At 70.6% G+C, this 56,701-nt stretch carries 52 protein-coding genes (2 of these 52 only partly in view); 15 read left to right on the top strand and 37 right to left on the bottom strand.

Annotated elements, in window-relative coordinates:
- The 10 genes from WMF19_RS21655 to WMF19_RS21610 all read right to left on the bottom strand — a co-directional run.
- Positions 1 to 404: the 5' end (the start) of a hypothetical protein gene (locus WMF19_RS21655; protein ID WP_437900821.1), read on the bottom strand. Its footprint begins 478 nt before the window's first position; only the first 404 of its 882 coding nucleotides appear in the window; its start codon is at positions 402 to 404; its stop codon lies off the left edge, out of view.
- Positions 405 to 553: 149 nt separating this feature from the next.
- Positions 554 to 2,179, bottom strand: coding sequence for a serine/threonine protein kinase (locus WMF19_RS21650; RefSeq protein WP_437900820.1), 1,626 nt, complete (start codon positions 2,177 to 2,179; stop codon positions 554 to 556).
- Positions 2,180 to 2,314: 135 nt separating this feature from the next.
- Entirely contained in the window at positions 2,315 to 2,962 is a 648-nt protein-coding gene (locus WMF19_RS21645; RefSeq protein ID WP_437330453.1) for a hypothetical protein, read from the bottom strand.
- A gap of 100 nt (positions 2,963 to 3,062) precedes the next feature.
- Complete coding sequence (locus WMF19_RS21640; RefSeq protein ID WP_437900819.1) at positions 3,063 to 3,989, bottom strand: PfkB family carbohydrate kinase; 927 nt, start codon at positions 3,987 to 3,989, stop codon at positions 3,063 to 3,065.
- A 170-nt stretch (positions 3,990 to 4,159) separates the two neighbouring features.
- Complete coding sequence (mtnP, locus tag WMF19_RS21635; protein WP_437900817.1) at positions 4,160 to 5,047, bottom strand: S-methyl-5'-thioadenosine phosphorylase; 888 nt, start codon at positions 5,045 to 5,047, stop codon at positions 4,160 to 4,162.
- Positions 5,044 to 5,682, bottom strand: a complete 639-nt coding sequence (gene gmk, locus WMF19_RS21630) for a guanylate kinase (protein ID WP_012236392.1) — start codon at positions 5,680 to 5,682, stop codon at positions 5,044 to 5,046. The genes mtnP and gmk overlap by 4 nt, the downstream gene beginning before the upstream one ends.
- A 9-nt stretch (positions 5,683 to 5,691) precedes the next feature.
- Positions 5,692 to 6,561, bottom strand: a complete 870-nt coding sequence (locus tag WMF19_RS21625; RefSeq protein ID WP_437900816.1) for a YicC/YloC family endoribonuclease — start codon at positions 6,559 to 6,561, stop codon at positions 5,692 to 5,694.
- A gap of 26 nt (positions 6,562 to 6,587) precedes the next feature.
- A complete protein-coding gene (locus WMF19_RS21620) occupies positions 6,588 to 7,634 on the bottom strand; it encodes an SDR family oxidoreductase (protein ID WP_437900815.1) in 1,047 nt (348 codons plus the stop codon).
- Positions 7,635 to 7,657: 23 nt separating this feature from the next.
- Entirely contained in the window at positions 7,658 to 7,975 is a 318-nt protein-coding gene (locus WMF19_RS21615; RefSeq protein WP_012236389.1) for a hypothetical protein, read from the bottom strand.
- A 208-nt stretch (positions 7,976 to 8,183) separates the two neighbouring features.
- Positions 8,184 to 8,696 carry a DUF507 family protein gene (locus tag WMF19_RS21610; protein ID WP_437330449.1) on the bottom strand — a complete coding sequence of 171 codons (513 nt, stop codon included), beginning with the start codon at positions 8,694 to 8,696 and terminating at the stop codon, positions 8,184 to 8,186.
- A 233-nt stretch (positions 8,697 to 8,929) separates the two neighbouring features.
- Between WMF19_RS21610 and WMF19_RS21605 the strand changes: the two genes are divergently transcribed.
- Entirely contained in the window at positions 8,930 to 9,670 is a 741-nt protein-coding gene (locus WMF19_RS21605; RefSeq protein ID WP_272099495.1) for a Crp/Fnr family transcriptional regulator, read from the top strand.
- Between the two features lie 438 nt (positions 9,671 to 10,108).
- Here the strand turns inward: WMF19_RS21605 and WMF19_RS21600 are convergent, their stop codons facing one another.
- The 6 genes from WMF19_RS21600 to WMF19_RS21575 all read right to left on the bottom strand — a co-directional run bounded on the left by WMF19_RS21600 (position 10,109) and on the right by WMF19_RS21575 (position 15,280).
- Complete coding sequence (locus tag WMF19_RS21600) at positions 10,109 to 11,200, bottom strand: TIGR04552 family protein (protein ID WP_437900814.1); 1,092 nt, start codon at positions 11,198 to 11,200, stop codon at positions 10,109 to 10,111.
- Positions 11,201 to 11,293: 93 nt separating this feature from the next.
- The gene (locus WMF19_RS21595; RefSeq protein ID WP_012236385.1) at positions 11,294 to 11,473 is read right to left on the bottom strand and encodes a hypothetical protein; all 180 of its coding nucleotides are present in this window, start codon (positions 11,471 to 11,473) and stop codon (positions 11,294 to 11,296) included.
- Positions 11,474 to 11,980: 507 nt separating this feature from the next.
- The gene (locus tag WMF19_RS21590) at positions 11,981 to 12,424 is read right to left on the bottom strand and encodes a hypothetical protein (RefSeq protein WP_437900813.1); all 444 of its coding nucleotides are present in this window, start codon (positions 12,422 to 12,424) and stop codon (positions 11,981 to 11,983) included.
- A 6-nt stretch (positions 12,425 to 12,430) separates the two neighbouring features.
- A complete protein-coding gene (locus WMF19_RS21585) occupies positions 12,431 to 12,874 on the bottom strand; it encodes a c-type cytochrome (protein WP_272099488.1) in 444 nt (147 codons plus the stop codon).
- A 242-nt stretch (positions 12,875 to 13,116) separates the two neighbouring features.
- Positions 13,117 to 13,740, bottom strand: a complete 624-nt coding sequence (locus WMF19_RS21580; RefSeq protein ID WP_272099486.1) for an OmpA family protein — start codon at positions 13,738 to 13,740, stop codon at positions 13,117 to 13,119.
- Positions 13,741 to 14,206: 466 nt separating this feature from the next.
- Positions 14,207 to 15,280, bottom strand: coding sequence for a hypothetical protein (locus WMF19_RS21575; RefSeq protein ID WP_437900812.1), 1,074 nt, complete (start codon positions 15,278 to 15,280; stop codon positions 14,207 to 14,209).
- 244 nt (positions 15,281 to 15,524) lie between these two features.
- Between WMF19_RS21575 and dnaE the strand changes: the two genes are divergently transcribed.
- Positions 15,525 to 19,163: a DNA polymerase III subunit alpha gene (gene dnaE, locus WMF19_RS21570; RefSeq protein WP_437900811.1), complete on the top strand. Its 3,639-nt coding sequence runs from the start codon at positions 15,525 to 15,527 to the stop codon at positions 19,161 to 19,163.
- Here dnaE and WMF19_RS21565 read toward each other — a convergent pair.
- The 5 genes from WMF19_RS21565 to WMF19_RS21545 all read right to left on the bottom strand — a co-directional run bounded on the left by WMF19_RS21565 (position 19,156) and on the right by WMF19_RS21545 (position 23,267).
- Positions 19,156 to 20,157, bottom strand: a complete 1,002-nt coding sequence (locus WMF19_RS21565; RefSeq protein ID WP_437900810.1) for an AAA family ATPase — start codon at positions 20,155 to 20,157, stop codon at positions 19,156 to 19,158. The two genes, dnaE and WMF19_RS21565, sit on opposite strands and share 8 nt — an antisense overlap.
- 68 nt (positions 20,158 to 20,225) lie before the next feature.
- A complete protein-coding gene (locus WMF19_RS21560) occupies positions 20,226 to 20,837 on the bottom strand; it encodes an HAD-IIIA family hydrolase (protein WP_437900809.1) in 612 nt (203 codons plus the stop codon).
- A gap of 7 nt (positions 20,838 to 20,844) precedes the next feature.
- Positions 20,845 to 21,465 (bottom strand): D-sedoheptulose-7-phosphate isomerase, encoded by a 621-nt coding sequence (locus tag WMF19_RS21555; protein WP_272099478.1) that lies wholly within the window; start codon positions 21,463 to 21,465, stop codon positions 20,845 to 20,847.
- Positions 21,466 to 21,528: 63 nt separating this feature from the next.
- Positions 21,529 to 22,524 carry a GHMP family kinase ATP-binding protein gene (locus WMF19_RS21550; RefSeq protein ID WP_272099477.1) on the bottom strand — a complete coding sequence of 332 codons (996 nt, stop codon included), beginning with the start codon at positions 22,522 to 22,524 and terminating at the stop codon, positions 21,529 to 21,531.
- Positions 22,521 to 23,267, bottom strand: a complete 747-nt coding sequence (locus WMF19_RS21545; protein WP_437900808.1) for a nucleotidyltransferase family protein — start codon at positions 23,265 to 23,267, stop codon at positions 22,521 to 22,523. Before WMF19_RS21545 ends, WMF19_RS21550 begins: the two co-directional genes overlap by 4 nt.
- 122 nt (positions 23,268 to 23,389) lie before the next feature.
- Here WMF19_RS21545 and WMF19_RS21540 point away from each other — a divergent pair, with 122 nt between their 5' ends.
- The 6 genes from WMF19_RS21540 to WMF19_RS21515 all read left to right on the top strand — a co-directional run bounded on the left by WMF19_RS21540 (position 23,390) and on the right by WMF19_RS21515 (position 28,279).
- Complete coding sequence (locus tag WMF19_RS21540) at positions 23,390 to 23,662, top strand: hypothetical protein (protein ID WP_272099474.1); 273 nt, start codon at positions 23,390 to 23,392, stop codon at positions 23,660 to 23,662.
- Positions 23,663 to 24,006: 344 nt separating this feature from the next.
- Entirely contained in the window at positions 24,007 to 24,585 is a 579-nt protein-coding gene (locus WMF19_RS21535) for a hypothetical protein (RefSeq protein ID WP_437900807.1), read from the top strand.
- Positions 24,586 to 24,878: 293 nt separating this feature from the next.
- A complete protein-coding gene (locus WMF19_RS21530; protein ID WP_437900806.1) occupies positions 24,879 to 25,508 on the top strand; it encodes an ATP-binding protein in 630 nt (209 codons plus the stop codon).
- Complete coding sequence (locus WMF19_RS21525; RefSeq protein ID WP_272099468.1) at positions 25,505 to 26,071, top strand: SpoIIE family protein phosphatase; 567 nt, start codon at positions 25,505 to 25,507, stop codon at positions 26,069 to 26,071. The genes WMF19_RS21530 and WMF19_RS21525 overlap by 4 nt, the downstream gene beginning before the upstream one ends.
- A 7-nt stretch (positions 26,072 to 26,078) precedes the next feature.
- Positions 26,079 to 26,633, top strand: a complete 555-nt coding sequence (locus WMF19_RS21520) for an STAS domain-containing protein (RefSeq protein WP_437900805.1) — start codon at positions 26,079 to 26,081, stop codon at positions 26,631 to 26,633.
- A 140-nt stretch (positions 26,634 to 26,773) separates the two neighbouring features.
- Complete coding sequence (locus WMF19_RS21515; RefSeq protein ID WP_272099464.1) at positions 26,774 to 28,279, top strand: HAD-IG family 5'-nucleotidase; 1,506 nt, start codon at positions 26,774 to 26,776, stop codon at positions 28,277 to 28,279.
- Between the two features lie 36 nt (positions 28,280 to 28,315).
- Here the strand turns inward: WMF19_RS21515 and dusB are convergent, their stop codons facing one another.
- The gene (gene dusB, locus WMF19_RS21510) at positions 28,316 to 29,302 is read right to left on the bottom strand and encodes a tRNA dihydrouridine synthase DusB (protein ID WP_437900804.1); all 987 of its coding nucleotides are present in this window, start codon (positions 29,300 to 29,302) and stop codon (positions 28,316 to 28,318) included.
- A 483-nt stretch (positions 29,303 to 29,785) separates the two neighbouring features.
- Here dusB and WMF19_RS21505 point away from each other — a divergent pair, with 483 nt between their 5' ends.
- Positions 29,786 to 31,384, top strand: a complete 1,599-nt coding sequence (locus WMF19_RS21505; protein WP_437900803.1) for a serine/threonine-protein kinase — start codon at positions 29,786 to 29,788, stop codon at positions 31,382 to 31,384.
- Between the two features lie 582 nt (positions 31,385 to 31,966).
- Here the strand turns inward: WMF19_RS21505 and WMF19_RS21500 are convergent.
- The 9 genes from WMF19_RS21500 to WMF19_RS21460 form a co-directional block, all read right to left on the bottom strand.
- Positions 31,967 to 32,470, bottom strand: a complete 504-nt coding sequence (locus WMF19_RS21500) for a hypothetical protein (protein WP_437900802.1) — start codon at positions 32,468 to 32,470, stop codon at positions 31,967 to 31,969.
- A gap of 913 nt (positions 32,471 to 33,383) precedes the next feature.
- A complete protein-coding gene (gene leuB / locus WMF19_RS21495; RefSeq protein WP_437330434.1) occupies positions 33,384 to 34,448 on the bottom strand; it encodes a 3-isopropylmalate dehydrogenase in 1,065 nt (354 codons plus the stop codon).
- Positions 34,445 to 36,091, bottom strand: a complete 1,647-nt coding sequence (gene cimA / locus WMF19_RS21490) for a citramalate synthase (protein ID WP_437330433.1) — start codon at positions 36,089 to 36,091, stop codon at positions 34,445 to 34,447. The genes leuB and cimA overlap by 4 nt, the downstream gene beginning before the upstream one ends.
- An 83-nt stretch (positions 36,092 to 36,174) precedes the next feature.
- Positions 36,175 to 37,869: a 2-isopropylmalate synthase gene (locus WMF19_RS21485; RefSeq protein ID WP_437330432.1), complete on the bottom strand. Its 1,695-nt coding sequence runs from the start codon at positions 37,867 to 37,869 to the stop codon at positions 36,175 to 36,177.
- 34 nt (positions 37,870 to 37,903) lie between these two features.
- Positions 37,904 to 38,917 (bottom strand): ketol-acid reductoisomerase, encoded by a 1,014-nt coding sequence (gene ilvC, locus WMF19_RS21480; RefSeq protein ID WP_437330431.1) that lies wholly within the window; start codon positions 38,915 to 38,917, stop codon positions 37,904 to 37,906.
- 93 nt (positions 38,918 to 39,010) lie between these two features.
- Positions 39,011 to 39,559, bottom strand: a complete 549-nt coding sequence (gene ilvN / locus WMF19_RS21475; RefSeq protein ID WP_437900801.1) for an acetolactate synthase small subunit — start codon at positions 39,557 to 39,559, stop codon at positions 39,011 to 39,013.
- A 137-nt stretch (positions 39,560 to 39,696) separates the two neighbouring features.
- The gene (ilvB, locus tag WMF19_RS21470; protein ID WP_272099449.1) at positions 39,697 to 41,406 is read right to left on the bottom strand and encodes a biosynthetic-type acetolactate synthase large subunit; all 1,710 of its coding nucleotides are present in this window, start codon (positions 41,404 to 41,406) and stop codon (positions 39,697 to 39,699) included.
- A 93-nt stretch (positions 41,407 to 41,499) separates the two neighbouring features.
- Complete coding sequence (locus tag WMF19_RS21465) at positions 41,500 to 41,940, bottom strand: hypothetical protein (RefSeq protein ID WP_437900800.1); 441 nt, start codon at positions 41,938 to 41,940, stop codon at positions 41,500 to 41,502.
- Between the two features lie 105 nt (positions 41,941 to 42,045).
- On the bottom strand, positions 42,046 to 42,276 hold the full coding sequence (locus WMF19_RS21460) for a hypothetical protein (protein ID WP_272099445.1): 231 nt from the start codon (positions 42,274 to 42,276) through the stop codon (positions 42,046 to 42,048).
- 424 nt (positions 42,277 to 42,700) lie between these two features.
- Between WMF19_RS21460 and WMF19_RS21455 the strand changes: the two genes are divergently transcribed.
- From WMF19_RS21455 to WMF19_RS21440, 4 genes are all read left to right on the top strand, one after another.
- Positions 42,701 to 43,765, top strand: coding sequence for a hypothetical protein (locus WMF19_RS21455; RefSeq protein WP_437900799.1), 1,065 nt, complete (start codon positions 42,701 to 42,703; stop codon positions 43,763 to 43,765).
- A gap of 146 nt (positions 43,766 to 43,911) precedes the next feature.
- Positions 43,912 to 45,372, top strand: coding sequence for an amidase (locus WMF19_RS21450; RefSeq protein ID WP_437900798.1), 1,461 nt, complete (start codon positions 43,912 to 43,914; stop codon positions 45,370 to 45,372).
- Between the two features lie 39 nt (positions 45,373 to 45,411).
- Positions 45,412 to 46,608, top strand: coding sequence for a saccharopine dehydrogenase family protein (locus WMF19_RS21445; protein ID WP_437330427.1), 1,197 nt, complete (start codon positions 45,412 to 45,414; stop codon positions 46,606 to 46,608).
- 43 nt (positions 46,609 to 46,651) lie between these two features.
- Positions 46,652 to 47,308 (top strand): gamma-glutamylcyclotransferase, encoded by a 657-nt coding sequence (locus WMF19_RS21440; RefSeq protein ID WP_437900797.1) that lies wholly within the window; start codon positions 46,652 to 46,654, stop codon positions 47,306 to 47,308.
- On the opposite strand, the gene gyrA is transcribed toward WMF19_RS21440, so the two are convergent.
- The 5 genes from gyrA to WMF19_RS21415 all read right to left on the bottom strand — a co-directional run bounded on the left by gyrA (position 47,301) and on the right by WMF19_RS21415 (position 52,712).
- Positions 47,301 to 49,928 (bottom strand): DNA gyrase subunit A, encoded by a 2,628-nt coding sequence (gene gyrA, locus WMF19_RS21435; RefSeq protein WP_437900796.1) that lies wholly within the window; start codon positions 49,926 to 49,928, stop codon positions 47,301 to 47,303. The two genes, WMF19_RS21440 and gyrA, sit on opposite strands and share 8 nt — an antisense overlap.
- A gap of 430 nt (positions 49,929 to 50,358) precedes the next feature.
- Entirely contained in the window at positions 50,359 to 50,859 is a 501-nt protein-coding gene (locus tag WMF19_RS21430; RefSeq protein WP_437900794.1) for a hypothetical protein, read from the bottom strand.
- 350 nt (positions 50,860 to 51,209) lie between these two features.
- Positions 51,210 to 51,626 (bottom strand): HNH endonuclease, encoded by a 417-nt coding sequence (locus WMF19_RS21425; RefSeq protein WP_437900793.1) that lies wholly within the window; start codon positions 51,624 to 51,626, stop codon positions 51,210 to 51,212.
- Complete coding sequence (locus tag WMF19_RS21420; RefSeq protein WP_044965251.1) at positions 51,623 to 51,856, bottom strand: hypothetical protein; 234 nt, start codon at positions 51,854 to 51,856, stop codon at positions 51,623 to 51,625. Before WMF19_RS21420 ends, WMF19_RS21425 begins: the two co-directional genes overlap by 4 nt.
- A 94-nt stretch (positions 51,857 to 51,950) precedes the next feature.
- Positions 51,951 to 52,712 carry a hypothetical protein gene (locus tag WMF19_RS21415; RefSeq protein WP_437900792.1) on the bottom strand — a complete coding sequence of 254 codons (762 nt, stop codon included), beginning with the start codon at positions 52,710 to 52,712 and terminating at the stop codon, positions 51,951 to 51,953.
- 134 nt (positions 52,713 to 52,846) lie between these two features.
- On the opposite strand from WMF19_RS21415, the gene WMF19_RS21410 reads away from it, so the two are divergent.
- Together WMF19_RS21410 and WMF19_RS21405 are read left to right on the top strand one after the other, a co-directional pair.
- The gene (locus WMF19_RS21410) at positions 52,847 to 54,400 is read left to right on the top strand and encodes a protein kinase domain-containing protein (RefSeq protein WP_437900791.1); all 1,554 of its coding nucleotides are present in this window, start codon (positions 52,847 to 52,849) and stop codon (positions 54,398 to 54,400) included.
- A gap of 84 nt (positions 54,401 to 54,484) precedes the next feature.
- Complete coding sequence (locus WMF19_RS21405) at positions 54,485 to 55,423, top strand: sugar phosphate nucleotidyltransferase (RefSeq protein ID WP_437900790.1); 939 nt, start codon at positions 54,485 to 54,487, stop codon at positions 55,421 to 55,423.
- Positions 55,424 to 55,755: 332 nt separating this feature from the next.
- Here WMF19_RS21405 and WMF19_RS21400 read toward each other — a convergent pair whose 3' ends face one another.
- Positions 55,756 to 56,701: the 3' portion of a phytoene desaturase family protein gene (locus WMF19_RS21400; RefSeq protein WP_437900789.1), read on the bottom strand. The gene runs 620 nt beyond the window's last position; 946 of the gene's 1,566 nt are visible here — the last part of the coding sequence; the start codon falls outside the window, past its right edge — the gene reads right to left on this strand; it ends in the stop codon at positions 55,756 to 55,758.

Raw genomic sequence — 56,701 nt, 5'->3', positions numbered from 1 at the left:
CCAGCGCTCCAGGAGGACAGCACCAGGCGGCGGACGCGTGCGCCCGCGCTCCCGGAGGCGCTCTCGACCTCGCGGTCGATCGCCTGGAGCAGCGCGTCCCAGCCGTCGCCCTCGAGGGCACGCGCGTAGTCGCTCGAGCGGGTCCCCAGGTCGACCCCGGCGATGACGAGATCCATGCCCCTCGGAGCAAGCACCTTCCGGACAGGCTCGGCGCCGTGGAAGTGGATCAGAAGATCGTAGCCGCCGTCCGAGCGAATCGCGTTTGCCGGCGGGACGAGGAGCCTGCCCAGCGGGAGCGGGCGCCATCGCTCGTAGACGCCGAAGCCATGGTCGGCAAAGCCGCACCCCGCTTGCGTTTCGTGCTCGTCGAGCGCTGCGCGCTCGGGCTCACCGCCCCTGGGCAAGGGCGACGGTTCCGCGGGCGCGCTCGCGTGCGCCGGGGTCGGCGAGGCGCTGGACGCTCGGCTCCGCCGCAACGACACCGCGCCGCCGACGACGCCCAGGCTTGCTGCCAGGAGGAGCGCGTCGCGGAGCTGCCGTGCCCTGCGGCCGCTCAGAACCCGGGATTGGTCACGGTCGGTACCCACTTCGTCGAGGGGCGCTTGCCCGGGTTTGTTCTGCGCGCGCTGGTGCTCGATCCAGCAGCCGTCGCGCTAGGGGTTGCGGTGGCCGTCGCGCCCTTGGCTGTCGGGTCCGGAGCGCTCGCTCCGCGCCCCGGGTCGCTCGCCTCGGGGGCGGATTGAGCACCCACGCCCACGTGGTCGGCCAGGAGCGCGGGCGCGCCGTCCGGCCCTGGCGGTGCGCCCGTCGCGGCTGCGGCCGTCGAGCCAGCGCCGAGGGCGTGCACCGGGAGCTGCTCGGACGCGCCCTGCTCCGGCGTGGGCCGCCCGAACCACATCACCCCGGCGCCCAGCAGCGTGATGAGCGCGAGCGCGGCGGCTGCCACCCGCGTCCCCGAGCGGCGGCGCGCCGCCGGGACCTCGATCGGGCCCAGCTGCGTTTCATGGCCAGGCCAGCTCGGGATCAGCGACTCGGATGGCAGCGCCGGCCGCGAGGGCGCGGGGGTGCTCCGGCGAGGCGCGGGGAGCTGGGCGCTCGGTTGACCAGGAGGGAGCTGCGTGAAGAAGAGCTCGCTGATGCTGTCGCGAAGGAGCATCACCTCGGGCGGGCTGGAGGCGCGCTCGTCGAGCACGCGGACCGTGTCCCGCAGCGCTGCGCGCCGGCGCTGGTTGCGCTCTCCCAGGAGCCCGCGCACGAACGCCCCGACGTCGTGGTCGGTCACCGTCGGCTCCTTGGCCAGCACGGCCTCCAGCGCGCGCTCCAGCTCGAGCATCGTCTGGTATCGGCGCTCCGGCTCCTTCTGCAGGCACGTCATCAGCACCTGGTCCAGCTCGGGCGGGAAATCCGGGTTCTTCAGGCGAGGTGAGAGCGCCGGTCGCGAGGTGATGTACTTCAGCGTGAGGAGATCGTTCTCTGCGGCGAAGGGGTGCTCTCCGGTCGTCAACTTGTAGAGCACGATCCCCATCGCGAAGACGTCGGTGCGCCGATCGACCCGATCGCCTCGCGCCTGCTCCGGGGACATGTACGGCACCTTGCCCTTGATCTGTCCCGCGGTCGTATCGTTGTGCCCGCGGTTGGTCGCCTTGGCGACCCCGAAGTCCACGAGCTTCACGTGGCCGTCGTACGTCACGAGGATGTTCTGGGGCGACACATCGCGGTGCACGAGCCCGAGCAGCAGATCATCGTTCTGCGGGTCCCGGAGCTCGTGCGCGGCGTGCAAACCGAGGCAAGCGCGGCCGAGGATGCGGAGCGCGATGCGCAGCGGGATGGCCACGCCGCTCTTGCTCGCCGCCTTCGCGATGACCGACAGCGCCTCGCCGTCGACCCATTCCATCACGATGTAGAGGACGTCGTCCTGCTCGCCGAGGTCGAGGATCTCGGCGACGTTCGGGTGATGGATCCCCGAGGCGAGCCTCGCCTCCTCGAGGAACATCTTCTCGAACTGGGGATCATCCGAGAGCGACGGAAGCATCGTCTTGATGGCGACCGTCTTCTGGAAGCCACGACGACCCTTGTGGCGCGCGGCCCACACCGTGGCCATCCCCCCCTGCGCGATGGGCAGGAGGAGCTCGTAGTGCCCGAGCTCCTTTCCCGGCAACAGCTGGGGTTGGGGGATCATGACGTCGTGCGGCGCGCTCCTGACCGATACGCGGGACCTCGGAAGCTCGATCAAGTCTAGCCATCCGGACCCTGCGGTCACGATATGTGGTGCTGATTACAAATTAGACGGCGAACTCCTCGCCGCGGCAGGGGATCACGCGCCGGGCGGGACCGCCTGTCCCCAGAGCTGCTGGTAGATCTCGCTGAGCTTCTGGTGGGTCTCGGCCGAGAAGCCGTTCGTCGCGTAAGGCCAGCGGAAGCCGTCTCCCATGGCCTGATTGCACGAGAAGGAGATGAGCAGATCGACAGGCGTGGGGTTGTTCGGCCGCACCAGCGAGATGCCCAGGCCGGGATAGAAGCAGTTGCCGCGGTCCGCGGTGAAGCTGTCCTCGTCGCCGAAGACGTCGAGGATCTGGTCCTTGAGCTCCTCGTCGGCGTCGCTGGTCGTGAGCTGACGCTGCTGGAGGATGACGAAGTTCTTGAAGCGCGGCTGCGCCGGCAGGACCGGCGTGCTGGCGGTCTGCCCCGGGATGAGGTTGGGCGGGATCAGCCCGGGCAGCGCCTGCTGCAGCCCCTGCAGGGCTGCCTGCCCCATCTGCTGGAGCTCGGGCGGGATGCCCGGGATGAGGGTGGGGGCCCCGGTCGTCGCCGCGGGCGTCGGAGCCAGCTCCTGCCCCTGGAGGCGGAGGACCGTGATCTGCGCCTTGTCCATCTCGTCGAACGGCGCAGTACGGGCCGCGCAGCCGAAGACGAGGGGGGCCAGCAAGGCGATGCCTGCGAAAGTACGGGTGGTGAGGTTCATGTTCACTTTGACGGTCGTCTAGCACGGCTATGCGCCGGAAGGTGAACAGCGACCGCACACGGCGGGCTCTCGCGCCAGCGCCGCTCCAGGGCAGGCTGCTTCACATCGTGCTCGCGCCGAACTCGTACAGCGCCCGGATCTCGGTCAGTCGCGCCGCGATCTCGGCTCGCGTCACCGTCGCGATCCGCCGCGTGCCAACCGCTTCGACGCAGAACGAAGCCGTCGCTGTCGCATGGAGCATACCGCGCCGGAGCGCGAGCGGCGTGATCTCCGGCTGGCACGCCAGGTAACCGATGAGCCCGCCGGCGAAGGCGTCGCCGGCGCCCGTGGGGTCGATGACGTCCTCGAGCGGGAAGCCGGGCGCGGCGAACACGCCCTCTTCGTCGAAGAGCAGCGCGCCGTGCTCTCCGCGCTTGATGATCAGCCGGCGCGGACCACGGGACAGGATCTCCTTCGCCGCGCGGCGGATGTTGTACTTGCCCGACAGCTGGCGCGCCTCCTCGTCGTTGACCACGAGCGTGTCGATGCGGCGCAGCATCGCCGCGACCGCCTTCGGCTCCCCCTCGATCCAGAAATTCATCGTGTCCGCGAGGACGAAGCGCGGCGCGCGGACCTGCTCGAGGACGTCGAGCTGGAGCGCGGGATGGATGTTGCCGAGCAGGAGGAAGGGCGTGTCGCGGTAGGTCTCCGGCAGCTTCGGCGCGAACGACGCGAACACGTTGAGCTGCGTGTCCAGCGTCGTGCGATGGATGAGATCCACGTCGTAGCGCCCGGCCCAGCGGAACGTCTTCCCAGGAGCGCGCTCGACGCCCTCGATCGAGATCCCTCGGGATCGCATCGCCGCGAGGGTCTCTTCGGGGAAATCATCGCCCACCACGGCCACGGTGCGCACCGGAGCGAAGCACGAGGCAGCGAACGCCGAGTAGGTGGCCGAGCCACCGACGACGTCTCTCTCGTTGCCGGAGGGGAGCTCGAGGTCGTCGAAGGCCATCGAGCCGATGATGAGGATCGCGGATGAGGTCGTCACAGGACGCCTCTTAGCCAGGTTTGTTCGTAGCCGCTAGCCGCGCGTTTCGTTTCTGCGACGGCGCCGCTGCGCCGCGGCCGCACCCGACGCCAGCAGAGCCCGCTGCGCCCCTCCCGCCCGCTGCGCCCCCTCCAGGAGCGGGCGCAGCGCCGAGTGGGCCCGAGGGCGGCTCAGCCGGCCTTGCGCCGAGGGCCGATGAGCCACTCGAGCCGCGCCTCTGCGTCGGGCGATGACGCGCCGGCCGAGGTCATGATGCACTTCTCCAGCGCGTGGCGGGCCGGGCTCTGCGACACGTCGGGGAGATTGCGGGCGAGGGACTTCGCGACGTCCCGCGCAACCACGATATTGCGGTTGAGCACGGTGATGACCGCCTCGACGCTCACCGCCTCCTCGCCGACGTGCCAGCAATCGAAGTCGGTGGTGAGCGCGAGCGTGGCGTAGGGGAGCTCCGCCTCGCGGGCGAGCTTCGCCTCGGGCAGGTTGGTCATCCCGATGACGTGCGCGCCGAACGTCCGGAACATGCGGCTTTCGGCCCGCGTCGAGAACTGCGGGCCCTCGATGCAGACATAGGTGCCGCCGCGGTGGACGCGCGCGCCGGTGACGAGCGCCGCGTCATGGACCGCGCTCGCCAGGATCGGGCACACCGGATCGGCGAACGGCACGTGGGCGACGAGGCCTTCGTCGAAGAACGTCGAGATCCGGCGCTTCGTGAAATCGATGAACTGGTCGACGACGACGAGGTCGCCAGGCGCGATGTCCTCACGCAGGGAGCCGACCGCGCTCACGCTGAGCACGTGGGTGGCGCCGAGCATCTTCAGCGCGCAGATGTTCGCTCGGTAGTTGATCGTCGACGGCGAGAAGCGGTGCCCGCGGCCGTGGCGCGGCAGGAAGAGCACGGTCGCGTCGCCCTCCTTGACCCGCCCGCGGAGCACCACGTCGCTCGGCAGCCCGAAGGGCGTGGAGACAGAGACCTCCTCGACGTCCTCCAGCCACCCCATCTCGTAGAGGCCGCTGCCGCCGATGATGGCGAGCACGTCGCCCGCGCCGGTGGCGCTCATCGCTCGAACCTCCGCTCGGAGAGCAGCCGCTCGCAGAGGGCCGCGCGCCGCTGGCGGCGGCACCGCTCGGCGAAGACGAGCGACCGCAGCTGCTCGTAGGCGCGGTTGATCTCGTCGTTCACGATGACGTAATCGAAGAAGCCGTAATGCTCGATCTCGCCCTTCGCGTTGCGGAGGCGGCGGAGCGTCGTGGGCTCGTCCTCGGTCCCGCGCCCGCGCAGGCGCCGCTCGAGCTCGGCGAGCGACGGGGGAAGGATGAACACGGCGACCGCCTCGGGCAGGCTCGCCTTGATCTGGCGCGCGCCCTGGTGGTCGATGTCGAACAGCACGCCGCGCGCGGTGGCGCGGGCGATCTCGATCTCCTTCAGGCTCGTGCCGTAGAGGTGATCGTGCACCCTGGCCCACTCGGCGAACGCGCCGATGCGGATCATCTGCTCGAACGTATTCGGGTCGACGAAGTGGTACTCCCGGCCGTCGACCTCGTTCGGGCGCGGGCGCCGGGTCGTGTGGGAGACCGAGAAGCGCAGATCGGGGAACTCGCTGCGCAGCCTCCCGCAGAGCGTCGTCTTCCCCGCGCCGGACGGGGACGACACGATGAGGAGGAGGAAGTCGTCACTGAGTGCTTCGGTCGACATGCTCTCCTGTCACTCGATGTTCTGGACCTGCTCCCGCAGGCGTTCGAGCTCCACCTTCATCGCCACGACGTGATGGGAGATGGCGGCGTCCTGCGCCTTGGAGCCCAGCGTGTTCGCCTCGCGTACCATCTCCTGAAGCAGGAAGTCGAGCCTCCTTCCACAAGGGTCGCCGCTCGGCGCCGCGAGCGCGCCGCCGAACTGGTCGAGGTGGCTCCGGAGGCGGGTGATCTCCTCGGTGATGTCGCTGCGCTCGGCGAGCAGCATCACCTCCGCCTCGATCCGCGTCGCCTCGAAGCCCGCCTCGACCCCCTGGAGCAGGCGCTCGACCCGCTCGCGCAGGCGGCGCCTGAGCGCCTCGCGCGCCTCGTCCGCGCGCGCCACGACCTCGGATGCGAGCGCGCGCAGCGTGGCCACCCGCCCGCGCATGTCGCCGGCGAGCGCCTCGCCTTCGCGGAGGCACATGCCCTCCATCGCGTCGATCGCGCGCTCGATGGCCAGCTTGAGCGCCGCGCGGACGGCCGCGATCTCGTGGCCGCCGGCGGGGGCGAAGAGGTCCGGCACGGCGCAGAGCAGCGAGAGCGGCAAGTCGGCGCCCGGCGCCAGCTCGTCGCGGAGCTCCGCCAGGGCGTGGAACGCCGCGCGCGCCTTCGATTTGTCGAGCGTGCTCGGGGCCAGCACCGCGCCCTCGGTGCGCACGATGATCTCGATGCGCCCCCGCCGCAGTCGCTCGCGCGCCACCTGCTCGGCGAACATCGTCAGATCGACGAGCTCGCGCGGGAGCCGCGCGCGCACGTCGAGGAAGCGCTGGTTCACCGAGCGGATCTCGGCGACGACACGCCCATCGGTGAGCGAAGCGTCACCGAGCCCGAAGCCGGTCATGCTCCGCACGAGCCGCCCCGCTCTACCTAGCTCGCCTTCTGTCCGCTGTCCGAGGCCCCTTGGGCCTTGGGCAGCGGAACCTTGCCACAGGTGACCGTGGCCGACGCGGCCGCGGGGCCCTTCTCACGGAGCGTCCGCAGGTACGTGACCGTGGGGGCGATCCCGTCCTCCCAGCGCACGCGGGGCTCGTACCCGATGAGCTCGGCCGCGCGCGAGATGTCGGCGAGCGAGTGGCGGATGTCCCCGGCGCGGGCGGGGAGATGCTCGACCGCGACGTCCCGCCCGAGGGCCCGCGAGATCTCCTTGCAGAGCTCATTCAGCCCGATCCTGCGTCCGCCGGCGATGTTGATGACCTCCCCCTTGAACTTCTTCGACGACGTCGCGCCGAGGAGGTTCGCGAGGACGGTGTTCTCGATGAAGCAGAAGTCGCGCGTCTGCTCGCCGTCGCCGAAGATCGGGATCGGCCGGTTCTGCAGGGCGGCGTCGACGAACCGCGGGATCGCCGCGGCGTAGGCGCCGTCCGGCGTCTGGTTCGGCCCGAAGACGTTGAAGTAACGCAGGCTCAGGGTCTCGATGCCGTAGATGCCCGCGAAGACCTTCATGTAGTGCTCGCAGGCGAGCTTCGTGACCGCGTACGGCGACAGCGGCATCGGCTCCATGCCCTCGTGCTTCGGGAGGACGGGCGTCTCGCCGTACGCGCTGGACGACGCAGCGAACAGCACGCGGCGCACGCCCTGCCGGCGCGCCACGTCGAGCACCGTGACCGTGCCGCCGACGTTCACGGCGTTCGACTCGATGGGCGACTCGACGCTGCGCGGGACCGAGCCGAGCGCGGCCTGGTGGAGAATGACCTCGACCCCCTTGGCCGCCGCCGCGACCGCCGCCGCGTCCCGGATGTCCCCCGTGATGCGCTCGATCAGCGACTGGTGGGGGAGCCCGTCGAGGTTCTCCCATCGGCTGGTCGCGAGGTTGTCGAGGACGCGGACCCGCTCGCCGGCGGCGGTCAGCGCCGCGACGAGGTTGCTTCCGATGAACCCGGCACCGCCGGTGACCAAGTAGCGAGGCGTGGACATGTGCGTGCTCCCCCAGCGGGCGCCTACTTCTTCTTGAAAAGGTTGTCGAGCTTGGAGCGAGAATCCGCGATGCGCTTCGAGTTGTCTTCCGGTACGCCGTTCTTGAACGTGAAGAAAGTACAATAATTCGCTCTCTCCCGATCCGGGATGTACTCGGCGATGTGCTCCTTGCACTGGTTGTGCGCGGCCGGGTCCCAGTTCTCGCAGTTCCTGCAGCAGTGGAGGTCGACACCGCAGTGGGGACAGGTGTCCGCACGCTGGAGCTTCACCTCGAAGATGAGCTCGTTCTTGCATTTATGACAGAAGTGGCGCTTCGCCTCGACCTTCGGAATCCAGCTCATGATGTCCTCCGGTACCACGACGAAGCCCGATCTGGCAGAAGGAACGCTCCGCGGAGGGTACGGTCGTAGATGGTGCGTGCCTACCCCACAGCGGCGTCCCGCGGAGTGAGCGCTGCGGGGTCGGGTGGGGTCTTGCTGGACCAGCGAACGCCACAGACGGTTCGCTCGCTCGGTGCAGAGCTGGCCTGCCTGGCGGCGGCGGCGGCGTTTACAGCAGGCCCTTGCGTCGCTGGATCTCGCCCATGACCCGCTGGTATTCGACTTCCCAGGTGCGGGACCCTTCCTGCACGTGGCGGAGCTTGCCGCGCACCTCGGTGTCGAGCGCCTCGTCCATCTCGAGGTACTTCCGGAGGATGGGCCTTATCCGGCGGCGCAGGTCGTGGTCCTCGACGAACACCTCCTCGACGTTGTTCGAGTGCATCAGCATCTCGAGCAGCTGGTCGAGGAGATAATCCATCGTTTCCTCGCCGGTCTTGATCCCCTTCTGCTCCGCGGCCAGGCGCTTGACCCGGTTGAACTCGCCCTGAGGCAGTCCGCGTGCCTGGAGGATCTCTTTCGCCCGCTCGGTCGCTTCCCGCTCTGCGTGCAGGTAGCTCGTGAAGACCGACTCGACGTCGAGCGCGACCTCTTTCTTCGATTCGCACTCGATATCGCGGTTGTCCACGAGCGCGCGGACGAGTTCTTCTGTGAGGGGAGTAATTTTGCCGCTAAAGAGGCGCATCCAACGTCCGTAGCTGGAGGAGCGGTCGAACTGGCTCCCCCGTGCAGGGGTTCATTCACGGGGCGTGCCCGGCTCGAACCGAAAGGTACGGGCCGCGTATCCAGGATGTCAACGCAAGTGGGAGGTTCCGGCACAAGTCGGGCCCCCCCCGGCCGGTGGGGGCCCCCCGGAACAGTAGGACCGCGACACCGCAAACCGCAGGAGCAGCCGCGATGATGATGGGTAAGGATGCGATGGCACGGAGCGTCAGGGTCCAGCCTGGCGCGCTCGGGAACGACGGTGGACTCGACCTGGACTCCCGCAAGCGGCGGGTTGTCCGGCGCGGCGCGATCGGCAACGCGGCCTCCCCGGCCACGCAGTCGGCGCTGGCGGACGGAGGGACGATTCAACGCGTCGCGAAAGGGCGTCACCTTGTGACGCAGGGCGACGCCGCGACCGCGCTCGCCATGCTCAGCCTCGGCCGAGTCCGGCTGGTGCGTGGGATGAGCGACGGGCGCAGCCTATCGCTCGGCTACAGAGGAGCCGGCGACGTGCTGGGCGAGGCTGCGCTCGGGGGCGTCACGGCCCACCGGGAGAGCGCGATCGCCACGGAGGACGTCGAGGCGCTCCTCGTCCCGCTCGCGACGGTGCGCAACCTGATGGCGAGCGACGCCAACTTCGCCGCCGCCATCGTGACCACGCTGGTCGAGCGGCACACGGACACCGAGGAGCGCCTGGCGTCCATGCTCTTCCGCAACGTCGAGGCCCGCCTCTGTGAGTTCCTGCTCAAGGCCGCGACGCGCTGGGGCATCCCCGATCCGCGCGGGGTGCTCATCTCCGCGCCGTTCACCCATCAGGAGATGGCGAGCATGATCGGCTCCACGCGCGAGACCGTCACGCTCACCCTGGGCGATCTCCGTCGCAAGGGGGTGATCGAGATCGATCGCCGCCGGATCGTCGTCCTCGATCGCGACGCGCTGAAGGGCCGCATCTGAGCCCGCTCGTCCGTCGGTGTCGTTGAGGGGTCCCAAGGCCTCCTCGATCGAGCGCCGTCGGGCACCGTCCAGGCTGTTCGCTCGGCGGCCTCTGCTCCGACAGCCCTACTGCTCCCGGCATCGCAGCGGCGTTCGCCGCGCTGCTCACGCGTTCCGCTCTCCAGGCACCCACTCCTGGATATCCCGCGGCTCTCTCCGGTCTGCCCGCTCGATTCGTCGCGGTGTTGCCCCAACACATCCGCCGCGGACATCGTGTCCGTGCGCTGCGCGGTCGGGTGTGCTGCGCGGCGTGGGCTCGCCGCGCGGTTCAGTCTCGCTGCCCGGTTCAGTGCACTGTGTGGCCTGGGTTCGCCGCACGGTCCAGGCTCGCTGCCCGGTCCAGTGCGCTGCGCGCTGGCGGCCTCGTCGCCGCGGCGTCTCGAGGGTGTCCCGCGGCGCCTAGCGCTCTCGCTTGGGTCCGCCGCTCGCCGGGTCACGGGTGGAGCGGACCCCGAGCTTGAGCCTGCGCATGACGGCCTGCTTCTGCCGTTCCTTGTACCTGGCGTGGCTCGCCTCGCCGACCTCGTTTGCCGCCTCGGTCTCTCGGTCGATCAGCTGGAACTCGCACAGCACGAAGATGATCGGCCCGAGCGCCCAGGCCGCGGGCGGCGCCATGTCGAGGATCTCGGCGGGGAGTCGGACCGGCAGATCGACGACGAAGTGGATCACGCGGTAGCTCCGATCGCTGAAGCTGTTGTCGCCAGCCGTGAGTCCGTCGTCGACGTCGGTCTGCAACGCGTCGAGCATCGGCTGAAGGAAGGGCCGCGTCTCGCAGTAGCTCCGGAACCGCAGGATCGTGTTGGTGCTCTCGCCAGGCACGACGTAATTGAATGGAAACAGCCGCTCGGACAGGTACAGGAGCACCGGCAGCAGGTCGTCCACGGTGCGGCAGACGATGCGGAAGCGGAGCTTGTCGTAGATGGCCGCCGCCGTCGTGTCGGTCTTCGACAGGAGCTTCGTGTAGAGCGAGTCCTTGTTCTTCCGCCCGCCGATGAACTCGGTGATCGGGAAGCCCGCCGCGAGCATGCCGCCGATCACCCGGTACACCTTCTCCTCGACGAGGTGGAAGACGTCCTGGTCCGACATCGGGATCGAGAAGAGGAGCTCGCGCCCGGCCAGGTGATGGATGATGTGCATCGCCTTGAGGATCGTGCAGGCGCAGAGCTGACGGTGGCCCTTGCCCGAGGCGAGCATCAGGATCTCCTCGACCGACGCGCGCGCGACAGGGCTCGGGATCGGGAACTCGAAGTGGCGGCGAAGGTAGGCGATGGCCTCGTTCTTGACGCTCTCGAGGTGCGCGCGATCCCCCGGCTCGTCCGGGCGGAACTCCTGCGCCAGCAAGAGATCCCGCGCCGCCTGCTCGCCCTGCAGGTTGAGCCGCCTCCAGTCGATGACCGAGTCGCCGCGCAGGATGAGGTGCACGGACTCCAGGTCCATGAGCGTGAACTCTTCGAGCCGCTTGAGCCGGCCGACGGAGGCGTCTTGCGTCATGACCTCACGCTCCCCGAACGTAAGCGCCAGCGCTGTCGTGCGCTCGGGAAACCCTCGCGTCGAGGTGCAGCAGGCGGTAGCTGGGCGAGAAAGTCAGGAGACAGGGGCGTTCGGCGGGGCGGGGCTCGAGCTCGGGGTGCGGCCGAGCGAGAGGGTCCCGAGGAAGATGCCGATCGTCAATGCGACAACGGCGGCGTGGCCGAGATAGGCGCCACTGCAACCAATGGCGGCGAACGGGGCGAGCGCAGCCAGATACCACGGGGTGATCCTCATCGGTTCTCCTTCTCCGCCTCCAGCGGCACTGTACAGGCCGCATGGTCGCTCCCTCCGGGGGGGCACCACGATGCACCACGGTCGTCCCAGTCAGAGCGTGTAAGTGGTTGTAGGATAAGGTGCCACGCCCTGCTTCCGCGGGCCAAGAAGTAGCGGTTTCGGGGGGAACGCATCAAGGGAATTCGTTCTCACATTCCATTCCCACCCGAAACGCTGCCACTGGAAGCAGTAAAACATCAGCAATAACAACGTCTTGTATTTAAAGACGAAGGTTTTTCATCAAGGACTGCGTGCGGCTTGCTGGACGCGAGGTGGTACCTCAGAGACACGCCTCCAACTCACGGCGCTGCCTTGCTTGTCGGTTTCCGGGCGTCAACGGTCTCGTGCGCCGGGCGACCGCAATGAGCGGCAGCAGGTCTCCGGCCCATCTGGATGCTGTTGGGCTCGCTCCAGGAGCGCCGGCCGAAGCGCGCTCCGCGAGGCCGGCGGGAGCGCGCGGGGCGCCGTTCAGTGGACGAACAGCGTGATCCGGGACTCGTCTGCGAGCGTGACGGCCCGGCTCGTCACGTCGTGCTCGCCCTTCCTGTTGACCGTGATCTCCACCTGGTAGAGGCCGTCCGGGAGCGACACCTTCGTGAAGACAGCCCGTGGGGCCGTCCCCTCGGCGAACCGCCATGAGCTGTCGATGACCGGCGCGGCGTCGTCCGCGCGGTCGCCCGAAGAAGAATCCGTCCACGTCACGTCGAGCCGTACGACCGTCGCTGCGTCATCGAGCCGCAGCTCGACCTCCCGCTCCTCGGGCATCCGCTTGAAGAGGATGCTCCCCGCATAAAGCGCACCCAGGAGGAGGAGCGCTGGCGCGAGACGTCGGAGCCACGGCGGTCGGGTCTCCGGCTCCGGCGGCCTCTCCTCCGGCGCCTCATCGAGATCGTGCTGCGAGGTCGAGCTCATCGGGCTTCAGCGCGCGCGGTTGGTGCGGACGCGCTTCACGAGGCCCTCGATCACCGGCTGCGGCAGGTCGAACGCGGGCATCTTGTTCTTGCCCTTCCTGATCGTGTCGGCCATCTGGGCGTCGGTCACCCGATCCTGCCACGCCGCATCGGTGAGGTCCGGGGCGCGGACCATCGGACCTTGCGGGCCGTCGCCGCGCCCGGCTCTGCCGTGGCAGGTGGAGCAGTTCCGCTGCCAGGCGAGCTCGATCAGCCCCGGATCGGTCTCATCCGACGCGATCGGTCGAGCGGCTACCTTGCCGCCCTGCCCCTCGCCGGGGTTCGGCGGATCGTGGTCGTCCCGCGTCCACTGGCGGACGTCGCCCGCCCCGGAGTTGCAGCCGAAGAGGCCGACCCAGAGGATGGCTATGGAAAGGAGGCGACCCAGGGACTTGTCGTGACGTCTCCGCATGTCGTGGAGACGTACGGATAGTGAAGCTGGTGGGGGAGGCAAGAAAAGAAGGATCACGAGGCGCGCTGGCCGCCGGCGAGCGCGGAGAACGCAGCGGCGCCGGCGGCCGGCACGCCCCGAAGGGCGCTGCGCGCCGGCCACCGGGTGCAGCCGTCAGCCGTCAGCCCAAGGCGAACGCCCCGACGGCCCGTGCCCGCGGTGATCGCGGTGCGCGGCCCGAAGCGCGCCCGGGCGCAGCGGCGTCACTTGCAGGCGTCGCCGGCGACCTTGCCGCCGCCGTCGACGGGCTGCTTGTCGACCGCCTTGCCCTTGATCGCCGCGATGAAGAACCCGGTGCGGCGGTTCTGGGCCTTGCCCTCGGGCGTTCCGTTGTCGGCGACCGGCTTGGTCTCGCCGAACCCGACGGCGATGAAGCGCTTGCAGTCGTGCCCCTTCGCGACGAGCCAGCGAGCGACCGCCATCGCGCGCTTCTCGGACAGCGTCTGGTTCGCGGCGTCCTCACCGTCCGAGTCGGTATGGCCCTCGATGCGGAGCAGGCTGACGTCCTCCCGCTGCTTCAGGAAGTCGTCGACGAGGTTGAGGACCTCGTCGCTCTCGGGCAGGAGCTTGTCGCTGTTCGTCTCGAAGACCACCGGGCCGGGGAGAGCGACCTCGTTGCCCTTGAGCTTGAACGTCAGCTTGAAGCGCGGGCGGGGCTTCTTCTCCTCCTTCGGCTCGGGCTTCGGCTCCGGCGGAGGCGGGGGCGGGGGTGCGGCCGCCGGCTCCTTGCCGGAGCCGAACGAGGCGCTGGCCGTGCAACCCGCCGTCGCGGCGGCAGCGCCAATCATCATCACGGCGCACAGAACGGAAGCGACGTATCTACGCATGGACCTTGTTCTCCTCTGAGGGGCACGAGCCAGAGCTCGCGTCGGCGACCCGCCGGGCTGACGCCCTTGGACGGCAGCTCGCCATGAATCTTCACCGCCATCGGGTACTTGCGTGGTGGACGCTCGAAGCGATGCCGCCTTCTAGCGAAAAGTCAGGACGAACGAAACCAGGAAGAGGGCGCCTCGCGGCCCGCCCACCAGCGGGCGGACCGAGAGAGCGCGCTGGCAAGACCTCCCTCGCCTGAGCGCGTACCCTGGACGGGCGGGGGCGCTCCTTGAGACGCTCGCAGGGGGCGCGACGGCTCAAGCGCGAGCACGATCTTCGCGGACGGTCGGAGCCGACCGAGCAGGTTGTACGTCGCAGGCTGTGTGGATTCCGGCGGGCGCGGGCACCCGGGAGGTGCCCGCAAAGCCCAGGAGGCGTGCTCGACGCAGCGGCCGTCGGTGGAGGGGAGTCGCGCGGCGCTCAGCCTCCGTCTGCGGGCGCCGGCTGGCACGGCACGCCGGTCGTCACGGCAGGCGGCGCGATCTCGCCCAGCTGGACCGCTCTCGCGGTGAACCCGATGCCGATGGAGATGGCGTCGCACTCCTTGCTCGGGTCCTGGCCGCCATCCTTCATGATGTCCGACGCGCGGCGGACCTGGTCGAGGATCGTCTCCAGCGCCGCGCCTTCGCAGAAATTCGGCTGTACGGCGCCGATGACGCCGCGGAGCTCCTCGACGAGGACAGCCGTCTCGAGCACTCCCGCGATGGTCCCTTTGACCACCGATTTGTGATCGGGCGCGAGATCCATCGCGATCCTCACATTGCGGATCGTGAGACCGATGATGGTGTCCGAGACCGTCAGGTTCAGCCGGAACGTGACCTGTGAATCCGGGCCCGACACCCATGTATCGTCGACGACGTAGCTGGCCGGGAACACGACCTTGGAGCTCTCGACGTCCTGAGCGTCGTCGAGGAGCTCAGGCACGACAGGCCACCGGTCGGTGCCATCCCAGGTGGGCGCCGCGCCCAGCGTGGCGCCGCCGTAGAGCTTCGCGGTGAGGGGGTTGTAGGAAGGCCGCTCGCCGAGCCCGTCGACCTTGAAGATCACCGTGAAATCGCCCTTACCAATGGCGTCGCTGACCCGGGTCGATGGGTCGGTCAGGAGGTTGGAGATGAGGCCGACGAGCTTGCTGCCAAAGGAGTTGTCGATCCCGTCGGCGCCGTCCGGATAGACCTCCGAAGGGGCGGTGTCGTCCACCGGCTTGCACAGGTCCTGTGATACGGTGCTGGACACCTTGCCGTCGAGGTTGAATCCGTACTGCTTCCAGCTGCCGGCCACCTTCCTCCCATCGCGATCCGTATCGCCCAGGAAGAGCCGGTCGATCGCGAACGCGACGCCCTCGCCATCCCCTGCCTGCTCCGGGCCCGGCGCGGGCGGCTGACCGAGGTCGACGTCTTGAACGACAGGCGCCGCGGCCTCGGAGCCACAACCGGCAACGGAAACGAGCGCGGTCGCCAAATACACCGCGACGGCGATACGGGATTGACGCATCATCGACCTCACTTTCTGGAAACCCCACCCCAGATCAGGCAAGTGCTCTCAGACGGGCGCACATGCTAGCGCCGGCCTGCGCGGCTCATCAAGCGCGATCCCCGCTGCGCAATGCGCTATATGTGAGCTCGCCGGCGAGCGCTGGTGGATTGTCCCGATGCCTCCCGCTCTCGCTCGCCGCGCCCTCTCCCCGATTACCGGTCTTTCCCGACTACCACCACGATGAGAAGCCACCTGGAAGCCTGCTGTGACCGCTGAGTTCATCCACCTCCACGTGCATTCGCAGTACTCGCTCCTCGACGGCTCGCTGCGCGTCAAGGACCTCGCCGCGCGCGCCAAATCGCTGGGAATGCGCGCCGTCGCCCTGACCGACCACGGGAACATGTTCGGGGCGATTCAGCACTACAAGGCCTGCAAGGACCAGGGCATCGGCGCGATCATCGGTTGCGAGGTCAACGTGGCCCGCAGCTGGGGCGCGTCCGCGGGGCAGGTGTCACGCTCGGGCGTGGACGAGACGCCCGTCGATCACCTCGTGCTGCTCGCCGCGTCCGAGGAGGGCTACAAGAACCTCGTCCGCATCGTCTCCCAGGGGCACGTCGATCCCGCGAGCGGGCTCGCGCCGAGCGTGCGGCTCGACACGGTGGCGCAGCACAGCGCGGGGCTCATCGGCTTGACCGGCTGCATGGGCGGCGTGGTCGCCCAGCGCATCCTCGAGCAGGGCGAGGGGGAGGGGCGCGAGGCGCTCAGCCGGCTCAGGGACTGCTTCCAGCCGGGGAGCCTCTACGTCGAGCTGCAGGACCACGGGCTGGTCGAGCAGTCGGTGCTCAACGGCATCCTGGCGCGCGCGGCGGGCGATCTGGGGCTTCCGCTCGTCGCGACCAACGACGCGCACTTCGGCGCGCGCGAGGACGGCGAGGGGCAGCTCTACCTGTCGTGCATCGCGGCCAACCGCACGTTCGCGGAGGCGAGCGCCGCGCACCACGGCAGCTTCGAGATGTTCCTCAAGCCCGCCGACGAGATGATGCACCTGTTCCGCGACCACCCGCAGGCGGTGCGCTCGACGCTCGAGATCGCCGAGCGGTGCTCGACGCTCAAGCTCAAGCTCGGCAAGCCGATGCTCCCGACGTTCCCGCTGCCGAGCGGGTTCGCGGACTCGGCGTCGTACTTCCGGCACGTGGCGCACGACGGCCTCACGAAGCGGCTCGCCCAGATCGCGCAGACGGGCAGGAGAGTGGACGAGGCGACCTACCGCGCGCGGCTCGACGTCGAGCTCAACGTCATCGTTCAGATGGACTTCCCAGGCTACTTCCTCATCGTCTGGGACTTCATCAAGTACGCCAAGGACCACGGCATCCCGGTCGGGCCGGGCCGCGGCTCGGGCGCGGGCTCGCTCGTCGCCTATGCCATGGAGATCACCGATCTCGATCCGCTGCCGTACAACCTGCTGTTCGAGCGCTTCCTGAACCCGGAGCGCGTGAGCATGCCGGACTTCGACGTCGATTTCTGCATGGACCGGCGCGACGAGGTCATCTCCTACGTCACCAAGAAGTACAGCAAGGAGGCCGACAAACCCTCCGTCGGGCAGATCGCGACGTTCCACGAGCTCAAGGCGCGGAGCGTGATCAAGGACGTCGCGCGGGCGATGGCGTTCCCCGCGAACGAGGCGCAGAAGATCGCGAGCCTCATCCCGCAGAAGAGCCCGGGGATCATGTACACGATCCCGGAGGCGCTCGACATCGAGCCGAAGCTCAAGGCCCTCAAGGAGAGCGATCCCACGGTCGCGGAGCTCCTGAAGCAGGCGCAGAAGCTCGAGGGGCTGACGCGGCACGCGGGCATGCACGCCGCCGGCGTCGTGATCAGCGAGGGGCCGCTCTGGGATCACGTCCCCTGCTTCAAGAACGGCGAGCAGCTCGTCACGCAGTACTACAAGGACGACGCCGAGCTGGCCGGGCTCGTGAAGTTCGACTTCCTCGGGCTGAAGACGCTCACCGTCATCGACATCGCGGTGCGGCTCGTGAACGCGCGGCCGGACCTCGCGGACAAGGAGGGCAAGCGCTTCGACGTGAACACGGTGCCGCTCGACGACACCGCCACCTACGCGCTCCTCCAGTCGGGCGAGACTACGGGCGTGTTCCAGCTCGAGTCGAGCGGCATGCAGCAGCTCTTCAAGGACCTCAAGCCGGACGCCTTCGAGGACATCGTCGCCGCCGTGGCGCTCTACCGGCCCGGTCCGCTCGGCACCGGCATGGTGAAGGACTTCGTCGACTGCAAGCACGGCCGCAAGCCGATCGAGAAGATGCACCCGCTCGTCGACGAGCTCCTCCAGCCGACGTACGGCGTCATCGTCTACCAGGAGCAGGTCATGCAGATCGCCCAGAAGCTCGCGGGCTATACGCTCGGCGGCGCCGATCTGCTCCGGCGCGCCATGGGCAAGAAGAAGCCCGAGGAGATGGCGAAGCAGAAGGCGACGTTCGTCGACGGCTCGCTCAAGAACGGGGTGAAGGGCGAGGACGCCGAGCGCATCTTCGGGCTCCTCGAGTACTTCGCGGGCTACGGCTTCAACAAGAGCCACTCGGCGGCGTACGCGCTGCTCACCTACCAGACGGCGTACCTCAAGGCGCATTACCCGGTCGAGTTCCTCTGCGCGCTGATGACCGCCGACCGCGACAAGATCGAGAAGGTCGTGCGGATCATCGCGGAGGGGCGCGCGTGGGGGGTCGAGATTCTCCCGCCCGAGATCAACGAGTCCAAGACGGACTTCACCGTCGTCTACAGCGCGAAGCCGGCGACGAACGGCAAGCGCATGGCCGGCACCCGCCGCGGAGGCTCGCGGGTGAGGGACCCGTACGACCCGAAGATCCGCTTCGGAATGGGCGCGATCCGCGGCGTCGGCGAGTCGGCGCTCGAGGCGATCCTCGAGGCGCGGGACGCGGGCGGCGCGTTCGCGGATCTGTTCGACTTCGCCGAGCGGGTCGATCCGCGGCGGGTCAACAAGGGAGTGTTCGAGGCGCTCGTGCAGTGCGGCGCGTTCGACGCGAGCCTCCACGCGCGGGGCATCTCGCGGGCGCGGGCGTTCACCGGCATCGACAGGGCGCTCGAGCGCTCGCGCTCCGCGAGCAAGGAGCGGAACAGCGCGCAGATCGGCCTGTTCGCGGCGGTGGCGTCCAAGAGCGAGGTGAGGCTGGACGATTACCCGATGGCCGAGGACTGGGATCTGCGCGAGACGCTCTCGCGGGAGAAGCAGTCGCTCGGGTTCTACGTCTCGGGGCACCCGCTCGATCGGTACGGCGTCGACATGAACCGCTTCGACGTGACCGCGGTGAGCGCGCTGGCCGGCATGGATGCCTGGTCGAGGGTGCGCGTCGGCGGGATGGTCGAGGGCTACCGTGAGCGCATCTTCAAGGGAGGCGGCGGCAAGATCGCGTTCTTCGTGCTCGAGGACACGACCGGCCGGGTCGAGGTCAAGGTGCGCGAGAAGCAGATCGAGAGCTACGCGGACCTCTTGAACCGAGGGGAGCCGGTCCTGATCTCGGGGAAGATCAGCTTCCCGATGGTGGAGGAAGGGGCCGAGGAGGCCGAGGCCGCGCCGCGCGAGCCGACCCTGCTGCTCGACGAGGTGCAGCCGCTCGCCGACGCCATCCTCGCGCAGACCCGGAGCGTGGCGATCACGCTGAAGTCGCGCAGCGCCAGGCGCGAGCACATCGATCGGCTCGGGGCGGTCCTGCGGGCGAGCCCCGGGGTGTGCCCGGTGCAGCTCGTGATCCAGCTCGACGACGGGGCAGAGGCGGTGCTGGCGCTGGGGCGCGATCTCCGCGTCGAGCCCAACGACGCCATGCTCGGGCGGCTCGAGAAGCTGTTCGGCGAGAAGGTGGCCGAGCTCAGGTAGCCGGCTCGCCCGCGCCCGCGTGCTCGGCGGCCCGCACGAGGGCGCCGAGCTTCGCCTCCGCGTCGCCGCGGTCGCTCTGGTGCTTGAGCAGGACGCCGAGCGTGTCGCGCGCGATCTCCGGCGTCACCGCGCGCTTGCCGAGCAGGAGCAGCGCGCGGGCCCAGTCGATCGTCTCGCTGATCGCGGGAGACTTCCGCAGATCCATGGCCCGCAGGGCGCCGACGAACGCCACGATCTGCGCCGCGAGGCGGGGCTCGATCCCCGGGAGGGCGACCTTCAGGATGGCGACCTCGCGCGACGGCGGCGGGTAGTCCAGGAACGCGTGCAGGCACCGGCGGCGCAGCGCCTCGGTCATCTCGCGCGTCGCGTTCGTCGTCAGCAGGACGAGCGGCGGGCGCGCGGCGCGGATCGTGCCGAGCTCGGGGATCGTGACCTGCATGTCGGAGAGCACCTCGAGGAGGAACGCCTCGAACTCAGGGTCCGCACGATCGACCTCGTCGATGAGCAGGACGACCGGCGCGGCGCTCCGGAGCGCCGCGAGGAGCGGGCGCGCGATCAGGAAGTGCTCGCTGAAGAACGAGGCCTCGCTGCCCGCGATCGCGCGCGCGGCCGCGGCGAGGCTCGCTGCGCCGGCGATCTCCTTCGCGACGGCGTCGCGCAGGAGCTGCGTGTAGAGCATCTGCTTCGCGTAGTCCCACTCGTAGAGCGCCTTCGCCTCGTCGAGGCCCTCGTAGCACTGGAGCCGGATGAGCCCTCGGCCGAGCGCCTCGGCGGCGGCGCGGGCGAGATCGGTCTTGCCGACGCCCGCCGGCCCCTCGAGCAGGAGCGGCCGATCCATCCGGAGGGCGAGCCAGAGCGCGAGCGAGGTCGACGGATCGGAGATGTAGCGGGCCGCCGAGAGGCGGGCGTCGAGCTCGGCCGCGGTGGCTGGGGTGTCGTCGCGGGCGCCCCGATCGTCGAGCGCGCCGCCGTCGTGATCCGGAGGAGGCGTCACGGCGGGACGGTAGCACGCCGCGCGCGGGCTATCGGGCGGCGCGGCGCGGCGTGGCGCGCCAGAGCCCGCTAGCCGCGCGGCTCGGCGAGGATCTCGGCGGCCAGGAGATCGAGGCGCGGCGCCGCGCGATCGGGGCACGGGAGATCGGCCTCGCCGCGGAGCGGGCACAGCTCGCAGCGGCGTCCATCCATGATGAGGCCCGCCCGCATGCCCGCCGCGCGCGCGGCCGCCACGTCGCTCGGCGCGTCGCCGATCATCCAGCTCGCCGCGGCGTCGAGCTCGAGATCGCGCGCGAGGGCGGTGAGCATGCCCGGCTTCGGCTTCCTGCAATCGCACGGGCCGATGAGCGCCGGATCGCCGCCCGGCCCGCCCTCGGGGTGGTGCGGGCACGCCGCGAGCGCCGCGATCGCGACGCCGGCCTCGCGGAGCCGATCGACGAGTGCGCGGTTCGTGCGCTCGATCGCCCCCCACGGGACCTGGCCCTTCGCCGCGCCCGGCTGGTTGGTCGCGATCGCCAGCAGGAACCCCGCGCCCGCGAGGCGCCGCAGGCCCTCGATCGCGCCTGGGAGGAGGCGGATCTGATCCGGATGAAACGCCGTCACGACGACGCCGAGCTCGGGATCGCGCACCACGTCGATGAGCGTGCCGTCGCGGTCGAGCAGGATCCCGCGCCTCGCCACGCGGCGCTCAGCTCTCGGCCACGAGCTGGAGGAGCCGCTCGCAGATGAGGTGGTGGTAAACCTCGTGGAAGCCCTCCACGTGCGGTGTCGACGTGTAGCCCGCCCGCGTCCTCGGCACGATCACGCTGGCGTCGGCCATCTGGCGCAGGGCGCCGCCGTCGTAGCCGACGAGCGCGACCACCTTGGCCCCCGCCTTCTTCGCGAAATCCGCGGCGGCGACGAGGTTCTGCGACCATGGGCCGGCGCGATCGGCGCCCGAGCCGCCGTGCACGCTCAGGCACACGAGCACGTCGCCCGCGACCACGCGGCCGTCGAGCTGCTCGAGGAAGATCCGGTTGAAGCCGACGTCGTTGGTGAGGGCGCTGAGGAGCGCCGCGTTGTCGCAGAGCGAGGTGCACTTGAAGCGCCGCTTGCCGTCGACCCACGTGAACTTGGCGATGTCGCAGGCGAGGTGGCTCGCGTTGGCCGCCGAGCCGCCGTTGCCGCACGTGTAGATGGTGCGATCGCTCCTGTACGCATCGAAGAGGATCTCGATGACGCGAGCCATGTCGTCGGGGCTCGTCGCGAGGGCGATCTCGGACGTCTCGCGGAGGTACTTTTCGACGAAGTCGTGCGTGCTCTGAGGCATGGCCGATCTATAGCCAGAGTCCCGTTGAAATGCCCAGCAGGAGGGGCGCGCCGGCGCGCCCGCTCACGATCGGTGCAGGTTCGCGACGATGCGCGCGCCGTCGAGATCGAAGCGGAAGCGCAGGACGCGCAGGCCCTTCGCGGCGAGCGCCTCCAGCACCCGGCGCCGCTCCGCCGGCCGGACGTAGAACATGAAGAAGCCGCCGCCGCCGGCGCCCATCAGCTTGCCGCCGAGCGCCCCCGCGCCTCGAGCGATCTCGTAAATCTCGTCGAGGACCTCGTCGGTCATCTTGGACGCGAGCTTACGCTTCTGGGTCCAGTGGGCGTGCAGGAGCTCGCCGTAGTCGTCGAGCCTGCCCGTGACGAGGATGCGGTGCACGTCGCGGCCGATCTCCTTGATGCGGTGCATCCGCTCGACCACCTCGGGCTCCAGGTCTTGCAGCCGCCGGCCCTGCTCCGAGAGCACGATCCTGGCCGGCCTTTCGACGCCGCTCCACACGATGAGCAGGTTGCTCTCGAGCTCGTCCAGCACCTCGTCGCGGACTGGGACGGGCTCGACGTGCACCGAGCCGTCCGGAGAGAACGTGAACGCCGTGACGTTGCCGTAAGCGGCGATGTACTGGTCCTGCTTGCCGATCGGCTCTCCGAGGCGTTCGATCTCGATGGAGCAGGCCTCGCGGGCGAGCTGCTCGGACGACACGAAGTCGCGCTTGTACGCGTGCAGGGCGTTGAGGAGGGCGACCGTGAACGAGCTCGACGAGCCGAGGCCCGAGTTCGCGGGGAGATCCGCGACGCTCGTGAGCTCGATCGAGTGCTCGATTCCCAGCATCCGGAGCGCTTCCCGGAAGATCGGGTGCTCGATCGCGTCGACCGAGGGGACGATCTCGGTCTTGGAGTACGCGAGGCGGATGTCCCGGTGGAAGCGCTTGTTGGCCGTCACGTAGATGTACTTGTCGATGGCGGCCGACACGAGGTAGCCGCCGAAGCGGCCGGAGTACGCGGGCAGATCGGTCCCGCCGCCGCCGAGCGAGAAGCGGACCGGGGCGCGAGAGACGATCATCCCCGCGCCTCCGTCGCGGCCGCGGTCGCGAGCGCGGCCTCGAGATCGCGGAGGCCCTGCTCCGAGCCGATCTCGTAGAAGCGCGCCGCGACCGCGAGGGCCCGGAGGCGGCCGCGCGCCGCGAGGTCGCGATGCACCACCTCGAAGCCGAGCGGCGCGTCGGCGGGCAGCGCCTCGACGACCTCGCGGCGGAGCGCGGTCGCGCCGTAATCGATATGGTCGAGCGCAGGGTCCGGCGGCGCGCCCGCGCGCCGCTTCTCGTAACGCACCACCAGATCGCCCGATATCGCGGCGTTCGACGCGTCGAGCCGACCCTCGTTCCGGTACACGGCCATCGTGCCGAGCGCGCCGGGGTGTGTGCAGAGGTCCCGGAGCGGGGCCAGGTAGTCGAAAGGGAGGTAGGAGTCGCCGTAGGTCATGAGGAACACAGGGGCCAGCTGGGGCAGCGCGCGGCGCAGCGCGCCGGCCGTGCCCAGGAGATCGGGGCCGTCGTCGGCATAATGGAGCGGCAGACCCGCGAACCGGTCGCCCATCGCCTGTCGGATGGCGTCGCCGAGGTGACCCACGCAGAGGACCACCTCGGCGAAGCCCGCCGCGGCGAGCCGCTCGAGGAGCCACGCCCCGAACGGCCGACCGGCCACGGGCAGCAGGAATTTCGGGGTGCGCTCTGTCCGGGGGCGCATCCGGGTGCCGAGCCCGCCGGCGAGGATCACGGCTTGAGGGGGTGAGACGTCGGCGCGCACGGGGAGGACCTACCACAGACGACGGCTGTCTTCGGGGCGTCTCCAGCGCTCCCCGCAGGCGGCTCGGAGAAAACATCGCCACAAACTGTACGGCCGTTCAGGCGACGGTTACGGTGCGTGCCATGACCAACAAGGACCTCGCTCCGCATCTTCTCCGGACGCTGGTTGCCCTCCAGAGCGAGGGCAAGACGGTGACCCTCGACACATTGACCACGGCCCTTCAGGTGCGCCGGACCGACGTCCGCCGGGCGATCACCGCCCTGCACCGCGAGGGGTATCTCGACGTCCTCCACATGCGGCTGACGCTCCGCGGGCTCGCCCTCGGCGCGGCCTTTGCGGCGTCGCAGCTCCGCCCGTTGCGCCGCGCGTCGCTCCGCGCTGTCAAGGCTGCTTGAGCACACCCGCAGGGCCGCCCCCCTGATGCAGCCGCGAGCGGCGAGTCGACCTCTGCCCGAGCGCGAAGCTCATGCGTCCGGACGGAGGGTCCCGACATGATCTGTCGATGCGTTTCAGATCTTGCCAGCAATTCATTTGATAAAACGGCAAATTCACAGCGGACGCGCGCGGCCCCAGCGAGGGATCCGGCGCCCGGTCGCGAGCGCCGACCGACGCAGGAACGCCTGGTTTCTCCGGCCTGTGCGGGCCACTGTGCGTGGAAGACGTTGACATTCCGGGGGATTCATGAGACGGCGGCTGCGTGATATCCGATGTCGAGATCGAGAATGAGATTCGTGCTTCCGTGGCCGAGTTCCTGGAGGGCATGAGAGCGCTGGTCCGTAAGGACGTTCTCCGGGCCGCTGCGCAGTACCTGCAAGTCGACATCAGCGTCGCAGGGATATCGACCGGGCCGGCCGCGACTCCCGCCAAGCCGGTCCGCAAGGCCGAGCGCGCTCCGGCGCCGAGCCGCCCGGCCGCACCTCCGCGCAGCGCCCCGTCGCCCAAGACGCCGACGCGCGCTGCGCCGCGCAAGAAGGCGGCCGCGCCGCGGACGACCGGAGGTGGCGCGCGCCCGGCCGCCGCTCCGCCGAAGGCGCGCGCCGCGCGCACCCCGGCGCCCGCCGTCGCGGCCCCCGTGAAAGCCGCCGAACAGACCGCTCCGGCGAGCCCGGTGAGCTTGCCGTCCGGGAGCTCCGGGGACGAGATCGCCGAGGCGCTGCTCGCCCATGTGGAGATCGAGCCTGGGCAAGGGATCGACGACCTTGCGTTGGCGATGGGAACCCCTGCAGCGGAGCTCCAGGAGCCGCTCAAGAAGCTCCTCGCGGAGAACAAGATCACCGAGGAGCTGCGTCAAGGCCAGACGTCGTACTACCCGGCCTGAGGGACATCGATGGGCCGGCCAGCCAGGCACGAGCGTTGCTTGGATCCGGCCGCACGTTGCCTGGATCCGGCCGCGCATTCGTTGGAGCCGACCGTAGATCGTCCGGTCGGCGCGGGCACGGGCCAGGCGACGCCCTGCGCGATGCAGACGACGGACCGACCGAGCCCTGCTGGCGCTGACCGGCCGGAGCCCGGCGGTTTCCGCGTCACAGCTGGCGAACCCGGCGATGCCGTCGCCGCGTACTCGACGCGGACCCAGGGCCCCGGTACCCTGCCGGTCCAGGCGCTTTCCGGATGACTCCCGCGCACGAACAGATTCTCAACGTCCTGCTCGGCTATCTCTCGGCGATGAACGCAGAGGGAGTCCTGCTCCGGGCCATGCGGGAGGCGGAGATCCAGCCCGAGGAGTTCTCGCTCGAGGACCTCCCCGACATCCTTCCGAGCATCGAGCGCCGAGCCCGTCTCTATGTCGATCCGACGCGGCTCGGTCGGCTCAGGTCGGAAATTTCGGCGATTGGCGGCGATAGGCCTTCGCGGCGCTCGAAGGTCATGGCCATCAACGTCGAGGCCGACATCAGCGAGGCGCGCCTGAGCGCGAAGGCCGTTTGCGATGCGGCCGGCGCAAAGAGCTTCACGTCGCACAAGGTCGCGACCATCGTCAGCGAGCTCGCGCGAAATATCGTCCACTATACCCCTGGAGGGACGATCGAGCTCGCGGTGCAGCGCGACAGCCCGGTCCGCTTCCTCATCGTCGCCGTGGATGAGGGCGCAGGCATCCAGAACCTGCAGGAGATCCTCGCCGGGCGCTACAAGAGCAAGACCGGTATGGGGCGCGGCATCATCGGGGTCAAGCGGCTGGCCGATCGCTTTCATATCGACTCGGGGCCGAAGGGCACGCGGGTGGAGATCGAGGTCCACCTGTGAAGCTCTCCGTGGAGTACGCGATCCTCCCCAAGGACGGAGAGCTCGTGAGCGGCGACGCCGCGTTCGTGCGGGCCGGGGAGGACGGCGTCCTCTTCGCGGTCATCGACGCCCTCGGCCACGGCGAGCACGCGGCGGCCGCGGCGAACGTCGCGCTCAAGGCGCTCGCCGACGCGCCGAGCGGCGAGGACGTCCGCGCCCTCATCGATCGCCTCCACGTGCGGCTCCGCGGCACCCGCGGCGCCGCCGGCATGATCTGTCGCTTCCGGGAGGGGCGGCTCCAGGGCTGCGGCATCGGCAACGTCGAGCTGATGTCGCACGGCACGCGCGTCCAGTGGCTCCAGAGCCCGGGCATCCTCGGCGCATCGCTCAGCAAGGTCCGGATCTTCGATGCGCAGCTCGCGCGGGGCGACCGTCTCGTCGTGTTCACCGACGGGGTCTCTCCTCGCTTCGATCTATCGCTGTTTCGTGGAATGAAGGCCGCGGATGCCTGCCGCGCCCTCATGAGCCGACACCGGCGCTCGCACGATGACTCAACGGTCTTGATCGCCGACATCGAACCTTAGGATGACCATGGAGCTCAAGCGCCTTCCGATCATCAACCTGTGGGACCGGATCCTGGTGCCCATCCAGGGGGACGTGACCGATGACCTCGCGGAGCAGCTGAACACCGAGGTGCTGCGGGCCATCCACGAGAGCGGCGCGAAGGGGCTGGTCATCGATCTCACGGCCGTCTGGATCATGGATAGCCACCTGTGCGCGGTGCTCTCGAACCTTGCCTCCGCCGCGCGGCTCATGGGCACACCGACCATCCTGTCCGGGCTGAGCCCCGAGATAGCGATGACGCTCCAGGCCATGGGGGTCGAGCTCGAGGCCGTGAAGACGGCGCTGACGCTCGAGCAGGCGCTCACGATGCTCGGGCTCGAGGTGCGCAGGGCCGAGGCGCGCGACGAGGACGACGACGAGGACGACGACGACCTGTTCGACGACGAGGACGAGGACGACGACGGGTGGGAGGCGGACGACCGCGGCGACGCCCGCCGATCGCCGACGAACGGGCGGTCACCTCGGCCCACGACGAGCCTCGATCGGCGGCAGAGCGGGAAGAGCCGGCTCAGGCGCCGCTGAGGCCGAGCGTGCGCGTCTACGTCTACGACGCCATCGACACGCCGAACGCGCCCGCCTGACGGCAGGGTGACGGTGATTGTCCGGGTGGGCAACGCCGTGGGTCCCTGGTATGCCTCACGACCGCTCTCCGGGCGATCACCATGGACAAGCTGGATTGCCTCGCCGCCCCGCCGCCCAAGCAGCGGGGGATCTTCTGCAACCGGACGCTGAATCTCCGTTCGATCAAGGCGATCGGATACGACATGGATTACACGCTGATCCACTACCGGGTGGAGGCGTGGGAGCGTCGGGCCTATGAGCACCTCCGGCACCTTCTGGAGAGCGAGGGCTGGCCGGTCGGGGACCTGACGTTCGAGCCGGACCTCGTGATCCGAGGGCTCATCCTGGACACCGAGCTCGGCAATCTGCTCAAGGTGAATCGGTTCGGCTACGTGAAGCGGGCCTACCATGGCACGAAGCCGATCGACTTCGAGACACAGCGCGCGACCTACGCGCGGACGATCGTCGACCTCGCGGACGGGCGCTACGTCTTCCTGAACACGCTCTTCTCGCTCTCGGAGGGGTGCATGTACGCGAAGCTGGTCGATCTGCTCGATCAGCGCCGGCTGCCCGAGGTGCTCGGCTACAGCGATCTCTATCGCCGTGTGAAGGATCGCCTCGACGCGACGCACATGGAGGGGCAGCTGAAGGCCGAGATCATCGGCGATCCGGACCGGTTCGTGCTGCTCGATCCGGAGATCCCGCTCACGCTGCTCGACCAGAGGGAGGCGGGCAAGAAGCTCGTCCTGATCACGAACTCGGAGTGGGTCTACACGCGCGCGATGATGAGCTACGCGTTCGACCGCTTCCTGCCGGGCGGCATGACGTGGCGCGACCTGTTCGACGTGGTCATCGTCTCCGCGCGAAAGCCGGAGTTCTTCTCGAGCCGCAGCCCGCTCTTCGAGGTGGTCACGGAGGACGGCCTCCTGCGCCCGGCCGGCCGGCTGCGCGTGGGCGGGCACTACCTGGGCGGCAACGCGGGGCTCGTCGAGCACCACCTGGGGCTGTCCGGCGACGAGATCCTCTACATCGGCGATCACATCTATGGAGATGTGCACGTGTCGAAGAGCGCCTTGCGGTGGCGCACGGCGCTCATCATCCGGGAGCTCGAGGACGAGATCGTCGCGATTGAGGAGGCGCGCGGCGCCGAGGCGCGCCTCGATCTCTGGATGCGGGAGAAGGAGGACGCCGAGCGCGTCTATGCCAGGCTGCGCCTGGAGCTCCAGCGGATGCGCGCCGGCTACGGGCCGGTCTCCGGGGCGACGGAGGGCGAGATCCAGGTGAAGATGAACGAGCTCAAGGCGAGCCTCGCGGCGCTCGACGCGCGGATCGCGCCGCTCGCGAAGGCGTCGGCCGAGACGTTGAACCCAAGGTGGGGGCTGCTCCTCCGCACGGGCAACGACAAGAGCCACCTGGCCCGGCAGATCGAGCGTTCGGCGGACATCTACACGTCCCGCGTCTCCAACTTTCTCCTGGCGACGCCTCACGTGCTGCTCCGCTCGCACCGCGGGAGCCTGCCGCACGATCCCATGGGCGCACCGCCGGGCGCCGAGCGGCAGAACGGCGAGCCCGCCCCGGTCGACGACGCGACGCCCGTGGGCATGTAGGCGGCGCCGCCGCCGGCCTGCCGGGCGGCGGCGGCCTCAGGCCGCGAGCCGCTGCGCGGCGCTGTCGAGGATGTCGAGGCACCCCGACAGGCTGTCGCAGAAGAGCAGCTCTCGCCGGAGGGCCGACGCGCCGGGGAGGCCGCGGAGGTAGCCGGTCAGGTGGCGTCGCGTCACGCGCACGCCGTGCGGCTCGCCGCGCGCCTCGGTGTTCGCGATGAGGTGCGCGCGGCACAGGGCGAGCCGCTCCTCGGTCGTCGGCGGCGGGAGGTGCACGCCATCGTCGAGGAGGGCCCGGGCCTCGCGGAAGATCCAGGGGTGGTCGATGGCGGCGCGGCCGACCATCACGCCGGCGCAGCCCGTCTCGCGGAGGGCGCGGGCCGCGTCGTCGGCGGTCTTGATGTCGCCGTTCACCACGACGGGGATGGACACGACCTCGCGCGCCCGGGCGGCCCAGCCCCAGTCGGCGGCGCCGCTGTGCCCCATCTGGGCCGTGCGGCAGTGGATCGTGAGCGCGGCGACGCCGGCGTCCTCGAGGCGGCGCGCGAGGTCGACGATCGGCATATGGGACTCCGGTCCCCAGCCGATGCGCGTCTTCACGGTGACCGGGAGCGCGACAGAGCGCGTCACGAGGCGGGCCATCGCCACCATCGCCTCCGGATCGCGGAGCCAGCCCGCGCCCGCGCCTCGACCGGCGATCTTCGGCACCCAGCAGCCGCAGTTGATATCGAGGAACGCCGGCCCGGCCTGCTCGGCGACGCGCGCGGCCTCGGCGAGGCGCTCCGGGTTGGCGCCGTAGATCTGGATCGCCGTCGGCTGATCGCCGTCGGCCAGGGCGAGCTTGCGCCGCGCGGTCTTGCACCCGCGCAGCAGCCCCTCGACGTTGACGAACTCCGTCACGCACAGCTCGGCGCCGAGCTCCCGGCCGATGCGGCGGAACACGGCGTCCGTCACGTCCTCCATGGGCGCGAGGACGACGGGGCGGCTTGCGAACAGCCGGCGAAAGCTTTCGGGCGAGAGCGGCACGGTGGCGAGCTTTCAAGCATGGATCCGGCCGGTTGACCAGGGCGACCGCCTCGGCACGAGGCGCAAGGGCCCGCTGAGCTCGAGCCCGCGGCGTCGAGGCGCGAACGGCGCCGCGGCTGCCCAGGGCCGCGGGCCGGCGGCCGAGGCGAGAGCGAGACCCAGGCGTCCCGGTCACCTCTCCGCGCTTCGGCGTCCCGTCACGCCGCTCCCCCGAGGCGCTGACAGGATTCATGACCTCGCGGGCTTGTGTGCGCAGGGTGGACGAACACGGCATGTGGGGCAGCGAACCGTCATGTTGGTACGAGCTCCGGGGTGGGAGACGGCGGGCACCGCAGCCCGGCGTCGTGGCCGAGGAAACCTGCCGCGCGAGAAGCCAACAACGCTCGCTTGACGTTCGGCGTGGCTCTGGCGACCCTCGAGATTGCCATGAAGCGTGCGCTGCTCCGAGAGGCTCTCCGCGCTGAGCGATCGGCCGCGGCGCGCATGCTCAGAGAGCGCGAGACTCGCCCGCTCGGCACGCGGCGCAGCGCAACGGGCGCCCACGACACCGAGAGCGTCCGCCGCGCGGTCCGCCGCGCTTTCCGGGTCGCGCTCTGGATATGGCCCGCGTTCACGCTTGTCGACATGTTCATGGCGACCGTGCTGTACCCCGCGGCGCCGGTGTGGCGCTGCATCGTCCTGCGCGTCGTCGAGCAGGCGCTCTCCCTGGCCGTGTACCGGCTCTCGGGGCGCCCGACGCTCTCGGGGCGCGTCGTGCTCCTCGGGTACGAGGCCGCGTTCCTCACCGCCGCGATCTTCATCTCGCTGATGGCGCTCGATTTCGGCGGCCTGACGAGCGCGTACATGCACGGGCTCTCGATCGTCGTGCTGCTCCGCACGGCGCTCGTTCCCGCGCCGTTCAGCAAGGCGCTCCTCGCCTCCGCGCCGATGTTCCTCGCCTTCCCGGCGACGATGGGCATCGCCGCGATCTTCTCCCCGTCGATCCATGCGGCGTGGCTCGATCCGACGACGCTGCTCACGGCCGCGAGCCATTACATCTTCGTCCCCGCCTCGGGGGTGATCGGGGCGCTGTCGAGCCACGTCGTGTGGGCCGCGCAGCAGCAGGTCTATCAGGCGCGCAAGCTGGGGAGGTACCGGCTCGAGGCGCCGATCGGCAAAGGGGGGATGAGCGAGGTCTGGCTCGCGTGGGACGAGACGCTCCACCGCGACGTCGCCCTCAAGCTCCTGAGGACGCGAGACGCGCCGGACCCCGCGGTGCCGAAGCGCTTCGAGCAGGAGGCGCACGCGGCGAGCAAGCTCAGCGATCCGCACACCATCCGGATCTTCGACTTCGGAGCGAGCGACGACGGCATCTACTACATCGCCATGGAGCACCTGCGCGGGGCCGATCTCGCCGCGATCGTGCGCAGCTACGGCCCCATGCCCGTGGCGCGCGCCCTGCGCTTCGCCTTGCAGGCCTGCCGCTCGCTCATCGAGGCGCACGAGGCAGGGATCATCCACCGGGACATCAAGCCGCAGAACCTCTTCGTCACCCGCGTGGGCGACGATCACGACTTCCTCAAGCTGCTCGACTTCGGGGTCGCGCGGATGGTCGAGGGCGGCCGGGACGCCGAGCTCACGAACAGCGGTATGCTCTGCGGGACGCCGGCCTATATGGCGCCGGAGGTGTGTCGCGGTGATCGGGCGGACGCGCGCAGCGACATCTACTCGCTCGGGGGCACGCTCTACTTCCTGCTCACCGGGGAGCTGCCGTTCGAGGGCTCGTCGTCGGGGCAGCTCTTCGTCGCGCACATGACGAAGGCCCCCCACGCGCCGTCGGTGCGGCGCGGCCCGACCGTCCCTCGCGCGGTCGATCGCCTCGTCCTGCGGTGCCTCGCCAAGGACCCGCGCCACCGTTTCCAGAGCGCGCGCGCGCTGTTCGATGCGCTGCTCCCGCTGCTCGACGAGTCTGCCTGGACGGCGGCCGACGCGGAGCGCTTCTGGGTGACCGAGCGCGCGGAGAAGCTCGGCCGCCCGGAAGCGCCGCTCGAGCGCCCCACGACGGCGCGCGGGGGCTCGACGCGGACCGCCTCCGCCCGATAGAGCCAGCGCGCCGTCGCGCCGCGCCGGCGACCGCGCGGTATCGACGCTGCACGGTAGAAGCGCGTCGAAGCGGCGCGGAAACGCACGAGAAGCTGCGCTTTCGGATCATTCAATGTAGGAGATGAGGACCGATGTCGAGCGTGGGTTGAACGCGCCTCGGCCGCTCCGATTCGCCATGGTTCATGGCGGCAGCGCCCCGATCTCGGTGAGGAGGAGCGATGTCGACTTTGACTACCTCACCTGCATGGGGGTCATGTGGTGGTGCTGCATGAGGCCCCGCTTCCTCCCACGCCGCGCCCCGAGCCTCGCCGAGGCCGACGCCTGAGCCCGGAGTACCCCGGACCGCTCGCAGACCCGTGCGGGCGATCCGGGGGCACCGTGGTGGCGGTCGAGGCTCCCTCCGCGGCCGCGTGAGGGAGCCTCGACCCGTCAGGGGGCCCGTCGCTTCATCGTCCGCTCATGACCCCTTGCCGGCGCCTCGCCATGGCGAGGACCGAGCCGCGGCGGCGCCGCAGGGGGCGCGGAGCGAGCGTCAGCAGGGCTCCCCGTCATGCGGGTAGCCGTGATGGCGAGCGCGGCACGCTACCAGCCGCAGCCGCCCCAGCCGCCGCAGCCGCCGCCCCAGCCGCCGCCCCACCAGGGCCGGAAGCCCCAGCCGCCCCAGCCGCCGCCCCACCAGGGCCGGAAGCCCCAGCCGCCGCCCCAGCCCCAGCCGGGCCGGAAGCCCCAGCCGCCGCCCCAGCCCCAGCCGGGCCGGAAGCCCCAGCCGCCGCCCCACCAGCGCGCCGCATCGGGCTTCTCGCTCGTCGAGCCGGGGTCCGCGGCGCCGACATCGGGCGCGCCGGGGGCCGGCGCGCTGGCGCTTGCTGCGCTGGGGTCCGTCGCTCTCTCGTCCATCGCCGGATTCGCGCTCGACTCCTGATCAGCGGAATCCGTCTCGGCCTGGAACGCCTGCTTCGCCTCGTCGGTCTCGCTCATCACGTCGTCGGTGGGCGCGTCCGACGTCGCCGCCTCGGCCATGCAACCTGCCGCAGAGAGGGCCGTCGAGAGGGCGATGAGCGATGCGAACTTCGTCAATTGGCTCATGTTCCCGTTCTCCTGTGCACATCAATCCATGTCGAATGGAGTCATCGCCCGTCATGGCGACGAGCGTTGACACGCGGGGACCTGAGATCCCCCGCCGCACGATCATGTGTGGTGTCCGGGAGGTGATGTCGATTACCCCATAAAGGACACCTGAGACACCATGGACGCTTTCTGCGAGGCCGGCGGCGCGCGGAGAGGGCAGCATCGCGCGCTCCTTCCGCGAGGGCGCGAGGCGCGGCCGCGCGGCGTTCACCGGCCCCCGCGCCCTCCGGTGGGGCCGCGCGCTCTGCGCTGATCCCGCGCGCCGGGCGCAGCGTCATCGCTCTCGCTGGCCAGCGCGGAGGAGCGCAAGCGCGCCGGACTGCGATGCTGGCGAGGACCGGCCCCGGGAGGGCCTGTCCTCATGAGGCTGCGGTGATGGTGCCTGGAAAGTGAACAGCTCGATCAACGGAGATGGAGCGGATGGCGCGGAGCACCCAGGCGCTTGCCGCGAGGGATCGCCGCGCGGCAGGCGCAGCGCGCGGCGAACGAGGCTTCATGGAGGCTCGCGCGATCGTGTCGTCCGCCCGGATCTCCAGCGTGAAGGCGATGAGGAGATTTCCGCAACTGCGCCTTCGGAGCACATGCGCTCGCGGTTCGCACCGGAGAGCGTCAGGCCCATCGTCGAACCAGCCGACGGCGCGCCACGTCCCGTCCTGGTCGATAGTCGGGCGCGAAGACCGGTGGATTCGAGCGAAAGAAACGCGGTGGACTGGACGACGTGGGAGCAACGCGCAGGAGCGGCCCGCGAAGGGGCCTTGTGTCCACGCGTCGATGGCTGCGAAGGGAAGGGGCGCGAAGAGCGCGAGCGCGCCGTCGATGGGCGCGGCGGGCTCCGGGGAGGGGCTCGCCCGAGGCCGCCTGGAGGGAGCGCTCAGCCCGCGAGCTTCGCGCGGACCGCGTCGCCCATCCCCTGGGTCGACAGCTTGCCGCCGAGGTCCGCCGTCCGTGCGCCGCCGGCGATGGCCTGCGCCACCGCGCGCTCGAGCACGGCCGCCTCCTTGTCGAGCCGAAGCGAGTGCCGGAGCAGCATCGCGGCGCTCAGGATCGTCCCGATCGGGTTGGCGATCCCCTTGCCGGCGATGTCGGGCGCAGAGCCGTGGATCGGCTCGTAGACACCGCGCGTCCCATCGCCCAGCGACGCGCTCGGACAGAGCCCAAGCGAGCCGGCGAGCACGGCGGCCTCGTCGGTCAGGATGTCGCCGAACATGTTCTCGGTGACGATGACGTCGAACGCCGCGGCCGAGGTGATGAGCCGCATCGCGCACGAGTCGACGAGCTGGTGCTCGATGCGGATCTCCGGGTGGCGGGCGGCGACCTCGGTCGCCACCGTGCGCCAGAGCCGCGACGACTCGAGGACGTTCGCCTTGTCGACGGACGTGACGAGGCGCCTGCGCGACGACGCGAGGCGGAACGCGAGCTCGACGACGCGCTGGATCTCCTCGTCGGTGTACTCGAGCGTGTCGACAGCGCGCCGGCGCCCGTTCACCTCCTCGCGGATGCGCGGCTTGCCGAAGTAGAGCCCGCCCGTCAGCTCACGGACGACCAGGATATCGACGTCCGCGAGCCGCTCTGCCTTGAGGGGAGAGGCCTGGATGAGCTCCGGGAACAGGCGGATCGGCCGCAGGTTGGCGTACAGGCCGAGCCCCTGACGCAGGGCGAGCAGCCCCTGCTCGGGGCGGACGCTCGCGCTCGGGTTGTCCCACTTGGGGCCGCCGACGGCGCCGAGCAGGACGGCATCCGCCGCGCGGCACGCGTCGAGCGTCTCCTGCGTCAGCGCCGTGCCGGTCGCGTCGATCGCGCACCCGCCGATGAGGTGCTCCGAGTAGCTGAAGCTGTGGCCGAACTGGGCGGCGACAGCGTCGAGTGTGGCGCGGGTTTCGGCGACAACTTCGACGCCGATGCCGTCGCCGGGCAAAAGAACGATATTGGCCTTCATGCGACCTCGCTGGCAGGCAACGTGGATGTGAACTGCTGCGGCTCTCTCGCTGCGAGCGTGAGCCCATACTCGATCCCGTCCGCGAGCGCATGCCAGGACGCATCGATGATGTTGGTCGACGCGCCGACGGTGCTCCACTCGCGGTGCGCGTCGCGGCTGTTGATGAGCACGCGCGTCGTCGCCGAGGTGCCGTCGCGCCCGTCGAGGATGCGCACCTTGTAGTCGACGAGCTGGATGTCACGCACGGCCGGGAACACGGGCGCGAGCGCCTTGCGGAGCGCGCCATCGAGCGCGTTCACGGGGCCGGATCCCTCGGCCGCCGTGATCACCACCTCGTCGTCGACCGCGATCTTGATCATCGCCTCGGCGAAGGTGCCGACGCCCTCGCGCTGGCCCGCGATGACCTTGAAGTCGAGCAGCCGGAACGGCGGCTTGTAGCCCGGCGAGCTCCGGCGGAGCAGGAGCGCGACGGACGCTTCGGCCGCCTCGAACGACGAGCCGCGCGCCTCGCGCTCCTTGATCTGCTCCAGCACCTCGACCTCGGCGCCCGTCGGCACATCGAGCCCGAACTCCTCGGCCTTGCTGAGGAGGTTGCCGCGGCCCGACAGCTCGCTGACCACGGTCCGCATCGCGTTGCCCACGAGCGCGGGATCGATGTGCTGGTAAGACGCAGGCTCGCGCCGCATCGCCGCGACGTGAACGCCGCCCTTGTGCGCGAAGGCGCTCCGCCCGACGTAGGCCATGTGATCGTCGGGGGAGAGGTTCGCCACCTCGGCGACGTAGTGCGAGAGCTCGGTGATGCCGCGGAGCGCGCCGTCCGGGAGCGCCCGGAGGCCGAGCTTCAGCTCCAGGTTCGGGATGATCGCGCAGAGGTTCGCGTTCCCGCAGCGCTCACCGTAGCCGTTGATCGTGCCCTGGACGTGGCGGGCGCCCCCGCGCACGGCGGCGATCGAGTTGGCGACCGCGCACTCGCCGTCGTTGTGGGCATGGATCCCGAGCGGGTGGCCCAGCGCCGCCTTCATCTCGGCCACCACCGCCTCGATCTGCCAGGGCATCGAGCCGCCGTTCGTGTCGCAGAGCGTGACCACCTCCGCCCCGCCGCGCACAGCGGCGCGGAGCGTCTCGGTCGCGTACGACCTGTCGAGCGCGAACCCGTCGAAGAAGTGCTCGGCGTCGTAGATCACGCGGCGGCCGTGCGCGCGCAGGAAGGCGATGGTCTCCTCGATCATCCGGAGGTTCTCGTCGAGCGTCGTGCGCAGCACCGCCGTCACGTGCTGGACCGAGCTCTTGCCGAAGATCGTGCAGACGCTCGTCCCGGCGGCGAGGAGCGCGCGGAGCCCGGGGTCGTCCTCGGGGGCCAGCGAGGCCCGGCGCGTCGAGCCGAACGCGGCGATCTTCGCGTGCTTCCACTCGATGTCCTTCGCCCGCTCGAAGAACTGCGCGTCCTTCGGGTTCGAGCCAGGCCACCCGCCCTCGATGAAGGCCAGGCCGAACGCGTCGAGGTGGCGCGCGATATGCAGCTTGTCCTCGCACGCGAGCGAGATCCCCTCGCGCTGGGTGCCGTCCCGTAGCGTTGTGTCGTAGACGTCGACGCGGTCCGCGGGGCGGGCGCCCTGCTCCGCGCCGTTATGAGGCGGATTCATAAGGTTCGACTTCCTTCGTGCAGCGAGATCGGGTCGCCGAGCTCGTCGCCCCCTGGGGGGCCTCCTGCGCTCGGCGCACGGCCCTACCTCGCGGTCTCGACGGCGGCGCCGTGGCCGCTCTGGTTGCTCTCTGACGCCCCCGCGTCGTCCTTGGGCTCGACGCCGTAGGTCGCGAGGAGCCGGTTCAGGGCGGTGAGGTATGCCTTCGCGCTGGCCACCAGGATGTCGGTGTCAGCGCCGTGGCCGTGGAAGACCCGCGCCGCGGCGTCGTGCTGCGGGTGCCGCTTGTTCGACGTCGCGTCCGCCCGGACGCGGACGCTCACCTCGCCGAGCGCGTCGATGCCCTCGGTCACCGCGTGCACCGAGAACTCGAGGAGGCTGCTCGGCACGCGGACGATCTCGTCGATCGCCCGGTAGGCGGCGTCCACCGGCCCGGTGCCGATCGCGGCGCGGACGTGCAGCGCCCCGTCCGGCCCGCGCAGGCGGACCGTGGCGGTGGGCATGCCGGTGGTCCCGCAGGCGACCTGGAGCGCGTCGAGCGTGTAGAGATCGTCGGCCTGCGCCCGCGTGGTCGAGACGATCGCCTCGATGTCGGGATCGGTGACGTGCTTCTTCTTGTCCGCGAGCGCCTTGAAGCTGGCGAACGCCGCCGCGAGCTGGGCCTCGTCGAGGTGGTAGCCGAGCTCCTCCAGCCGGTTGCGGAGCGCGTGCCTGCCCGAGTGCTTGCCGAGGACGAGCCGGGTCTGCGTCACCCCGACCATCTCCGGCCGCATGATCTCGTACGTCTCCTGGTGCTTCAGCATCCCGTCCTGGTGGATGCCGGACTCGTGCGCGAAGGCGTTGGCGCCCACGATCGCCTTGTTCGGCTGGACGTTGAAGCCGGTCGCCGCGCTGACGAGGCGGCTCACGGTGGCGATCTGGGTCGTGTCGATCCCGGTGCGCAGCCCGAAGACGGCCCGGCGCGTCGCGAGCGCCATGACGATCTCCTCGAGCGCGGTGTTGCCGGCGCGCTCGCCGATGCCGTTGATGGTCACCTCGGCCTGGCGCGCGCCCGCGCGGATGCCCTCCAGCGCGTTGGCCGTCGCGAGCCCGAGGTCGTTGTGGCAGTGGACCGAGACGATGGCGCGGTCGATCCCCGCCACGTTCTTGCGGATCCCGGCGATGAGCGCGCCGAACTCGCTCGGGATGGTGTACCCGACCGTGTCCGGGATGTTGAGCGTGGTGGCCCCGGCGGCGATCGCGGCCTCGAGCACCTGGTAGAGGAACTCCGGCTCGCTCCGGCCGGCGTCCTCGGGGCTGAACTCCACGTCGGCGCACAGGTCGCGCGCGTACGCGACCATGGCCCGCACGCGGTCGAGCACCTCGGTCCGGGTCATCCGGAGCTTGTGCTTGAGGTGGATGTCGCTCGTGGCGAGGAAGGTGTGGATCCGCGGGTGCGCGGCCCGAGCGACGCCCTCCCACGCCTTGTCGATGTCGACCTTGGTGGCGCGGGCGAGGGCGCAGATGATCGGCGGGGTCGCGGCCGGGCGGCCGGGGACCGCGGCCGCGCCCACGCGCTCGGCGATCGTCTGGACGGCGAGCAGATCGTCGGGGGAGGCGGCGGGGAAGCCCGTCTCGATGACGTCGACGCCGAGCTTCGCCAGCGCGAGCGCGATCTCGAGCTTCTCCGACGACGTCATCGTCGCGCCCGGCGACTGCTCGCCGTCGCGCAGCGTCGTGTCGAAGATGCGGACGTAATCGGACGGGGGCATCGCTTGATTGGCAATCATCTCAGGCATGGTGTTCTCCGCCGCCTCCCACGAGTGGAGAGGCTCAGTCGCCGGGCTTGATGGTGACGGGATCGATGAACGGCATCATCTTGCGCAGGTTGGCGCCCACGATCTCGAGCCGCTGCTCCCGCTCCTTCGCCCGCGTCGCCTCGAACTTCGGTCGGCCCGCCTCGTTCTCCGCGATCCACTTGCGCGCGAACTCGCCGCTCTGGATCTCGCCGAGGATGCGCTTCATCTCCTCGCGCGTCTTGTCGGTGATGACCCGCGGGCCCGACACGTAGTCGCCGTGCTCGGCGGTGTCGCTGATCGAGTACCGCATGTAGTTGAGGCCGCCGCGGTACATGAGGTCGACGATGAGCTTGAGCTCGTGCAGACACTCGAAGTACGCGATCTCCGGCTGGTAGCCGGCGTTCACGAGCGTCTCGAACCCTGCCTTCACGAGCTCGCTCGCGCCGCCGCAGAGCACCGCCTGCTCGCCGAAGAGGTCGGTCTCGGTCTCCTCCGCGAACGTCGTGAGGAGCACCCCGGCGCGCGACGCGCCGATGCCCTTCGCGTAGGCGAGCGCCTGGGCCTCCGCCTTGCCGCTCGCGTCCTGGTGGACGGCGAGGAGGGCCGGGACGCCGCCGCCGGCCTCGAACGTCTCGCGCACGCGGTGGCCAGGGCCCTTCGGGGCGATCATCGACACGTCGACCGACGGGGGGGGCGTGATCGTGTTGAAGCGGATGTTGAACCCGTGCGCGAACATGAGCGTCTTGCCCGGGCCGAGGTGCGGCGCGATCTGCTCGTTGTAGATGCGCGCCTGCGACGTGTCGGGGGCGAGGATCATGATGACGTCGGCGGCCTTCGCGGCCTCGGACACCGTGGCCACCTGCAGCCCCGCGGCCTGCGCCTTGGGCCGGCTCTTGCTGCCCTCGGGCAGGGCGACGATCACCGTGACGCCGCTGTCGCGCAGGTTCAGCGCGTGCGCGTGCCCCTGGGAGCCGTAGCCCACGATCGCGACCTTCTTGCTCTGGATGAGCGAAAGATCCGCGTCGTTATCGTAAAAAATCTTAGCCATCTCTCTCTCCTTACAACAGGGACCCGCACCTCGCGGCTCCCGTCCTTCACGTCATTCGCGTCTCGCGCGCGCTATTTACACCGTCTTGCGCCGTCAGGAGGCGCCGTTCTCGGCCGGGCGCACGGGGATGGAGTCGAACCTGGCCTCGGCCTCCTCGGCGCCGCGGGTCATCACGATCATCCCTGTCCGCACCATCTCGATGATCCCGAATGGGCGGAGCACCTCGAGCAGGCCCTCGATCTTGTCGCCGGTCCCGGTGATCTCGATGGTCAGCGCCTCGGGGGCGACGTCGACGGTGCGCGCGCGGAACACCTCGCAGAGCTGGAGCACCTGCGCCCGGCTCGTCGCGTCCGCCTTCACCTTGATGAGCGCGAGATCGCGCGCGACGGAGGCGGTGTGGGTGACGTCCCGGACCCAGAGGGTGTTGACCAGCTTGTAGAGGTTCGCCTCCAGGCGCCTCGCCCCGTCCTCGTCCGCCTCGAGGACCAGGGTCAGGCGCGAGATCCCGGCGATGTGGGTGCGCCCGACGCTCAGCGACTCGATGTTGTAGGCGCGCCGCCGGAAGAGGGACGCGACGCGGTTGAGCACGCCGGGGCGGTCTTCGACGTAGGCGATGAACGTGCGCAGGATGGGTCGATCCATGGATGCCTCTTGAAAGTCCCTCTTGTCTGTGGTGCGCGCGGCTCCAGCCGCGGCGCGCTCGGGCGCGCCCCGCCCGTCCGACGGGCGCACGCTCACGCTGGAGCGCGCGCCCTGGGCGCGTGGGTCTACGGGCGCGTTCACGGATCCTCCCCGGTCTCCACGATGGGGCTCGGGCGCCGGATCATGTCGTTCAGGTCGGCGCCGGCGGGGACCATCGGATAGACGCTATCCTCCTGCTCGACGCGGAAGTCGACCACCACGGTGCCCGGCGTGGCGCGGGCGCGCTCCACGGCGCCGGCGATCTCCTCACGCTTCGTGACGCGGATGCCCGTCAGCCCGTGGGCCTCGGCGAGCTTCACGAAATCCGGGCTGCGCATCGGGGTGGCCGAGTAGCGCCGGTTGTAGAAGAACTCCTGCCACTGCCGCACCATGCCGAGGTAGCCGTTGTTGATGACGGCCACGTGGACCTTGAGCCCCTCCTGCGCGCAGGTCGAGAGCTCGCACGCGGTCATCTGGAAGCCGCCGTCGCCCACGACCACCCAGATCTCGTCCTCCGGCTTCGCGAAGCGCGCGCCGATCGCCGCCGGCAGGGCGAAGCCCATCGTGCCGAGCCCGCCGGAGGTGACGAGCTTCCGCGGGTGATCGTGCTTGTAGTACTGCGCTTCCCACATCTGGTGCTGGCCGACGTCGGTTACCACAAGCGCCTTGCCGTCGGTGAGCCGCCAGAGGTCGTGCATCACGTGCGCGGCGTACAATTTATCGTTGTACGGCAATTGTTGAATGTCACGGACCGCCGAGTCGCCCTTCAGCAGGTTGATGCGCTCGACCCACGGGCCCCGGTTGCGCTGCTTGCACCCGGGGATGAGCGACAGGAGCGTGTCCCGGACGTCGCCGATGAGGCCCACGTCGACCTTGACATTCTTGTTGATCTCGGACCGGTCGATCTCGACGTGGATCTTCTTCGCCTTCACGGCGTAGGTCTTGAGGTTGCCGGTCACGCGGTCGTCGAAGCGCATCCCGAGCGCGATGAGGAGGTCGGCCTCCTGGATGGCGTTGTTCACCCACGCCTCGCCGTGCATGCCCATCATGCCGAGGCTGAGCGGGTGCGTCGCCGGGAAGCCCCCGAGGCCGAGCAGCGTGGAGGCGACGGGGATCCCCGTCTTCTCCACGAAGGAGAGGAGCTCGCGCGTCGCCTCCGCCCTGACGATGCCCTGACCAGCCAGGATGAGCGGCCGCTCGGCCTCGTCGATGAGGTCGATCGCCTTCTCGATGTCCGTCTGGACGGCGTGCTGCGAGGGGCGGTAGCCGGGCAGCCGGACCTCGCCCTTCGGCGGCTCGAAATCGATCGACGCCTGCTGGGCGTCCTTGGTGATGTCCACGAGCACGGGGCCCGGGCGGCCCGAGCGCGCGATGTAGAACGCCTCGCGGAGGGTGGGAGCGATGTCCTGGACGTCGGTCACCAGGTAGTTGTGCTTGGTGATGGGCAGGGTGACGCCCGTGATGTCCGTCTCCTGGAAGGCGTCGGTCCCGAGCAGCTTGGACGAGACCTGCCCGGTGATACAGACGATGGGCGAGGAGTCGAGCATCGCAGTCGCGATCCCGGTGACGAGGTTCGTCGCGCCCGGCCCCGAGGTGGCGACGCAAACGCCGACCTTGCCCGAGGCGCGGGCGTAGCCGTCTGCCATGTGCGACGCGCCCTGCTCGTGCCGGACGAGCACATGGCGGATCGGGTAGCCGAGGATCGTGTCATAGGCGGGCATGATCGCGCCGCCCGGATAGCCAAAGACCACGTCCACGCCTTCGCGGACGAGGACTTCCCAGATAATCTGTGCACCGGTTCGTTTCATAATTCCCGACTCCATCGAGTCACGCGGGTGAAGGTGGGGCCCATGGGGGCGCCTTGGCCGCGGGGTTCTGCCGTTTCTCAGGGGCTCAGCTACTTAGGCGATCGCGCGCTGCAGATCCTCCCGAGGGCCGCCGCCGCTGCTCTCCTCGCGGCGGAGCGCGTCGAGCACCCTGCGCGCGTCGTCGAGCGACACGACGCGCGAGCTGCTCGGTGCGCTCGCCGGCTTGGCGCGCTGGTCCACGTTGGAGCGAGCGGAGGGCGGGTCAGCGTGGAACTCGAACGAGACCTCCGCGGCGTCGCCGTGCGGGCGCGCGCCCTTGAGGTGCGTCGAGGAGCGCTGGGGCGCGCGGACGGCGCCCCCGCTGGCTCGGGCGCGGATCTCGTCGACGAGCGCCTCGAACTCCTCTCGCACGGCGCTCGACGCGACGGGCCCCCCACATCCCGCGGCGACGAGCTCTGCGAGCTCCGCGATGCGCTGGTCGACGGCCTCGATCGAGGCGTCCTCCCGATTCTTCCTCGAATGTTCCTTGCTCACCTGATCCTCCTTCGACGACGGCTGCTCTCCGTGAACCCTCAGGCCGAAAAAACGAAAGCCCCCGGACCATCTCGGTGCGGGGGCCTATCTCCATGCTGTTTCAGCTCAGAGCGGCGGCCCGCAACCGTTCCCGACGCGAATCAGCCCGACGACGTCAACTAGGCTGAAGAGCGCAGGAATGGCTAGGCCCGCTAGGAGCCCGACGGACACGCCGCCTTCGACGACGACGAACGAACGCGTCGTCGAGGACGCCAACGAAGCGTGGTGCACAACCTTCTCAGCGGGGGTCCCATCGCCGGAGGCGTGGGCGCTGGTGGTGCACATCGGCTTCTGCATGGCGTAGATGCTTCTACCCTACAGAGCTGCTGCGTCGCGTCAAGTTGTTTCTTTACAGAACGCTTGTTTCTGCGGCATTTCGTGCAGTTTTTTGTTCGAGCACACGCACGTGAACCGCGTGATGTTCGGCACGGACCGGCGCTGTCCGGGAGCTCGGCCAGCGGTGTCTCGAACGGCGATGCATCGCCGTTCGATGTGCACGGATGTATCGCTCGAGCGCGACTCGATCGCGACGCCGGGGGAGTCGAGCGAGGCGCGCCGAGCGCGTCGCGTGGAGCGCGCGGAGGCGAGGGCGCGGCCAGGATGCTGGGGCGCCGGGGGAGAGGTGCGCAAACACCGGACGTCGGATCATGCGCGCCCGAGGTGCAGACTGCTGTGTTGAACCGACTGCCGCCAGATCGCGCGACACACCCATGAACCTGGCATGCAAGCGCATCGCGTCGCGCAGGCGCGCCCTGCCGATCGACCGGTCTCGCCCTGTGGTCTGCAGCGCCGCCGCGCGGCCTCTCTCGGCACGGTCGGGCTCCTCGTGTTGAGCGGCGCCTCGACCGGCGCCACCGCGGCCCGCGCCGATCCTGCGCATCCAGCGGATCTCATGGCGCTCGCGGGCGCACAGCCCGCGCGGCCGTCGCTGCCACCCGCGCCGCCTGCGCAGCCACCTGCTGCGCCGGAGCGGCCCGCCGCAGCGGCGCCCCGGACGCAACCGAGGGCGGCCGCCAACTTCAGCACGTTCCTCGAGCTCCGGAACGATTACTCGCAAAGCAAGACCAGCTTCTTCAACGCGGCGGTGCTCCGGGGGGACTACGCCTTCACCAGGACGTTCTCGCTGCGCGCCGACCTGCCGCTCGCGTATGCGGGCGACATCGAGGGCCAGCGCGACGTGGGGCTCGGCGACGTCCTGATCCGGCCGCTCGTCCGCGTGGTCGGCACGCCGCGGTTCGCGCTGGTCCTCGGCACGGATCTCGTCCTCGACTCGGCGACGAAGCGCGCGCTCGGCTCGGGAAAGAACCAGGTGGCGCCCCTCGTCCAGGCGTACGTCCGCGTGGCGCGGCCCGCGCGGCTCGGGGCCCAGCTGCAGCACTCTGTGTCGTTCGGCGGTGACCCGGGGCGGAACGCCATCCAGAAGTCGACGATAAGGGAATTCGCGATCATCGAGCTGCCGCGCGGGTTCTGGGTGAGCCCGGACCAGGCGTTCTCGATCGACCACCGCGGCGCGCACCGCGTCGTGTCGACGAGCGTGCTGGAGGTCGGCGCAGAGCTCAGCGAACGGGTGCAGGTATACCTCGATCCCGGCATCCAGGTCGACGACCGGGGGGCGGTCGACTGGCTGGTGACGGGGGCGGTGCGCTGGGCCTTCCCGCAGCGAGCGCGGGAGCGCGCGGTCGCCGCCACGCCGATGCAGCGCGCGGGCGCGGGGCAGGCTGCGGGCGCGGGGCAGGCTGGGGGCGCTGGGCAGGCTGGGGGCGCGGCGCAGGCCGCGGAGGAGTAGGCGGCCAGCGCCCCCGGCGCCCAGGAGGACGCTCGGCGAGGGCCGCGCGCGTCTCGCGCCCGGGATGGGGCGGGGGCGATCGACGGACCCGGGGTGGCGGCCCCTTGACCTGGGTCGTCGTCCCGAGCCTGATCCTCGCCGCACGCATGCTGTCACGAGATCCGCTGCTCCTGCTCTCCGCGACCCGGCTCGCTGCGCTGATCCGCGAACGAGCCGTGACGTCGGCCGAGGTCGTGGAGGCCCATATCCGGCACATCGAGCGCGTGAACCCGACGCTCAACGCGATGGTGGCGGACCGGTTCGAGGCCGCCCGCGCCGAGGCGCGCGCGGTCGACGCGCACCTCGATCAGGGCGGGGCCGCGGGCGCGCCGCCGTTCCTCGGCGTCCCGTGCTCCATCAAGGAGAGCTTCGCCGTCGCCGGCATGCCGAACTCCGCGGGGCTCGTCGCCCGCGCCGACGTGCGCGCGGAGGAGGACGCCGTGACGGTCACGCGCCTGCGCGCCGCAGGCTTCATCCCGCTCGGCGTCACCAACGTGTCGGAGCTCTGCATGTGGATGGAGACGAACAACCGGCTCTACGGCCGGACGAACAACCCCTACGACCCGGCGCGCACCGCGGGCGGCAGCTCGGGCGGCGAGGCCGCGGTGATCGGCGCGGGCGGCGCGCCGGTCGGCCTCGGCTCGGACATCGGCGGATCCATCCGCATGCCGGCGTTCTTCAACGGCGTCTTCGGCCACAAGCCGACCGGCGGGCTCGTGCCGACCACGGGCCAGTTCCCGCTGCCGGGCGAGCGGGGGCTCCGCTTCATGACGACGGGCCCGATCGCGCGGCGCGCCGAGGATCTCATGCCGGTGCTCCGCATCCTCGCCGGCCCCGACGCGCGCGATCCGGGCTGTGCGTCGCTGCCGCTCGGCGATCCGGCCTCGGTCGATCTCGGCGCGCTGACGGTGCTCTCCGTCGAGCACGACGGCGTGCGCCGGGTGAGCGCCGATCTCGTGGCCGCGCAGCGGAAGGCTGCGGAGGCGCTCGCCGCCTGCGGGGCGACGGTGGTCGAGGCGAGGATCGACCTCCTCGCGCGGGCGCTCGACATCTGGACGGCGATGGTGGGCACGTCCGGGGGCGTCACGTTCCGGGCGTTGCTCGGCGGTGGCCGCCCGGTCAGCCTGCCGCGTGAGCTCGCCCGCTGGTCGGTACGCTGCTCGACGCACACGCTGCCCGCGCTGGGGCTCGCGTTGCTGGAGGACGTCGGCGGGCTGCTGCCGGCGCGCGTCGAGCGCGCCCTGGAGCTCGGCAAGGCGCTGCGCGCGGAGCTCGTGTCGCGCATCGGCGAGCAGGGCGTGATGCTCTACCCGTCCTATCCGAGCCCCGCGCCGCGGCACTACGCGCCGCTGCTGCCGCCCTTTCAGTGGACATACACCGCGGTGCTCAACGTCATGGAGATGCCGGCGACGCAGGTGCCGCTGGGCCTCAACGGCGAGGGGCTGCCGCTGGGCGTCCAGGTGGCGGCGATCCACGGCAACGATCACGTGACGATCGCCGTGGCGGAGCACCTGGAGCGCTCGTTCGGCGGCTGGGTGCCGCCGTCTCTCTCGTGGTGCCGGCGCTGACCGTTCCCGCCCGCGGTCGTGGTATCAAGGCTGCCCCCCATGACCAGCGACCGCGCGTACGACGTGATCGTCTTCGGAGCGACCGGCTTCACCGGTCGCCTCGTCGCCGAGTATCTCGCCACCAAGGGCAAGGACGCCTCCGCCCGTGGCGCAGAAGAGCGGCCCATCCGCTGGGCGATCGCTGGCCGGAACGCGGGGCGCCTCGCCGAGGTGAAGGCGGCGATGGAGGCGATCGATCCGGCGTGCTCCTCGCTGGGCGTCATCGAGGCGGCGTCGGACGACGCGGCGTCGCTCGAGCGCATGGCTCGCCAGGCGCGCGTCGTCATCACGACGGTCGGTCCTTACACGGCGCTCGGCGAGCCGCTCGTCGAGGCGTGCATCCGCGCGGGCACCGACTACGCGGATCTCACCGGCGAGCCTGGGTTCGTCGACCGCCTCATCGAGCGCCACCACGAGGCCGCCCGCGCGCGGGGCGTGCGGATCGTCAACTGCTGCGGCTTCGACAGCATCCCGCACGACCTCGGGGTGCTCTTCACGGTGACGAAGCTCCCCGCGGGCGAGCCGATCGTGGTGGAGGGCATCGTGCGCGCGCACGGCAGCTTCTCCGGCGGCACCTGGCAGTCGCTGCTCGAGATCATGGCGCACGCCGGCCCCAGGAAGGGCGCCGCGCGCGGCGAGGGCGCGCACGGGGCGCGCAGGGTGCGGGGGCTCAAGGCGCGCATCCGCTACGAGAAGGGGCTGCGCGCATGGCTCTGTCCGATGCCCAGCATCGATCCGCTCGTCGTGCTCCGGAGCGCGCGGGAGCTCGACGCCTACGGCCCCGACTTCCAGTACAGCCACAACGTGCAGGTCAAGTCCGGGCTGCAGCTCGTGATGGGGATCGCCGGCTTCGGCGCGGTCACGGCGCTGGCCAAGGTGGGACCGACGCGGGAGCTGCTCCGCAAGGTGCGGAGTCCGGGGGAGGGGCCGAGCGCGGAGGAGCGGGCGCGCAGCTGGTTCCAGGTGACCTTCCAGGGGAAGAGCGCGTCGCGCAAGGTGGTGACGCGGGTGAGCGGCGGCGATCCGGGGTACTCGGAGACGGCCAAGATGGTGGCGGAGTCGGCGCTTTGCATGGCGTTCGATCGCGAGCGGCTGCCGGCGCGCGCCGGGGTGATCACGCCGGCCGTCGCGATGGGGGAGCGGCTCATCGAGCGGCTTCAGGCGGCCGGGATCCGGTTCGAGCTGCTGGAGGGGTGAGCTGCAGCGGCCGACGGCCGGCGCGGTTTGGTACAATCGCCCCGTGGACCGCGAGGCGTGGATCTTCGGTTACGGCTCGTTGATCTGGCGGCCTGCCTTCCGCTTCGAGCGGATGGTGCCAGGGTACATCACGGGGTGGGCCCGCCGCTTCTGGCAGGGATCCACAGACCATCGGGGCGTCCCCGGGGCGCCCGGGCGGGTGGTCACGCTCATCCCGTCGCCTGGCGCCCTCTGCTGGGGGATGGCCTATCGCGTTGCCGAGGCCGAGCTCGACGAGGTGCTCCGCGCGCTGGACCACCGCGAGAAGGGCGGATATGCGCGCCACGACGTGCCGCTCCACCTCGTGGACGGGGCGGCGGTGCGCGCGGAGATCACGGCCCGGTCGGCCATCGTGTACCTGGCCACGCCGGATAACCCCGATTACCTGGGCGCTGCGCCGCTCCCCGAGATCGCCGCGCAGGTGCTCGCGTCGCACGGCCCGAGCGGCTCGAACGTCGAGTACGTCCTGCGGCTCGCCGACGCGCTCGTGGCGATGGGCGCCCACGACGAGCACGTGACCGAGCTAGCGGCCCTCGTCGGCCACCGAGCTCCCCGTCCGGTCGACCCGAGGACCACCGTAGGCCCCTCGTGTGGCGGTCGCGCCACGGGGGCTGCGGACGGGCCGCCGACCGAGCTCGGCGCCCGGTCGACCTCTAGTTGACCTCGCTGCTCCCGTTCCCGCCGGCGTGATCCGCGACCCCGTTGGTCCCGTCCGCGCCGGCCGCCGGCGGCGTCGACCCGCCCTCCTCGGCCTCGGCCGCTTCCGCTTCCGCCGCGAAGGCCTCGACGGCGACGACCCGCTCGTCCTGGCCGACGTGCATGATCCGCACCCCCTGCGCGTTGCGCCCCGTCTCGCGGATCTCGCTCGTCTTGGTGCGGATCATCTGCCCGCGATCGGTCACGATCAGCACCTCGTCGCTCGGGCTCACCATGGCGACGCCCACGACCGGCCCGTTCCGCTCGCTCGCGTCGATCAGGATCACGCCCTTGCCGCCGCGGCTCTGGAGCCGGAACTCCTCGAGCGGCGTCTGCTTGCCGTACCCGCGCTCGCAGACCGCGAGCACCCGGTCGCGCCCGTCGCCGCTCACGCCGAGGCCCACCACCACGTCGCCCTCGTCGAGCTCGATGCCCTTCACGCCCATCGTCGCGCGGCCGGTCGGGCGCACCTGGTCCTCGGGGAAGCGGATGCTCATCCCGCTCCGCGTCGCGATCACGAGCTCGCGCTTGCCGTCGGTGAGCGCCGCCGTGAAGAGCTGATCGCCCTCCTCGATCCGCACGCCGATGATCCCCTTGTCCCGGTAGTTCTCGTACTCGTTGAGCGCGGTCTTCTTGATCTGCCCGCGGCGGGTCAGCGTCACCACGAACGTCTCGCCGTCGAAGCTCGGCACCGGCGTGATCGCCGCGACCTTCTCCCCCGGCTCCATCCCGACGAAGTTCACGATCGCCCGGCCCTTCGCGTTCCGAGGCGCCTGCGGGATCTCGTAGACCTTCTTGACGAAGACCTTGCCCTTGTCGCTGAAGAAGAAGACGTACGAGTGCGTCGACGCCACGAAGAGCTGGCTCACCCAGTCCTCCTCGCGCGCCTCCATGCCCACCATCCCCTTGCCGCCGCGGCGCTGCGCCCGGTACGTCGAGGTCGGCGTCCGCTTCAGGTAGCCGGCGTGCGAGATGGTCACGACCATGTCCTCTTCCTGGATCAGGTCCTCCATCTGGATCTCGGCCTCGGCCGGCACGATCTCGGTCCGCCGCTTGTCGCCGAAGCGCGCCTTGATCTCCTCGAGCTCCATCACGATCACGTTCATGAGCAGCCCCATGTCGGCCAGGATCGCCCGGAGCCGCTCGATGGTCTGCGACAGCTCGCCGTACTCCTTCGCGAGCTTCTCCCGCTCGAGGCCGGTCAGGCGCGACAGCCGCATCTCGAGGATCGCCTTGGCCTGCCGCTCCGACAGGAAGTAGTCGCCGCGCGTGTCGGCCTCGGCGCACTCGGGCTCCGGCCGCCCGGCGCGCCGGAGGAACTCGCCGAGCCCCCGGAGGGGCAGCTTCTGCAGGTTCTCCCGCGCGTCGTCCGGATCGCTCGACGCGCGGATCGTCGCGACGATGCGATCGATGTCGCTCGTCGCCATCCCGAGCCCCTCGACGAGCTCGCGCTGCGACTCGGCCTGCCGGAGCTCGAACCGACAGCGCCGCGTCACGACCTCGCGCCGGTGCTCGATGAAGTGCGAGAGCGTGTCCTTCAGGCTCAGCACCGCGGGGCGGCCGTTCGCGATCGACAGGTTGATGACGCCGAACGTCGCCTGGAGATCCGTCAGCCGGTAGAGCTGGTTCAGGACCACCTGCGGGAAGATGTCCTTCTTCAGCTCGACAACGATCCGCATCCCCTCGCGATCGCTCTCGTCGCGCACCTCGCTGATCCCCTCGATGCGCTTCTCCTTCATGCACTCGGCGATCTTCGCGACCAGCCGGGCCTTGTTCACCTGGTAGGGGATCTCGGTGAAGACGAGCTGCTCGCGGTCGCCCTTCATCGTCTTCTCGACCTGGCTGCGCCCGCGCATCGTGATCGAGCCGCGGCCGGTCGTGTACGCCTGCACGATGCCGCTCTTGCCGTAGATGAGGCCGCCGGTCGGAAAATCGGGGCCCGGGACGAGGTGAAGCAGCTCCTCCAGGGTGACGTCGGGGTTGCGGATGATCGCGATCGTCGCGTCGATGATCTCGCCGAGGTTGTGCGGCGGGATGTTCGTCGCCATGCCGACGGCGATGCCGCCGGAGCCGTTCACCAGGAGCTGCGGGAACTTCGCCGGCAGGACGCTCGGCTCGAGCTCCGAGTCGTCGTAGTTCGGGACGAAGTCGACGGTGTCCTTGTCGAGATCGGCGAGCAGCTCGACGGCCATCCGCGACAGGCGCGACTCCGTGTACCGCATGGCCGCGGGCGAGTCGCCGTCGACCGAGCCGTAGTTGCCCTGCCCGTCGATGAGCGGGTAGCGCAGGCTGAAGGTCTGCCCCATCCGGACGAGCGCGTCGTAGACCGCGAGATCGCCGTGCGGGTGGTACTTGCCGAGCACGTCTCCGACGACGCGCGCGCACTTCTTGTGCGCGCCGGTGGGGCCGATCTTCTGCTCGTTCATCGAGTAGAGGATCCGGCGGTGCACCGGCTTCAGGCCGTCGCGCACGTCCGGGATCGCGCGGCCGATGATCACGCTCATCGCGTAGTCGAGGTAGCTCGTCCGGAGCTCGTCCTGGATGCTGACCGGAACCTTCTGCTGGATGTTCGACGTCTCTTCCATGGGGGACCTGCACCCGAGGCGCGGGGGGCGGGCGCGGCGCGCGCTCGGCCCCCGTCGTAGAGGCCCATCCCAGCGCGGATCGAGCGTCGAGCGGAGCGGCAGAAGCGGCCCTGGCCTCGATCGACGAGCGACGAGGTGGAGCCCGGCCTTCGCCGCGCGCCCTATGACCCACGCTGTTCAGGGGATGCGACGGATGCGTTCAGGTACTCCAAGGGGCAGGCTGGCGCAAAGGGTTTGCCGGCCTCAGAGGGCGTTCCTCCCCGCGCGCGGCGGGTGCGGATCGCGGCCTGCCGCCGGCTCCTCTGCGGACGCCGCGAGGCGCGCCGAGGGCGCATCAGGGATGCCGGACAGCGCGGCTGGAGCGTCCTGGGCGGGGGCGCTGGACAGCGCGGCGGGAGCCTGAGGCGGCGCAACGGGGGCGCCGGAAGGGTCAGGGCTCGAAGCGGGTGGGCGGGGCGCACGTCCGGACGACGATTTCTACGTCCTTCTCCGCCACGATCGAGCCGGCGCTGTCCGGGGCGTCGGGGTCGGGGCCGGGGCACTCCCACGTCCAGATCGGGTCGGCCTTATCGCCGTTGGGGAGCAGCATTTCGGGGTTCCCGGAGGTCTCGCCACCTTGGGGCGTGAGCTCGTCGGCGAACTCCCCCCCGTAGCCGTCGATCCTGACCGTGTACTTGTGCCCCTCGACGACGGAGGTGAACGACACGCTCCACGCGCAGGAGATTGGCGGCGACGAGGCGAGGGGGGACGGCCCGCCCTCCGCGCTGTTGTCGGTGAGCGTGGCGACGTAGCTGCGGATGGCCTCCGGCTCGTCCGAGCCCGAGCACTGGACGTCGCCAAGGAAGGCGAGCGGGTCGATGGTCACCGACGTCCCGAGCTGCAGGTCGTCGTCGCTGTTGGACCCGTCGGCGCAGGCCGTGAGCGCGAGCACGGCGAGCGCCAGGGCGCACCGGCCGGCCCGGGGTCGCGGGGAGCGCCCGCACGCGCGATCCGCTGCGAACAAGGTTCCGAAACCAGCTCGAGCTCGGCCCATCGGCAGGGGGCACTAGTCCAAGCCGGGGAACGGCGCCACATGAAATGCGGCCCCGCTGCGCGGGCGCTGCGCCCGGCGCCGCGCGCGGCCGAGCGAGGCCCGCGGGAGGAGGCGCCGGGGAGGATGGCGCTCGCGGGCGAGCTGCCGGATGCGCCGCCCGCGCGAGGCGGCGCCGCGGCTGCGCCTGGATGCCGGGGGCCTGGCCGCTGCAAGGCTTGAAATGAGCTCGCGGAAGCAGCGGGCGCCCTCTACGGGAATCGACCCCGCAACGCCTCTTCACGTCGAATCTCGATGACGAGAGGCCGATTCATCCGGAGCAGCGCGACCGTGGCGCGGCCTGTCGGTGTTTTTCCGGCGATCAACAGATCATTCGTGACGTCGAAGTGGTCTTCCCAGCGACCCCAGCGAGGGTGGAAAAGGCTCGCGTGGTCGCCCGTGCTCGGATCCTCTCCATGGGTCCGCGCTCCCTTGCGCAGGGAGCACGACACACAGGCGAGCGCCAGGTTCTCCGGGGTGGTCAGGCCACCTGCGTGCCGCGGCTGGATGTGATCGACATGGAACGCGGCCTCCTGGCTGACCTGGGAGAGCCGGCAATACTCGCATCGATCGGCGGCACGCTTGCGGACGCGACGCTGGAGCGCCGCGGGCACGCTGTCGCGGCTCATCGCGTCAGCGCAGGCTCCTTCCGCGATGCGCGGAGGCGCAGCAAGCTGAGCAGCTCGGCGAGATCGACGAGCCCCTCGGCTTCGATGGCCTCATCCGCCGACAGCTTCTCCCCGCGGTCCTGCTTGTCCAGGAGCGCCTGCAGCCTGCGATCGACCCCCGCCGGGAGGCGGAGCTGTGCGAGATCGGAAGGGAGCTCCACATCAACGTGGACTGTTGCCGGCGTAGCCATGGTCGAACTCCTCCCTGAACCTAGCAGGTTGGTGCGAGGTGGGCGATCTGCCGATCCGCCTGAGAGCGGTCCAAGGGAGCTTCCCGCAGCGGTATTAGGGCCCGCCGGAGCCGCCGCTGCCCGCGCTGCCGCCGCCGGAGCCGCCGTTGCCCGCGCTGCCGCCGCCGAAGCCGCCGCTGCCCGCGCTGCCGCCGCCGGAGCCACCGTTGCCTGCGCCGTCAGAGCCATCGTTGCCGGCGCTGTCACCGCCAGAGCCGCCGCTGCCCGCACTGCCAGAGCCGCCGCTGCCCGCACTGCCAGAGCCGCCGCTGCCCGCACTGCCAGAGCCGCCGCTGCCGATGCCGGCGCCGCCGCCGTTCGGGGCGACGAACGCGCAGGCCTCGAGCGCCTCCGCCCGCGCGGTGATCACCACGCAGGGGCTGATCGCGGGGTCGATCCCCCCGGCGAGCGACGCGGCGGAGCACTCCGCCATGGAGGCGACCTTCGCGCTGGCGCAGGCGCGCGCCTCGCCGACGGCGGCGACGCAGGCATCGACCTGGGCGGTCGTCGGCTCTGCCGCGGCCTGGCCGCCGCCGGCGCCGCCCTCGATGCCGTGCAGGCACTGGTCCCAGTAGAACTCGACGCAGGTGTTCACCCGCTCTTCGGCGTCCCCAGAGCCGATCCACTCCGGGCACACGGCGGCCGCCTCGCACCGGGCACGCTCGATGCGCCGGCAGGCGTCGACGCCCACAGCGTCGTTGCCGCAGCTCGGCGCTGTGATGACGGTCACGGCGCCGAGGCCGAGCAACGCGGCCGCGGCCCAGGGCGCGGAGCTCCGCCTCGCGGCGGAGAGGACGGCGAGCGCAGACGAACCCACCCGGCGGAGCTACCACGCGGCCGCCGGAGGCGTCGAGTTTTCAGGCACACCAGCTGCCCACCCCACCTCGGGGGCGCGAACAGCGACCGGACAGGGCCCGGTCCGATCTATGCTCCAAGGGCCGCGATCACCCCATGGATCCGCCGAGCCTCGCGCAGCTCCGACCCGACACGCCTTTCCATGGGCGGTACCGCGTCGTGCGCCCCATCAAGACGGGCGGGATGGGGGCGGTGTACGAGGTCGTGGACGAGGTCACGGACCGCCGCCGAGCGCTCAAGGTGATGCTCCCCGGCTCCATCCAGGACCCGGCCCAGCGCGCCCGGTTCGCCCAGGAAGCCAAGATCACGGGCGCGATCGAGAGCGATCACATCGTCCACATCTCCGATGCCGGCATCGACGCCGACTCGGGGATGCCCTTCCTCGTCATGGACCTGCTCCAGGGCGAGGAGCTCGCGAGCCTGTCCGCGCGCCGCGGCCCGCTGCCGCCGGCCGAGGTGGTCCTCTACCTGGGCCAGGTCGCGCGCGCGCTCGACAAGATGCACGCGGCCGCCATCGTCCACCGGGATCTCAAGCCGGCGAACCTCTTCCTGACGAGGCGGGACGACGGCTCCCCTTGCGTGAAGGTCCTCGATTTCGGGCTGGCGAAGGTCGTGGCGCACCGCAGCGTGGCGGACCGCACGGCGATGGTCGGGACGCCCCTCTACATGGCGCCCGAGCAGATCCGCGGCGACGTCGCCGTCGGGCCGAAGACCGACATCCATGCGCTCGCGCACGTCGCCTTCGCGCTGCTCGTGGGCAGCCCGTACTGGCTGACCGAGGCCAACGTCCTGCCGTCGGTCTACGCGCTCCTCCAGCGGATGGTGGCGGGGCTGCCCGAGCCGCCGAGCGTCCGCGCCGCGCGGCGCCGCAGCAGCATCCGGCTGCCGCCCGCCTTCGACGCGTGGTTCCAGCAGGCGACCGCGATCGACCCGAAGGACCGCTTCGAGCGCGCGACGGCGGCCGTCACGCTGATGGCGGAGGCGCTCGGCGCGCCCGCCCCGTCGACCCCGCCCCCGGCGCCCGATCGACCCACGAACCCGCCGCCGTCGTCCCGCCGCGGGGTCGAGAGCCGCGGGGGCGAGACGGACGACCGGCGCGCTGGCGACGACCGGCGCGCCAGCTCGCCGTCGGACCCGGGGCCCAAGCCTCCGGAGCCTGGGCCCAAGGCCGGCGAGTCACGCCACCGCGACGAGGACCTCGCCGCGGTCGTCCACGAGGAGCGGCTCCGGGCCTTCCTGAAGAAAGAGGTGCAGCGCGCCAAGGAGCAGCGGACGAGGAGGCTCTCGCTGCTGCTGCTCAGCGTGGAGGGGCTCCAGGGCGTCGAGGAGACGCAGGGCCGCGCGGGGGTCGATCGCATCCTCGGCGACCTCGCGCGCATCGTCAGGATCTATGTGCCGGAAGGCGGGCTGCTGGGGCGCTACCGCCGCGACACCCTCGCGATCGTCTGCCCCGGGATCGGCCGGACCCGGTCGTCCGCGTTCGCGAAGGTGCTCGGCGAGAAGGTGCGCCAGCACCGCTTCCGGCGCGCAGCCACGACGCCCTTCCGGATGACCCTCCGCATCGGCGTCGCGCACCTCGAGGAGGGGGACGCGACGGGGCACGAGCTGCTCGAGCGCGCGGCGCGGGGGCTGCCCGAGCGGGGGGAGTGAGCTGAACGAGGGAGCGGGCCGACGGCCGCGATCTCCGCTGGCGCCGTTGCGCGGTTGCGTGGTCGCCGCCGGGACCTCGATTTCTTGAACGTTCCCCGTGAAGGGGTGATCCTCGCGGCCATGGCCTCTGCCATGATCCTCGCGGCGGGGCTCGGGACCCGGCTCCGCCCGCTCACGGACGAGATGCCGAAGCCGCTCCTGTGGCTCGGCGATCGGCCGCTCATCGCGCACATCGCCGAGCGGCTCGCCGCGGGGGGCGTCGTTCGCGTCGCGGTGAACAAGTCCCACCTCGCGGAGCAATTCTCGCGCGATCTGCTCGCGGCGTTCCCGGTGCCCGTCGAGGTCCTGCACGAGCCGGAGCCCCTCGGCACCGCCGGGGGCCTCGCGAACGCGGCAGGCGCGCTCGGCGAGGGCGACGTGGTCCTCTGGAACGGCGACATCCTGATCGACCTCGACGTGGCGGCGCTCTCGGCGGCGCACGTGGCGCGCGGCGCGGGCGCGACGCTCGCTGTCGCGCCGCGGCCGGCCGGGGAGGGGACAGTGGGCGTCGGCGCGCGGGGCGAGGTGGTGCGGCTCCGCGGCGAGCGCTTCGGCGACGAGGTCGCGGGCGGCGATTTCGTGGGTGTGCACGTGGTCGGCGGGGCGCTCCGGCGAAGGCTGCCGCCGCGCGGGTGCATGGTGGGGGACGTGTACCTGCCGTGGCTGCGCGAGGGACGCTCGCTCGCGACGTTCGCGGCGCCCGCCGTGTGGCACGACATCGGAACGCTGGCCGCGTACCTGGCGGCGAGCGCGCATTGGCTCTCGCAGCGCGGCCTGCGGAGCTACGTCGGCCCGGGGGCGTCCGTCGCCGAGGGCGTGGACGTGGCGGGCAGCGTCGTCGGGGCGGGGGCACGGGTCGAGGGGGCCGGCGCGGCGCGCGGGTGTGTGATCTGGCCGGGCGCGCAGGTGGTCCTCGGCGCCGGCGCCCCGCTCGAGCGCGCGGTGGTCACGGCGAAGGGGACGGTCGCGCGCGCGGCCGTGTGAGCACGTGGGTGGACGAGTCCCTGCGAGCAGGGAGGCGCGAGCTTCACCGCGCTGGTGCGTCGGGGCGATTCACGTACTCGGTCGCAAATCTGCGGATCTCATCCGCCTTCCGGTGCTCGGACAGCTCGGGGTAGACACCCCAGAGGACGTCCTTGAGGAAGACGCCGTATTCCGGAGTGCCAGGTCGGATGGATGATGTCGCTCCAGGTGCTCGCGCAGGATCTCCTCCGCCTCGCTGATCTCCTGCGCGCCCGGCGGGCCGTCTGGAGACGGCGGCTCTCTGCTGCACCCGGCCACCACGGCGAGCGCGCCCATCGCCGCGAGGTGCCGCTTCATCTCCCGAGATCGGCGAGCGCGGCCTTCGCGGCGTTGTGCCCCGCCGCGCCGATGACCGACCCGGCCGGGTGCGTCCCCGCGCTGCACGAGTAGAGCCCGGCGAGCCCGAACCGGTGGGGCACGCGATCGGCGAAGCCGAAGCTGTTGTCGATGTGGTGGATGTGCCCCCTCGTGATCCCGAAGTGCCGCTCGATGTCCGGCGGCGCCAGCGTGAACGTCTCCAGCACGAGGTCGCTCATCCCAGGCGCGAAGCGATCGCAGATCGAGAGGAGGTGCTTCACGTAGCGCGGCGCGGCCTGGTCCCACGTCTCGCCGCCCGCGAGCGCGTAGGGCACCCACTGCACGAAGAGCGCCGCGTTGTGGTGGCCCTCCGCGTCGCGCAGGCTCGGGTCGATCGGCGTGTGGAAGTACCACTCGATCGCGGGGAACTCCGGGAGGCGCCCGCTCATCGCGTCGCGGTGGGCCTGCCGCAGCGTGTCCATCACGACGTCCTCGTCCGGCAGGAGGTGGATGGTCGGCCCGAACTGCCCGCGGTCCTCCGGGAGGCACGTGAACGTGGGCAGTCCGGTCAGCGCCATGTTGACCTTGAGCGTCGAGCCGTCCTTCGCGAGCGCGTCGAGCCGCGCCGAGAGCGAGGCCCCGATCGCCGCCTCGCCGGCGAGCGCGCGGGTGCGGTACGGATCGGCGTTCGAGACGACCACCTTCGCGGCGATGCGCGCGCCGTCATCGAGGAGCACGCCGGAGACGGCGCCCCCGGACGACTCGATCCGCGCGACGCGGGCGCCGGTGACGATCGTCGCGCCCTCGGCCCTCGCCTTTTCGGCGAAGAGGCGGGAGATCGTGCCCATCCCGCCCTCGACGATCATCCAGGTCCCGTCGGCGCCGGGGAGGCGGCACATGTTGTGGATGAGGAAGTTCATGCCGGTGCCGGGCGACTCGAAG

The sequence above is a fragment of the Sorangium sp. So ce124 genome (assembly GCF_051525235.1).
Classification (GTDB): Bacteria; Myxococcota_A; Polyangia; order Polyangiales; family Polyangiaceae; genus Sorangium; species Sorangium atrum.
Note: the sequence above shows the minus strand (reverse complement) of the source record. Positions and strands in the feature narration are given on the sequence as shown.

Bases quoted from the DNA above. Each gene is read 5' to 3' on its own strand.
- ilvC (WP_437330431.1), bottom strand. From the start codon at position 38,917: ATGGCTAAGATTTTTTACGATAACGACGCGGATCTTTCGCTCATCCAG.
- WMF19_RS21610 (WP_437330449.1), bottom strand. From the start codon at position 8,696: ATGCGCCTCTTTAGCGGCAAAATTACTCCCCTCACAGAAGAACTCGTC.
- WMF19_RS21445 (WP_437330427.1), top strand. From the start codon at position 45,412: ATGACCAGCGACCGCGCGTACGACGTGATCGTCTTCGGAGCGACCGGC.
- WMF19_RS21450 (WP_437900798.1), top strand. From the start codon at position 43,912: ATGCTGTCACGAGATCCGCTGCTCCTGCTCTCCGCGACCCGGCTCGCT.
- WMF19_RS21555 (WP_272099478.1), bottom strand. From the start codon at position 21,465: ATGCCTCAGAGCACGCACGACTTCGTCGAAAAGTACCTCCGCGAGACG.
- WMF19_RS21575 (WP_437900812.1), bottom strand. From the start codon at position 15,280: ATGATGCGTCAATCCCGTATCGCCGTCGCGGTGTATTTGGCGACCGCG.
- cimA (WP_437330433.1), bottom strand. From the start codon at position 36,091: ATGAATCCGCCTCATAACGGCGCGGAGCAGGGCGCCCGCCCCGCGGAC.
- WMF19_RS21605 (WP_272099495.1), top strand. From the start codon at position 8,930: ATGGCACGGAGCGTCAGGGTCCAGCCTGGCGCGCTCGGGAACGACGGT.
- WMF19_RS21485 (WP_437330432.1), bottom strand. From the start codon at position 37,869: ATGCCTGAGATGATTGCCAATCAAGCGATGCCCCCGTCCGATTACGTC.
- WMF19_RS21590 (WP_437900813.1), bottom strand. From the start codon at position 12,424: ATGAGCTCGACCTCGCAGCACGATCTCGATGAGGCGCCGGAGGAGAGG.
- gmk (WP_012236392.1), bottom strand. From the start codon at position 5,682: ATGTCGACCGAAGCACTCAGTGACGACTTCCTCCTCCTCATCGTGTCG.
- WMF19_RS21425 (WP_437900793.1), bottom strand. From the start codon at position 51,626: ATGAGCCGCGACAGCGTGCCCGCGGCGCTCCAGCGTCGCGTCCGCAAG.
- WMF19_RS21530 (WP_437900806.1), top strand. From the start codon at position 24,879: ATGACTCCCGCGCACGAACAGATTCTCAACGTCCTGCTCGGCTATCTC.
- WMF19_RS21520 (WP_437900805.1), top strand. From the start codon at position 26,079: ATGGAGCTCAAGCGCCTTCCGATCATCAACCTGTGGGACCGGATCCTG.
- WMF19_RS21585 (WP_272099488.1), bottom strand. From the start codon at position 12,874: ATGCGGAGACGTCACGACAAGTCCCTGGGTCGCCTCCTTTCCATAGCC.
- WMF19_RS21420 (WP_044965251.1), bottom strand. From the start codon at position 51,856: ATGGCTACGCCGGCAACAGTCCACGTTGATGTGGAGCTCCCTTCCGAT.
- WMF19_RS21460 (WP_272099445.1), bottom strand. From the start codon at position 42,276: ATGCAGAAGCCGATGTGCACCACCAGCGCCCACGCCTCCGGCGATGGG.
- WMF19_RS21595 (WP_012236385.1), bottom strand. From the start codon at position 11,473: ATGAGGATCACCCCGTGGTATCTGGCTGCGCTCGCCCCGTTCGCCGCC.
- WMF19_RS21600 (WP_437900814.1), bottom strand. From the start codon at position 11,200: ATGACGCAAGACGCCTCCGTCGGCCGGCTCAAGCGGCTCGAAGAGTTC.
- mtnP (WP_437900817.1), bottom strand. From the start codon at position 5,047: ATGAGCGCCACCGGCGCGGGCGACGTGCTCGCCATCATCGGCGGCAGC.
- WMF19_RS21645 (WP_437330453.1), bottom strand. From the start codon at position 2,962: ATGAACCTCACCACCCGTACTTTCGCAGGCATCGCCTTGCTGGCCCCC.
- WMF19_RS21540 (WP_272099474.1), top strand. From the start codon at position 23,390: ATGACCAACAAGGACCTCGCTCCGCATCTTCTCCGGACGCTGGTTGCC.
- leuB (WP_437330434.1), bottom strand. From the start codon at position 34,448: ATGAAGGCCAATATCGTTCTTTTGCCCGGCGACGGCATCGGCGTCGAA.
- ilvN (WP_437900801.1), bottom strand. From the start codon at position 39,559: ATGGATCGACCCATCCTGCGCACGTTCATCGCCTACGTCGAAGACCGC.
- WMF19_RS21505 (WP_437900803.1), top strand. From the start codon at position 29,786: ATGCTCAGAGAGCGCGAGACTCGCCCGCTCGGCACGCGGCGCAGCGCA.
- WMF19_RS21550 (WP_272099477.1), bottom strand. From the start codon at position 22,524: ATGATCGTCTCTCGCGCCCCGGTCCGCTTCTCGCTCGGCGGCGGCGGG.
- WMF19_RS21500 (WP_437900802.1), bottom strand. From the start codon at position 32,470: ATGAGCCAATTGACGAAGTTCGCATCGCTCATCGCCCTCTCGACGGCC.
- WMF19_RS21515 (WP_272099464.1), top strand. From the start codon at position 26,774: ATGGACAAGCTGGATTGCCTCGCCGCCCCGCCGCCCAAGCAGCGGGGG.
- WMF19_RS21410 (WP_437900791.1), top strand. From the start codon at position 52,847: ATGGATCCGCCGAGCCTCGCGCAGCTCCGACCCGACACGCCTTTCCAT.
- WMF19_RS21455 (WP_437900799.1), top strand. From the start codon at position 42,701: ATGCAAGCGCATCGCGTCGCGCAGGCGCGCCCTGCCGATCGACCGGTC.
- WMF19_RS21580 (WP_272099486.1), bottom strand. From the start codon at position 13,740: ATGCGTAGATACGTCGCTTCCGTTCTGTGCGCCGTGATGATGATTGGC.
- WMF19_RS21620 (WP_437900815.1), bottom strand. From the start codon at position 7,634: ATGTCCACGCCTCGCTACTTGGTCACCGGCGGTGCCGGGTTCATCGGA.
- WMF19_RS21615 (WP_012236389.1), bottom strand. From the start codon at position 7,975: ATGAGCTGGATTCCGAAGGTCGAGGCGAAGCGCCACTTCTGTCATAAA.
- ilvB (WP_272099449.1), bottom strand. From the start codon at position 41,406: ATGAAACGAACCGGTGCACAGATTATCTGGGAAGTCCTCGTCCGCGAA.
- WMF19_RS21625 (WP_437900816.1), bottom strand. From the start codon at position 6,561: ATGACCGGCTTCGGGCTCGGTGACGCTTCGCTCACCGATGGGCGTGTC.
- gyrA (WP_437900796.1), bottom strand. From the start codon at position 49,928: ATGGAAGAGACGTCGAACATCCAGCAGAAGGTTCCGGTCAGCATCCAG.
- WMF19_RS21650 (WP_437900820.1), bottom strand. From the start codon at position 2,179: ATGATCCCCCAACCCCAGCTGTTGCCGGGAAAGGAGCTCGGGCACTAC.